This window comes from Larkinella soli (assembly GCF_003703975.1).
GTDB lineage: Bacteria > Bacteroidota > Bacteroidia > Cytophagales > Spirosomataceae > Larkinella > Larkinella soli.
Genome location: NZ_QTJY01000030.1, coordinates 1 through 49,977, shown reverse-complemented (window position 1 = coordinate 49,977; position 49,977 = coordinate 1). Strand labels below are relative to the sequence as shown.

Annotated in this window: 39 protein-coding genes; 12 read left to right on the top strand and 27 right to left on the bottom strand. The window is 58.4% G+C overall.

Annotated elements, in window-relative coordinates:
* Positions 1-288: hypothetical protein (locus DX909_RS28325; protein ID WP_164851443.1), on the bottom strand; the 288-nt coding region annotated here is incomplete at its 3' end.
* A 327-nt stretch (positions 289-615) separates the two neighbouring features.
* On the opposite strand from DX909_RS28325, the gene xylA reads away from it, so the two are divergent.
* Both xylA and fsa read left to right on the top strand, forming a co-directional pair.
* On the top strand, positions 616-1,947 hold the full coding sequence (gene xylA / locus DX909_RS28320; RefSeq protein ID WP_128548625.1) for a xylose isomerase: 1,332 nt from the start codon (positions 616-618) through the stop codon (positions 1,945-1,947).
* A 33-nt stretch (positions 1,948-1,980) separates the two neighbouring features.
* Positions 1,981-2,646, top strand: a complete 666-nt coding sequence (gene fsa / locus DX909_RS28315) for a fructose-6-phosphate aldolase (RefSeq protein WP_128548624.1) — start codon at positions 1,981-1,983, stop codon at positions 2,644-2,646.
* Between the two features lie 68 nt (positions 2,647-2,714).
* Here the strand turns inward: fsa and DX909_RS28310 are convergent, their stop codons facing one another.
* The 4 genes from DX909_RS28310 to DX909_RS28295 form a co-directional block, all read right to left on the bottom strand.
* Positions 2,715-5,372 (bottom strand): ABC transporter permease, encoded by a 2,658-nt coding sequence (locus tag DX909_RS28310; protein ID WP_164851442.1) that lies wholly within the window; start codon positions 5,370-5,372, stop codon positions 2,715-2,717.
* 219 nt (positions 5,373-5,591) lie between these two features.
* Entirely contained in the window at positions 5,592-7,655 is a 2,064-nt protein-coding gene (locus tag DX909_RS28305; RefSeq protein WP_128548623.1) for a sulfatase-like hydrolase/transferase, read from the bottom strand.
* Between the two features lie 45 nt (positions 7,656-7,700).
* Positions 7,701-9,068, bottom strand: coding sequence for a sulfatase family protein (locus DX909_RS28300; RefSeq protein ID WP_128548622.1), 1,368 nt, complete (start codon positions 9,066-9,068; stop codon positions 7,701-7,703).
* Between the two features lie 23 nt (positions 9,069-9,091).
* Complete coding sequence (locus tag DX909_RS28295) at positions 9,092-10,540, bottom strand: hypothetical protein (RefSeq protein ID WP_206513073.1); 1,449 nt, start codon at positions 10,538-10,540, stop codon at positions 9,092-9,094.
* 66 nt (positions 10,541-10,606) lie between these two features.
* On the opposite strand from DX909_RS28295, the gene DX909_RS28290 reads away from it, so the two are divergent.
* Positions 10,607-10,813, top strand: coding sequence for a hypothetical protein (locus DX909_RS28290; protein WP_128548621.1), 207 nt, complete (start codon positions 10,607-10,609; stop codon positions 10,811-10,813).
* A 143-nt stretch (positions 10,814-10,956) separates the two neighbouring features.
* A complete protein-coding gene (locus DX909_RS28285) occupies positions 10,957-13,194 on the top strand; it encodes a patatin-like phospholipase family protein (protein ID WP_128548620.1) in 2,238 nt (745 codons plus the stop codon).
* Positions 13,195-13,205: 11 nt separating this feature from the next.
* On the opposite strand, the gene DX909_RS28280 is transcribed toward DX909_RS28285, so the two are convergent.
* The 20 genes from DX909_RS28280 to DX909_RS28190 form a co-directional block, all read right to left on the bottom strand.
* A complete protein-coding gene (locus DX909_RS28280; RefSeq protein WP_128548619.1) occupies positions 13,206-13,847 on the bottom strand; it encodes a hypothetical protein in 642 nt (213 codons plus the stop codon).
* Complete coding sequence (locus tag DX909_RS28275) at positions 13,837-14,334, bottom strand: RNA polymerase sigma factor (RefSeq protein WP_128548618.1); 498 nt, start codon at positions 14,332-14,334, stop codon at positions 13,837-13,839. Before DX909_RS28275 ends, DX909_RS28280 begins: the two co-directional genes overlap by 11 nt.
* A gap of 27 nt (positions 14,335-14,361) precedes the next feature.
* The gene (locus DX909_RS28270; protein WP_128548617.1) at positions 14,362-14,553 is read right to left on the bottom strand and encodes a hypothetical protein; all 192 of its coding nucleotides are present in this window, start codon (positions 14,551-14,553) and stop codon (positions 14,362-14,364) included.
* A 139-nt stretch (positions 14,554-14,692) separates the two neighbouring features.
* On the bottom strand, positions 14,693-14,842 hold the full coding sequence (locus DX909_RS29700; protein ID WP_164851441.1) for a hypothetical protein: 150 nt from the start codon (positions 14,840-14,842) through the stop codon (positions 14,693-14,695).
* A gap of 3 nt (positions 14,843-14,845) precedes the next feature.
* Positions 14,846-15,925, bottom strand: coding sequence for an endo-1,4-beta-xylanase (locus DX909_RS28265; protein ID WP_229311235.1), 1,080 nt, complete (start codon positions 15,923-15,925; stop codon positions 14,846-14,848).
* A gap of 71 nt (positions 15,926-15,996) precedes the next feature.
* Positions 15,997-17,931, bottom strand: coding sequence for an alpha/beta hydrolase-fold protein (locus DX909_RS28260; RefSeq protein ID WP_128548627.1), 1,935 nt, complete (start codon positions 17,929-17,931; stop codon positions 15,997-15,999).
* 60 nt (positions 17,932-17,991) lie between these two features.
* Positions 17,992-19,113 (bottom strand): alpha/beta hydrolase-fold protein, encoded by a 1,122-nt coding sequence (locus DX909_RS28255; protein ID WP_128548615.1) that lies wholly within the window; start codon positions 19,111-19,113, stop codon positions 17,992-17,994.
* 25 nt (positions 19,114-19,138) lie between these two features.
* Entirely contained in the window at positions 19,139-20,218 is a 1,080-nt protein-coding gene (locus tag DX909_RS28250) for an alpha/beta hydrolase (RefSeq protein ID WP_128548614.1), read from the bottom strand.
* Positions 20,219-20,230: 12 nt separating this feature from the next.
* Positions 20,231-21,394, bottom strand: coding sequence for an alpha/beta hydrolase (locus DX909_RS28245; protein WP_128548613.1), 1,164 nt, complete (start codon positions 21,392-21,394; stop codon positions 20,231-20,233).
* Between the two features lie 31 nt (positions 21,395-21,425).
* Positions 21,426-22,364, bottom strand: coding sequence for an alpha/beta hydrolase (locus DX909_RS28240; protein WP_128548612.1), 939 nt, complete (start codon positions 22,362-22,364; stop codon positions 21,426-21,428).
* 30 nt (positions 22,365-22,394) lie between these two features.
* Positions 22,395-23,252, bottom strand: a complete 858-nt coding sequence (locus DX909_RS28235; protein ID WP_128548611.1) for a sialate O-acetylesterase — start codon at positions 23,250-23,252, stop codon at positions 22,395-22,397.
* 35 nt (positions 23,253-23,287) lie between these two features.
* A complete protein-coding gene (locus DX909_RS28230; protein ID WP_128548610.1) occupies positions 23,288-24,871 on the bottom strand; it encodes a glycoside hydrolase family 43 protein in 1,584 nt (527 codons plus the stop codon).
* Positions 24,872-24,904: 33 nt separating this feature from the next.
* Positions 24,905-25,393: a VOC family protein gene (locus DX909_RS28225; protein ID WP_229311234.1), complete on the bottom strand. Its 489-nt coding sequence runs from the start codon at positions 25,391-25,393 to the stop codon at positions 24,905-24,907.
* Between the two features lie 74 nt (positions 25,394-25,467).
* Positions 25,468-27,144: a glycoside hydrolase family 43 protein gene (locus tag DX909_RS28220; RefSeq protein ID WP_374755881.1), complete on the bottom strand. Its 1,677-nt coding sequence runs from the start codon at positions 27,142-27,144 to the stop codon at positions 25,468-25,470.
* A gap of 36 nt (positions 27,145-27,180) precedes the next feature.
* Positions 27,181-28,836, bottom strand: coding sequence for a sodium/sugar symporter (locus DX909_RS28215; protein WP_128548607.1), 1,656 nt, complete (start codon positions 28,834-28,836; stop codon positions 27,181-27,183).
* A 56-nt stretch (positions 28,837-28,892) separates the two neighbouring features.
* Positions 28,893-29,591: an L-ribulose-5-phosphate 4-epimerase gene (locus DX909_RS28210; protein ID WP_128548606.1), complete on the bottom strand. Its 699-nt coding sequence runs from the start codon at positions 29,589-29,591 to the stop codon at positions 28,893-28,895.
* Positions 29,592-29,593: 2 nt separating this feature from the next.
* Entirely contained in the window at positions 29,594-31,138 is a 1,545-nt protein-coding gene (locus DX909_RS28205; protein ID WP_128548605.1) for an alpha-N-arabinofuranosidase, read from the bottom strand.
* Between the two features lie 8 nt (positions 31,139-31,146).
* Entirely contained in the window at positions 31,147-32,652 is a 1,506-nt protein-coding gene (gene araA, locus DX909_RS28200; protein ID WP_128548604.1) for an L-arabinose isomerase, read from the bottom strand.
* A 36-nt stretch (positions 32,653-32,688) separates the two neighbouring features.
* A complete protein-coding gene (locus tag DX909_RS28195) occupies positions 32,689-34,353 on the bottom strand; it encodes a ribulokinase (RefSeq protein WP_128548603.1) in 1,665 nt (554 codons plus the stop codon).
* A gap of 143 nt (positions 34,354-34,496) precedes the next feature.
* The gene (locus DX909_RS28190) at positions 34,497-35,201 is read right to left on the bottom strand and encodes an NUDIX hydrolase (RefSeq protein ID WP_128548602.1); all 705 of its coding nucleotides are present in this window, start codon (positions 35,199-35,201) and stop codon (positions 34,497-34,499) included.
* A 309-nt stretch (positions 35,202-35,510) separates the two neighbouring features.
* Between DX909_RS28190 and DX909_RS28185 the strand changes: the two genes are divergently transcribed.
* The 6 genes from DX909_RS28185 to DX909_RS28165 all read left to right on the top strand — a co-directional run bounded on the left by DX909_RS28185 (position 35,511) and on the right by DX909_RS28165 (position 44,936).
* On the top strand, positions 35,511-36,569 hold the full coding sequence (locus tag DX909_RS28185; RefSeq protein WP_128548601.1) for a chemotaxis protein CheB: 1,059 nt from the start codon (positions 35,511-35,513) through the stop codon (positions 36,567-36,569).
* A 126-nt stretch (positions 36,570-36,695) separates the two neighbouring features.
* Positions 36,696-37,223, top strand: coding sequence for a chemotaxis protein CheB (locus DX909_RS28180; RefSeq protein WP_206513072.1), 528 nt, complete (start codon positions 36,696-36,698; stop codon positions 37,221-37,223).
* Positions 37,224-37,400 carry a hypothetical protein gene (locus DX909_RS29820; RefSeq protein WP_206513071.1) on the top strand — a complete coding sequence of 59 codons (177 nt, stop codon included), beginning with the start codon at positions 37,224-37,226 and terminating at the stop codon, positions 37,398-37,400.
* A 77-nt stretch (positions 37,401-37,477) separates the two neighbouring features.
* Positions 37,478-38,920, top strand: a complete 1,443-nt coding sequence (locus tag DX909_RS28175) for an amidohydrolase family protein (RefSeq protein ID WP_206513070.1) — start codon at positions 37,478-37,480, stop codon at positions 38,918-38,920.
* A gap of 253 nt (positions 38,921-39,173) precedes the next feature.
* Positions 39,174-42,725: a carboxypeptidase regulatory-like domain-containing protein gene (locus DX909_RS28170; RefSeq protein ID WP_128548600.1), complete on the top strand. Its 3,552-nt coding sequence runs from the start codon at positions 39,174-39,176 to the stop codon at positions 42,723-42,725.
* Positions 42,726-42,839: 114 nt separating this feature from the next.
* The gene (locus tag DX909_RS28165; protein WP_128548599.1) at positions 42,840-44,936 is read left to right on the top strand and encodes a PAS domain-containing hybrid sensor histidine kinase/response regulator; all 2,097 of its coding nucleotides are present in this window, start codon (positions 42,840-42,842) and stop codon (positions 44,934-44,936) included.
* Positions 44,937-45,029: 93 nt separating this feature from the next.
* Here DX909_RS28165 and lgt read toward each other — a convergent pair whose 3' ends face one another.
* Positions 45,030-45,968 (bottom strand): prolipoprotein diacylglyceryl transferase, encoded by a 939-nt coding sequence (lgt, locus tag DX909_RS28160; protein ID WP_128548598.1) that lies wholly within the window; start codon positions 45,966-45,968, stop codon positions 45,030-45,032.
* 107 nt (positions 45,969-46,075) lie between these two features.
* Positions 46,076-46,588: a DUF4142 domain-containing protein gene (locus tag DX909_RS28155; RefSeq protein WP_128548597.1), complete on the bottom strand. Its 513-nt coding sequence runs from the start codon at positions 46,586-46,588 to the stop codon at positions 46,076-46,078.
* Between the two features lie 1,021 nt (positions 46,589-47,609).
* On the opposite strand from DX909_RS28155, the gene DX909_RS28150 reads away from it, so the two are divergent.
* Together DX909_RS28150 and DX909_RS28145 are read left to right on the top strand one after the other, a co-directional pair.
* A complete protein-coding gene (locus DX909_RS28150) occupies positions 47,610-49,022 on the top strand; it encodes a site-specific integrase (protein ID WP_128548596.1) in 1,413 nt (470 codons plus the stop codon).
* A 6-nt stretch (positions 49,023-49,028) separates the two neighbouring features.
* A complete protein-coding gene (locus tag DX909_RS28145; protein WP_128548595.1) occupies positions 49,029-49,901 on the top strand; it encodes a hypothetical protein in 873 nt (290 codons plus the stop codon).
* The last annotated feature ends 76 nt before the right edge of the window (positions 49,902-49,977 follow it).

Genomic DNA, 49,977 nt, shown 5'->3' with positions numbered 1-49,977 from the left:
GGCCCCGAGGGCGGCATGGAGCAGCGGATGATGCTGGGGCGGCCGGAGAGACGGGTCGGTGCGGTTTTCGTGCAGACGGGCGTAGTAGGTCCTTTGTTCGAGCAGGTAACGACGCAGGACGGTGCTGAGAAAGATCTGCACGACACCCTGGCCGTCGGGTTGGGCGGAGAGCAGAGGCTCGGCTTCAATTAGTTGTAAAAGCAATCGTCGGGGTATGCCGCAGGGCCGGTAGTAGGCTTTGGGATAATCCGGGCGGGATTTGGGGGAGGCATTGGCTGAGCTTCGCATGGTGATTAAGTGAGATGGTAGAAAAAGATAGGCCGGTCACTGCGAAGCTCAACTTTTGCACAAGGCATAGGAAGGACTAAGGACTTGCACCCTTTGCCGGCCAGACAATGGTTCTAATCCTTCCAAAGGAGGTTTGCCTAAAAAATGTAACAAAAGTTTACTTCGCGGTTCAAAGGTAGAAGGACGCCGGGAACGAAGCAAGGGAAGGGCGAAGGGAGTGCCATTTGGCAACTGGCCCGCTCCGTAAATTTTTCTTACGTGTCACTTTGACATTTAAAATGAAAGTGTCAATTTTACACCAGAAAAATCATAACCCATAGCAAAACCATGTCAACCATCACGCTGGGCGATCAGGAATTCTTCAAGGGGATCGGCGCCATCGGCTACGAAGGGCCCAAATCCAAAAATCCCTTAGCATTCAAGTGGTACAACCCGGACCTCGAAGTGGGCGGAAAAACCCTGCGGGATCAGCTCCGGTTCGGCATTGCCTACTGGCACTCGTTCTGTGGGACGGGGGGCGACCCCTTCGGCCCCGGCACGCGCGTGTTCCCCTGGGATCAGGACAACGACGCCAACGTGCGCGCCCGGCTAAAAATGGATGCGGCTTTTGAATTCATCACCAAGATCGGCGCGCCCTACTACTGCTTCCACGACATCGACCTCGTCGACGAAGGCGACTCCCTCGCCGAATACGAAAAACGGCTCCAGACTATCGTCGAATACGGCAAACAAAAGCAGCAGGCCAGCGGGGTGAAGCTGCTCTGGGGAACGGCCAACGTCTTCTCCAACCCTCGCTATATGAACGGCGCTTCGACCAACCCGGACTTCTCCGTGGTGGCCTACGCCGGTACGCAGGTCAAAAACGCCCTCGACGCCACCATCGCCCTCGGCGGTGAAAACTACGTGTTCTGGGGCGGCCGCGAAGGCTATATGTCGCTGCTGAACACCAACATGAAACGGGAAACCGAGCACCTCGCCCGCTTCCTGACGATGGCCCGCGACTACGCCCGCAAGCAGGGCTTCCGGGGCACGTTCTTCATCGAACCGAAGCCGATGGAGCCGACCAAACACCAGTACGACTACGACGCGGCCACGGTGATCGGCTTCCTGCGGCAGCATGGTCTGGACAAGGATTTTCAACTGAACGTCGAGGTCAACCATGCCACGCTGGCCGGCCATACCTTCGACCATGAACTTCAGGTGGCGGCCGACGCCGGCATGCTCGGCAGCATCGACGCCAACCGGGGCGACTACCAGAACGGCTGGGATACCGACCAGTTCCCGATCAACCTGTATGAACTCGTCGAAGCCGCCCTGGTGATTCTTCAGGCCGGCGGCATCCGGCCGGGCGGCATCAACTTCGACGCCAAGGTGCGCCGGAACTCGACCGACCTCGAAGACCTGTTCATCGCCCACATCAGCGGCATGGACGCCTTTGCGCGGGCCTTCATCGTGGCCGACGAAATTCTGCGCGATTCCGACTACCTCAAATTCCGGCAGGAGCGGTATGCGTCCTTCGACCAGGGACAGGGCAAGGCGTTCGAGGACGGGTCCCTGACGCTGGAAGACCTCCGCGCCTACGCGCTGGAAAACGGCGAACCGCAGCTGCGCAGCGGCCGGCAGGAATGGCTTGAAAGCATCATCAATCAGTATATCTGACACCGGCGTCACCGCCGTTAAAACCAGCCTCTCATGAAGTTCTTTATCGACACGGCCAACCTGGCCGAAATCCGGGAAGCCGCGGACCTCGGCGTTCTCGACGGCGTCACCACCAACCCCTCGCTGATGGCGAAGGAAGGCATCGCCGGGCATGACCGCATTCTGCAGCACTACGTCGACATCTGCAACATCGTCGACGGGCCCATTTCGGCGGAGGTGATCGCCACCGACTTCGACAACATCGTCCGGGAAGGCGAGGTTCTGGCCGAACTGCACCCGAACATCGTCGTGAAGGTGCCTATGATCCGCGACGGCATCAAGGCGATCAAGTATTTCACCGATAAAGGCATCCGGACCAACTGCACGCTGGTTTTCTCGGCAGGACAGGCGCTGCTGGCAGCCAAAGCCGGGGCCACGTTCGTGTCGCCCTTCGTGGGCCGGCTCGACGACATCGCCACCGACGGCCTCGAACTGATCGCCCAGATCCGGACGATTTATAACAACTACGGCTACCAGACGGAGATTCTGGCGGCCTCGGTGCGGCACCCGATGCACATCATTCGCTGCGCGGAGATCGGTGCCGACATCATGACCGGCCCGCTGAGCGCCATCACGGCCCTGCTCAAGCACCCGCTCACCGACATCGGACTGGAGAAATTCCTGGCCGACTACAAAAAGGTAAATACAGTCAATGCTTAAGTAAAATAGAGAAGTGTCGGGAAAAAGCACCGGAGCCTTTCCGGTGCTTTTCTTTTGGTCCGGACGCTCTATTCACTGCGCAGGCTTTTGACCGGGTTCATCAGGGCGGCTTTCACGCCCTGAAAACTGACCGTCAGCAGGGTCAGCAGAAGCGCGCCGAGACCGGCCACGGCGAAGATCCACCACGAGATAGGTGTGCGGTAGGTGTAGTTGCGGAGCCAGTTTTCGAGGAAGTACCAGGCCACGGGGGCGGCAATGGCGAAACCGGTCACCACCAGAATCACGAAATCGCGGGAGAGCAGGCGCCAGAGGCTGAACACCGAGGCTCCCAGCACTTTCCGGACGCCGATTTCCTTCGTCCGCTGTTCGGCCATGAAGGAGGCCAGCCCGAACAGCCCCAGGCAGCTGATGAAGATCGCCAGCACGGCGAAGCCGGAGGCCAGCTGACCGATCCGCCGTTCGTGGCTGAACTTTTTGGCGTATTCGTCGTCCACGAACTTGTATTCGAACGGAACCGCCGGATTGTATTTTCCGAACACCTCCGCCACCCGGTCGAGCGCTTCGCCTGCGGCAAGCCTGGGGGCCAGCCGGAGATTGATGACGCTGACGGAGCGGTAATCGAGGGTGAAAATCGAGGGCTTGACGGGTTCGAAAGGCGTTTCCTTGACGATGTCCCGGATGATGCCGATCACCCGGTATTCCTTCCCACCCGCCCGAATGACGGTGCCCAGCGGGCGGGTGAGTCCCATCAGCTTCACGGCGGCCTCGTTCAGCACCATCGCCGACGAGTCGGTGGTGAACCGGCGGGAAAAGTCGCGACCGGCCACCAGCTGCCAGCCGATGGTGGTCCCGAAATCGTGCGTTACCTTGTTGGCCATCAATAGCGGGTGCATCTCGGGCGTCTTACCGGGCCAGCCGACGTCCGTCGTCCCGCCGAAATCCTCCGTGATCGACCCCATCGATTCCGACATCCCGGCTACGGCCCCGGTGTTGAGCAGGTCGGCGCGGAGGGCGTCATAGTGACCGTACAGCTCGGGGGTGCTCATCCGCACTTCGATCAGGCCGTTGCGGCTGTAGCCGACCGGCCGGTTCCGGGCAAATTCGATCTGGCGCAATACGATGATCGTGCCGATGATGAGCGTCACCGAAACCGCAAACTGAAACACGACCAGCACCTGGCGCGGAACGGCCGCCCGTCGCCCTGCCCGGAACGTCCCCTTCAGCACGCGAACCGGCCGGAACGACGACAGGTACAGGGCCGGGTAACTGGCGGCAATCAGGCCGGTCAGAACGGTGAAGCTGAAACCCAGCGCCCAGAACCAGGGATTCTGCCACGGCATCCCGATCTTCTTATCCGCAATTTCGTTGAAAACCGGCAGCAGCAGCCGGACCAGCCCCAGTCCCAGCCCGAAAGCCAAACCCGTCACCAGCAGCGATTCGCTGACGAACTGGCCGATCAGCTGCCCGCGCAGCGACCCGACGGCCTTCCGGATGCCGACTTCCTTCGCCCGCTTTTCGGAGCGGGCGGTGCTGAGGTTCATGAAGTTGACGCAGGCCAGCAGCAGCACGAACCCGCCGATGACCCCAAACAGCCGGACGAACGTGATCAGCCCGCCGGTATTGACGCCATTTTTAAAATCGGAGTACAGGTGCCAGCGGTCCATCGGATGCAGAAAGAACTCCGGTTTGTAGGGGGGCGGATTGTCCCGCTTCATCCGAATATCGCGGATTTTTGCCGACACCGGCCCGAAACCGGACCCGACTTTCAACTGGACAAACACCCGGTACGAGTTTTCGTCCCACTGGTCCCGGGCGTTGCGGGCACCCTCGTTGGTCGCCAGCAAAAGATTCCAGGGCGCGAGGTAAAGAACATCCCGAAAGCTGCTGTTATCCGGAAAATCCTCGAACACGCCCGTGACCCGCACATCGGTGCGGTTGTTGAGCCGGATCAGCCGGTCGACGGGGTTCGCGGCTCCGAACAGCGCCCGGGCCGTCGATCGGGAGAGCAGAATGCTGTTGACGTCGTCGAGGGCGCGGGCGCTTCCGGCCGCCAGCCTCACGGACATCATCTTCAGGAAGTCCGGCTCGACGTAGCAGCCGGTTCGCGTGAAGCGGGTATCGCCCGAAGCCAGCACGGCGTCGCGGGCGAAGGTCGACAGGCTGACCGACTCGAAATCGGGGTATTTGCTGCGCAGTTCCCCCGCCAGCGGAACGGGTACCACTCCATAAGACGATTTCTCGATGTCGAACGTCACGAATTGCCAGACCTGGGCGATACGGGCGTGATTCTTCACAGACTGATCGAACGACAGTTCATCCCAGACCCAAAGCCCAATCATGATCGTGACGGCCATGCCCGTCGCCAGCCCGGCCGTGTTGATGAAGGAATAGACCTTATTTTTGGCGTATTGCCGCCAGGCGGTTTTAAAGTAGCTGCGTAGCATAACCGGATGCATGAAAAAGGGTGGAGAATCGTCGGTAGAAGCGGAGAACACCGGCCTGGTTATGGAAGCCTTCCGGCGCCAGAGCCGGGGGTGCAGGAGCCGCAACACGTCCAGCAGATACAAAAACCGGGCTTTCGGGTAGCCCACGCGGGCGGCCCGCCGGTGAAACAGTTCGGTCAGGTCACCTTCCAGTTCCTCTCTCAGGTGGGGAGCGGCCAGCCAGGTCAGCAGCCACGCGACCCGGCGGGGCGGTTGCGGAGTCGGTGTTCGTTTCGGTCTCATTGGCAGCCCTTCTGACAACGTTTAAATATCCTACTCAAATGCATAGCAAATCAGCGGCCATATTTTCAAAGCCGCGTTTCCGGCCGCAGGGACGCATTTTTTGTAAAAAACACAGAACGGTATTCGTCCGGTAGCGGACAGCTTTGTACGATTCAGGACAATGAAAAAGCCGGGGTACCCCGGCTTTTCGGATTGATAGTTAGAGCGGATCGGGGCCGGTCAGGGTGCCGGAACAAGCCGGTCGGGCGGCAGGGCCCGGGCCGAAAAACCGGGTCCGCTCCATTCCAGCCGGAGGCCTGGCATACCGCTGCTGCCGCGGGCGTACACCAGCCGGATCGGATGCCTGCCCTTCGCCAGAAGCACCCGGCCTGAAACGGCGCTGCCCGGTGCGTAATTTTTGCCGGTATGCAGCACGCAGGCATCGTGCAGCCGCAGAACGGCGCCCCGGTCGGTCTGAAGCGTGAAGGTATATTCGCCGGTTTCGGGTACGTCGATCAGCCCGCCGTATTCGATCACGATGTCGTGGTCGCGGGTCCGGACGCCGAGGTCCACGCCCGGGCTGACGCCCGTTTTGACCGGCGGCTGCGTCAGGGCCTCGACGGCCGGCGTCCAGGGTGTGCCGACCTCGAACACCCGGTACCGAAGGCCGGCCGACGCGGAGGCCGAAGCGGTTTCGAGGGCCGGTATGGGCGTCCGGTCGTAGGGCCGGGGAGCGTCGGCGTCCGGACGGCGCACCTGAAGCACCCGTTGTTTCATCCGTTTCTGAAGGGCGGTGAAGGCCGCACCGGTGCCGGCCAGGTCGTTCCGTTCTTTCGGGTCGGTGCGGGTGTCGTAGATGCGGAAATTGTCGTCGGCCGATTGGATATCGGTCCGGATGCCCTTGTAACCGTCGAGATAGATGACCTGCATTTCGCCGTGGGCCTGCCTGCGGTGCGAAGGCTCGAATTCCTCATATTCCGGCGTCTGGCCGTTCACCTGGTATTCGATGTAGACCGTTCCCGGCGGCTGTGTGCCCCGCCCGGTCAGCGTCGGCAGCAGGGAGACGCCGTCGGTTGTGGCCGGGGCCGGAATACCGGCCAGCCGGGCGAAGGTGGGCAGCCAGTCGTGGAAACCGCCCGGGGTATCGGACTCGCGCCCGGCCGGAATGCCGCCCGGCCAGCGTACCAGCGTCGGCACCCGGATGCCGCCTTCCCAGACGTCACGCTTGATGCCGTCCATGGCTCCGTAGCTGTCGAAGAAACTGGGTTCATACTCGCCGTAGCCGTAGGATTCGCGGTGGGGACCGTTGTCGGAAGTGAACACCACGAGGGTGTTGTCGTCGATGTTCAGGTCCCGTAGCAACAGCATCAGGTCACCGACGGCATCGTCGATCCGCCGGACCATACTGGCGAAGCGTTTCTGGTGATCGGGCCAGTTCCGGGCGGCATAGTCGGGGTGGAGGTAGGTGTCGATGGTGTCCGTGACGGTATTGACGAACCGGCCGGCTTCGCCTTTCCACTGCACCCCGCCCTTCAGACCCCCGCCCGCCGGGTAGGGCGAGGAGGCCACCTGCAGCCCGGCATGGGGCGTATCGTAGGCCAGATAGAGAAAAAACGGTTGTTCCGGCCGGGCCTGGTGCTGGTCGGTGATCCACCTTTTGGCGGCTGCCGTGAACAGGTCGGTGGTATACACACCCTTCAATTTTCGGGAAATTTCCGTGTGGTCTTCATACAGTTCCATCGGCGGGCGCATGGCGGCTTTATGGGCCGGGTAATGGTTATGCCCGTCGACGTGCCGGACATAGCCCAGAAAGTAGTCGAAGCCCCGTTTGGTGGGGTAGGCTTCCCAGGTTTCCGGGGTTTTGCCCTCCGTTCCCTGAAGCCCCCATTTACCGACGAGACCAGTCGCGTAACCGGCCTCCTTCAGCACTGACGCCAGCGTCGGCTCGTCGGCCAGCGCTTTGTCGAACTGGTTGTTGCGCACGTTGGCATGGCCCTGGTGCCGGCCGAGCATCAGCGATGCCCGCGAAGGCGCGCAGACCGGCGCCGGAACGTAATGGCGGGTAAGCCGGATGCCTTCACGAGCCATCTGGTCGAGGTGGGGAGTCCGGTGGAAGGGGAGGTGGGCCGCGGCCCGTTCGTTCTGGAACAGGATACCCAGATCACCGTAGCCGAGGTCGTCCGTCAGAATGAAAATGATATTCGGCTTTCCGGCGGAAGCTTTTCGCCCGGCAGACGGTTTGCGGCAGTCGGTCAGGCCGAAGAGCAGCAGTAAAACAAGAATCAGGGTAATCGGTCGGTTCATGGGTAATCGGTTTATTGTCAGGGCGCTTTCCGGGAGGGTCGAATTTTACTGCGGCTTTTGCCAGGGCACCGCGCCGGCCTTCCGGACGTGTTCCCGCAGCAGCGGAATCAGTTCCCGGATCACCGGCCCGTTGGCGGCTCGCACGTTACGGTCTTCGTGCGGGTCGTCGGCCAGGTGGTAGAGCGCATACGGCTCGAAGGGTGTATTCTGCATCAGCTTCCAGTCGCCTTTCCGCAGGGCGTAATAATCCTGCCCGTCGTAGGGCGACGATTCACGCCGGACCCAGATCAGTGTCCGGTCGAGGGTTTGGTTCTGCCCCCGCAGCGTCGGCAGTAGCGACACGCCGTCGATGTCGGCCGGAACGGGCAGCCCGGCGGCTTCGACGAGGGTGGCAAACCAGTCCATCGTCATCGTGCGCAGGGCGGTTTGGCTGCCCGGCCGGATCTGCCCCGCCCAGCCGGCGAAGGCCGGCACCCGGATACCGCCCTCGAACATATCCTGCTTACCGCCCCGCCAGGGGCCGTTCAGACTGCCTTCGTTGAGCGCCCCGCCGTTGTCGCTCGTAAAGACGACCAGCGTGCGGTCGGCCTGGCCGTTGGCACGCAGCGCCTGCATGACCCGTCCGATGCGGTCGTCGAGGTGTTCGATCAGAGCGACCAGTTTCGCCCGCTTTTCGGTGATGCCGGGCTGCCGCCGTTTCACTTTTTCCAGCCATTCGGCGGGCGGCTGCACGATGGAGTGCGGGGCGTTGTAGGCCAGATAGAGAAAGAACGGCGCTTTCTGCCCCTTTCGCGTCCGCAGGTAGTCGAGGGTCCAGTCGGTGAAGAGGTCGGTGGCATGAAGGGGCCGGTCGTCGGGTTTTTGGTTGAGCCGCATCCAGGGCTTTCCGTTGCGGAGATGGGTCTTGTAGTCGTCCATCATATCGTTCAGAAAGCCGTGAAAGTGGTCGAAACCCCGGTCATTGGGGCGGTTGGGCGCTTCCAGCCCGAGGTGCCACTTGCCGATCAGGGCGGTGTGATACCCGGCTTTTTTCAGCGTCTGGGGCAGCGTCCGGGCGCGGGGGTCGAGATAGCCCCAGCTGTCGGCGGGGTTGTCGCGGATGACGCCCGGCACGCCCACCAGATCCGGGTAGCGGCCGGTCAGGAGCGAGGCCCGGGTCGGGGAGCAGACCGTCGAGTTGGCGTAGGCGTTGCTGAACCGCAGGCCCGCCCGCATGAGCGAGTCGAGGTGCGGGGTCCGGCAGTCGGTGGCACCGTAGCCCGACAGGTCGCCGATGCCGAGGTCGTCGGTCAGGATAAAGAGGAGGTTGGGCCGGTCGGCTTTGGAGGACACCGGCGGAGTGGCCGAAAACGGTATGGCGGCCAGGCCGGGGAGCATCAAAACCGGAAAGAGTCGTTTCAGCAGGCTTTTCATCTCGAAAAGGTTAAGCAACCGGTTCAGTTATAGAAGAATACCGCCGAGGTTTTACAGGCCCGGTCGACCGTCAGCCGCACCCAGTGGGCCGAGTAACCGGCCGGAAATTCGTAATGCGAATAGCCTTTGGCCGGGACCGTCAGCCGGGTGTAGGAGTGCCACCGGCCCGTGCCCATAAAGTCCACTTCGACGGTGTAGGTCACGGGAGTCAGGGCGTCATGGCTCAGGTGCAGGCTTTTCTGGTCGAAACCGGTCATCAGGTAGGGGTCCGACGGCTGGTTGGGCCGCACGGCCGTTTCCCACCAGGGGCCGCCCCAGCCTTTGGGTTTGCCCATCTGCCAGAGTTCGTCCACGTTCCCGAACCACAGGCCCGACTGCGGCTGCCCCGTCGATCCGTCGACCTGATCACCCGCCAGGACGAGCAGGCCCCGCCAGTAGCAGAAATCCGGCACCATGCGCAGGTGGCTGGAGATGGGCCGGATCGCCAGGATGTTTCCGCCGTAGGTGATGGTGGGCAGTTCGTAGAAGATGCCGTGGACGTCCATCAGGTAGCGCTCCGTCTGGGCGTCGCGGATGCGCATCCACTCGGTGTTCCAGGCGTGGTCGTAGGCGTAGCTGGCTTTGGGCAGCCGGTAGGTTTTCCAGGTGCCTTTATGGAAAAACTTCAGGAGAACGGAGGCCTGGTCCCAGCCGAGGGCGTAGACGGCGTTTCCGTAATGTTCCGCCGACCAGTTTTTGCCCGCCACCTCCACATACGGGTTTTTGTCGAGGATGGTCCAGCGGGTGCCGTCCCATTCGGCCAGCCGCCCGGCCGCGCGTTTCCCCAGAAAATCGTCTTCGTAATAGGAGTTGTTGGCCACCACGACCCGGCCGCCCTGCGTGAAGGCGCTTTTGAAATGCACCTGGGCCGAGGCCGGGATGTCGAGTTCCTTTACCAGATCGAACAGCCGGCGGCACTGAAGGGAATAGACGTTGGTTTCGAACAGCAGGCCTTCCATGGTCAGGTAATAGACCAGCGAGTCGGGGCGGCTGAGGTGCTGCATGGTGGCCGCGAGCCGGTGGCCTTTCAGGGCGTCGATCAGCCGGACGCGCCCGAGCGTGTCGATGGCGTAGGGGCCGATCAGGGCCTGATTCGAGGGGTTATGAATCATCCGGTTCGCAAACGTGCCGGTATGGCTCAGCGGGTGTTTGCGCATCGTCATGTCGTCGCTGATCTCGTACAGCCCCACGCCCGAGCCCCGGATGTGGGCCACGTAGCCGACCGCCCAGAGCTTTCCGGCCCACGGCACCAGCGCCCCGATGCCGGCTTCGGTCCGGACGGTATGGTTACTGATGACCGCCATCTGCGGAAAAACGCCCTTCACCTGCACCGGCGGCTGGGCATAAGCCGCGACGGGGCCGGCCAGAAGGGCGACGGAAAGAAAAAACCGGCCTAGAATCGAAGCCGGAAGGGGAGCCGGAAAACGGGGCATAGGGGTTGGAAAAGTGCCTTGCGGAATACGGGCGCTAAAATATCCCTATTTCTTTACTTTCCGTCTATGGTTTGCCGAACCGATGCCCTCCCCGAGTTCAGCCCGGCGGACCGCTCGTCGAGTGAGGAAGACATCAAAACCCGGGAGAAGCGCATCAAGGACCTGCAGCGGGAACTGTACGAGGTCCGCCGGTACCTGGAGCTGAACCCGACGGAGGGCGTTAGTCTGCACGCCGGCATCCTGCTGGAGACACCGGCGGAGGTAACCGTCTGAGCGCGGCACTTTCCGAATATCTGTAGAAAACCCGGGGAAAACGCTTTGTAAAACCCGGGTTTTTCCCCTTTTGCCGGCTCGGAAATTTTTCTATACTTGTCTTGCTATCAGGCTGATAGTGCCAAACCTTTCTCCTTTCAGCCATGAACCCCGTCAAGAAGAAAAGCAGACCGAAACCCGGCGGCACCCCCGGTCCTGATTTCCGACAGCAGCTGTTCGGATGGATTTATACCGGCTTCAAGTATTTTCAGGCGGTTCTGACCGTCACGTCTCCGCTTATTGTCGCCCTCTTTCTGCTGGTAGCGGGCTATCTGGTGTTTTCCGGCTCCGACCAGTTCACCGACCTCCTCGTGGCGATGCTCAACGACTGGTGGTACACCTCGGCCATCCGACTCGACTCGGTCCGCTGGGCGGTTTTTGTTCGGGACGGCGCTTTCCTGATCGCCCTTTGTGTCTGGGCCTTTTCACTGGCTTTCGGAAGCCGGTGGGTGCTGCTGAAAACCAGAATCCGGTCCGTACCGCTGCGGGAGGAATACGAATACCTGCGTCCGTCGCTGGAAAAGTGGCAGAATTCGCTGCTGCGCTATGCCCCCCGTACGCTGGCGTTTCTGCCGTTCGGGATGGTGGCCTGGGCCTTTTTTCACACCAGCCAGATCACCCAATACCGACATCCCAACGTCTGGTACTGGATTCTGGTGCTTCTGGGGCTGGGGGCGGTAGTCTCGACGGTTCTTCTGACGCTGATCCACCAGCAGCTGATGAGCGACGGTGCGGGGAACCGGTCGGATTTCGGCAACGCCGTCACCAGCCGGAATGCCCACGGAATCAGTGAGTTTCCGATGTTTCGTCGCTGGATCGTCGGTCTGGCGGTTCTCAACCTGACGCTGACCTTCTTTTTCGGATTTGTGCATCGTCTGATCGAGGGGTTAAGCGGGGGTAATTATCCGACGCGGTTCGATCTGGCGACGACCGTCGGTTTCGGAACGATCTTTGTTTCGGCGCTGGCGGGATGGGGCTTCCTGCTCATGTGGTTCCGGTATCAGCTGCGCAGCCGGGCCATTCCGCTGCTGGGTTTCGTTGTCGTGTTCGCCCTTCTGGTGTATGCACTGGGAATCAACATCCGACGCCGGGAAATCCGCACTCTGCCGGAAGCCGGGCCGTTGACGCGCCCGAGCGACTCGACCTACGTGGATCGCTGGCTGATCGACCGGAGCCGGGATGCCGGACCGGACATTCCCGTTTTCATCGTGGCGGCCGAAGGAGGGGGGAGCCGGGCCGCCCAGTGGACTGCGGGCGTACTGGCCCGGCTCGATGCGGACCTGCCCGGTTTCCGGCGGCATCTGCTGGCTATTTCGGGCGTGTCGGGCGGTAGTGTGGGGGCCGGCTTTTACGCATCGTGGCTCTATAATTATCCGCAGCAGAAGAACATCCGCTCCGCCCTCGACTCCCTGACCTCCGCCGACTTTCTGTCCGGCCTGATCGGGGCCTTCTGTTATCCTGACCCCATCACGAGTTTCGTGCCCGGCCTGAACCAAAGCCCCCTGTTTGACCGGGCGCGGTGGCTGGAAGACCGTTTTGCCGATCACTTTTACTATAAAACGGGAAAGCTGACGCTCACCGAGGGCTTCACCCGCCTGGCGGCCGGGCACCCTGACCTGCCGCTGCTGCTGTTGAATTCGACGGTGGTCGAAACCGGCAAAAAAGCCATCCTTTCACCGATTGCGATGGATTCCAGCTTTTTCTACGGGAGCCGGGATGTGTTGGGCGAAGTCGGAAAGGACATTCCGTTGATGACGGCGATGAGTCTTTCGGCCCGTTTCCCGGTGGTTACCCCGGCCGGCACGGTCTACGGTCCCAACCGGGATCGATTGTCGTACCGGCTGGTCGACGGCGGCTATTTTGAAAACACCGGCATGCAGACGGCGTACCAGATGCTCCAGCTGGTGGTGAAAAGAAGGGAGATGCTGAATGGCCGGCTGAACGGGAAACAAGTTCGTCCCATGATCATCTTCATCGAAAACGGCGATAGCCGAACGGCGGATACGCTGCAGGCAACCACCGGATTTGCGCCCCTGGCGGCTTTTTACAAGGCCTGGGACAACCGGACGCCTTCACTGATCGGGGATATGAAGTATTTCATCCGGCAGTCGATTGCGCCGGACGGTTTTCAGGTGTTCCGGCTCACGCGGCCTGATGCCCGGGTCATTCCGCTGGGCTGGTATTTGTCGGAAACCGCCCGCCAGGCCATCAACGATCAGGTTCAGGCCATACACCGCGATACGTCCTATACCAACCTTCGAAAAGCCCTGGGGCTGATTCCGCAGTCCGTCCGGAAAAGCAAAGAACCTGAGAAACGAATAACGGAGCAGATTACGTATTAAAAAGCCGTCCGCTAACGATCCTCTTCCGGTTCTCCGGCCTGTACGTTCAGTTGTTTCAACTCCTCCAGGTCACGCTGGAGCCCGGCCTGCGCTGAACTCCGGAACAGCCCCAGCCGGACGGCCGCCCAGTACAGCAGCACGTTCAGCAGGATATGCGCCAGCGCAATCAGCACGCCGGTAACCGGCCCGGAAGCATGAATATGTTTCGGCAGGAACGATACCGGAAAAAAGAAGCCCGACAAAAGCACGGGCACGGCGACCTGGTGCACCAGGGCCTGCGAGCGGGCATAATTGGCGATCACTTTGTGCAGCGAGAGGGTCAGGCTATCGCCGGGGACAGGAGAGCTCACGGCCCGATAGCCCTTCAGGAGTACAACCAGAAAGACCAGGGTCCAGCCCATGATCAGAATACTGGGAAGGAATTGAATCCGGTACTGAAAATCGAAGGGGTTACCCGCCAGGACGGCCCCGTAGAACAGCAGAATGAGGAGGCTCAGCAAGCCGGTGATCCGGTATTCGCGCCGGATCCGGGCAATCCGTGACCGGGAACGCTCCCGGATCAGGCGGTGGAGGGCTTTTTCACTCAGCGCCGGGGTTTCCTGCAGGTGGCGGTCATAGTCCTGCCAGGCCGTTTTTAAGCTGTCAATCCCCATAGTTACTGATCTGGATAATGGTTTTCAATTTGCTCTTGATCCGGTTGATCTTTACGCCCACGTTCGACAGGCGAATGCCGGCGATCTCGGCAATCTCCGCATACGACCGCTCGTCCAGATACAGGAGAATAAGCGCCTTTTCGATGGCATTGAGGCCTTCGATGGCTTCGCGCAGCAGGATGGCCCGATCATTGGCCCCATCGTCGTAGCCCGTGTCGGGCAGCTGGAGGTCGGAGGCCGTCAGTGCTCTTTTTTTCCCTTCCTTCCCCCGCTTTCGGAAATTGCTGATGGCGGTATTCAGCGCCACGCGGTAGATCCAGGTCGAGGGAGATGATTCGCTGCGGAAGGAGGGAAAGGCTCGCCACAGTTGAAGCACCATCTCTTGGAACAGATCGCGACGATCCTCGGCGGTATCCAGATACAGGCCACAAACCTTGTAGAGGATGCCGCGGTGGGCATTGAGCAGAGCAAGAAAATCTTCTTCCACCTTGAACAGGAATGTGCAGACAGGAATTTACCGGGACTTCAGGCTACGTAAAGTGGCGTTTATCCGGGAAATACTATCGACCAGAGCCTGATTTCGGCGTTCGATCCGGTCAAGGCGTTCGATGACCTGATCGATCCGGATGGACATCCTTCCTTCGGGGGAAGACGGTTTGTCGCAAGCGACGAGGAGGAGGCTGCAGAGGAGCAGTAGGGCTTTCATGGATTTTTAACAGTGAGTCGCGGGAGAGGGGCAAAAACTTACAGAGAGAGAAAATAAAGTCAAGCCACCCTCCACCCTGTAGCGGGCGAATTCGGTATCCGACTCCGGAATGCGCTCAAAGACCGGTCGCAGCGGTAACTCACCGGGCCGCCGGGACTCCGTTCATGTTCACCCCCATCGTGGCCCGGACGTGCCGATGTTCCGGGCGCCTTCCGCCCGACTGAAATTTACCGGACATAGGAAAACCGGCCATCGGAATGGCCGGTTTTCCCGGTAAGCGGATCGGCATGGGTTACTTCAGCGAAACGACCTTGTAAAAGGCGGGTTTCGGCTGGTTCTTCCTGTCAAATAGTAATGGATAATTGGTTCTCCCCCGAACCGGCCAGTTGTTCAGCCAGCTTAACCCGTCATTGACGCCCCAGAAGGTAACGCGGGTGATTTTATCTTTATGCTTCAGGAATAGCCGGAATAAAGCCTGATAGTCGGCGGCCAGTTGCTGCTGAACCGCGTCCGGCAAGCCGTCGGGATACGGGTTCGACTCCGCGTTGGCGGCCATCTGCCGGCTCACCTCCGCGCCCTGGAAATTGCGGGGCAGAACCTCGATGTCCAGTTCCGTAATCATGACTTTCAGGCCCAGAGCCGCGTACTGAAGGATGCTTTCCTCAATGTCTTTCAGGGGAACCCGACCCACGTGCCAGTGGCCCTGAATGCCGACGCCGTCGATCCGAACCCCGGCCGCCTGAATCTTTTTCACGAGTGCAATACAGCCGGCTCGCTTGGCGGGTTGTTCGTTGTTGTAATCGTTGTAGTAAAGTTCCGTATTGGGGGCGGCCTGCTGCGTCAGACGAAAGGCTTCCGTGACGTAGTCTTCCCCGAGGTGCTGCAGAAACACGGTTTTCCGCATCGTACCGTCTTCATTGAGGGCTTCGTTGACGACGTCCCACGAAAAGACTTTTCCGGCGTAGCGTCCGGCCACGGTTTTGATGTGATTCGTGAAAAAGGCCCGGACGGAATCCCGGCTTTGAATGCCCCGGACAAAGGGCGGCAACTGACTATGCCAGATGAGGGTGTGCCCGTTGATTCTGATGTTATGCTTTTTGCCGAACTCGACCAGTTTATCCGCCGGTTCAAAAGCATAGGTATCCCATTTCGGATGGATCAGCCCCGACTTCATGATGTTTTCGGGCGTAGCCATATTGAACTGGCGCACGATGAAGGCGGTCATCTGGGGGTCTTTTTCTTCAATCTGGGCCATATTCAGCGCCGTACCGATTCCGAAGTCATTCCGGAACGTGTCTTTTAACGAAGGAATTTCCTGCCCGAAGGCGGTATCGGGGAGCAGGGAAAGGCCGGTCAGGAAAAGCGCGGCCATCCCGGTGATCGCGGCCTGTTTTTTCGGAAACATCTTTGTCAGGGATTAGGGTCAGGTAGTTGGAATGCGTTCTATTTAAACAGCAACTGGCTGAACATCAACAGATCATGCCGCCAGACCGGCCAGGTGTGCCCACCTGCGAATTCGCTGTACTGGTATTTGATGCCCATCTCATCGAACTTCTTCATCATCACCTGGCAGTTCTGGTGGGCGATGTCTTCCTTCCCGCCCATCGAAATCCAGAGGTGTTTCAGGTTGCCGTTGATGGTGGCCGCGTTGGTTTTCATAAACTCATACTGCGGGTCGGAAAGTTTGGGGTTATTGGCAAACCAGCCCGAGCTGAATACGCCGAGGGACGAAAACAGCCCGGTGTTCCGGATGCCGGCATGGAGGGTCTGTAAACCACCCATCGACAGGCCGGCCAGCGCCCGGTTTTTGGCATCGGTTTCCACCCGGAACTGACTTTCGACGAAGGGGATGGCGCCCTGTTTGAGTTCATTCTCGAAGGCCCGCAGGGCGTTCTCGCTGAAGCCGGCCGGGCCGCCGGTATTGCCCATGTTGCCGTCGAGCATGACCACCAGCATGGGCCTGGCTTTCCGTTCGGCGATCAGGTTGTCCAGGATCAGGTCGGTGCGGCCCTGCGTAGCCCATCCGCGCTGGTCTTCGCCACCGCCGTGGAGCAGATACAGCACCGGATATTTTTCGCCGGACTGGTCGTACCCCGGGGGAGTATAAACGTACATTTCCCGCCAGGTGTTGGTGGCTTTGGAGAGATAGCGTTTGATGCGGATGTCGCCGTGGGGGACGTCCTTCAGCGCGTAATAGCCGCCGTCCCGGTCCGGAATCTCAATGCCGCTGGCCATCCGGCCCATTCCGTAGAAGGTCTCGCTGGCCGGGTCCGCGACGGGCAGGCCGTCGATGAGCAGGGAGTAATAATGAAACCCGCGACTGACGGAATCGGTCGTGACGGTCCAGAAGCCGGCGGTATCCTTCACCATGTCATATTTTTTTCCCAGGTCGATCTGCACCTTTCGGGCATCGGGCGCCTTCGTCCGGAATACGACGCGGTTGTCGGGCAGAATCTGCGGGTATTTCGCCGAACGCACGTTGGTGGCCGCCGGAGTTCCCAGCACGGTGTATTTTGGAAACGAGGCCTGATCGACCGGTTTGAACAGGAACTGGGAGAACATATACAGGCCGTTTTTCCAGACCTTGAAATCGTGGCCGCCCGGTTCGATGTAATAGATATGGGGCACCTGGTGTTCGTATAGATAGTCGTGGGTCCGCTTGCTGAACGAGATCAGGCCGTCGGCGTCCCCGCAGGAGATCCAGAGCAGTTTCAGGTTTTTCTTCGCTTCTTCGGGCCTGGGCACCAGCTCTTCCGGGCGCTTCGTGTTGGGCGCCGACGAAAAGCCGCCTACCCAGGCAAACTTCTCCGGATGGCCGAGGCCGAAATTCAGCGACTGTCCACCGCCCATCGACAGCCCGGCGATGGCCCGGTGTTCGCGGTCGGTCAGGGTCGGGTACTTCTTCTCGACGAACGGGATGAGGTCGTTGAGCAGGTCTTTTTCAAAGGTAGCGAAAGCCTCCACCTTCTCCCGGTCGAAGACGTTGCCCACGGCGCGGTCGTCCTTCATGGCCCGGCCGTTGGGCATCACCACGATCATCGGCTCCAGCTTTTTGTCGGCATACAGGTTGTCGAGAATCACCTGCGGGCTGCCGCCTTTCAGCCATTCCTTTTCGTCGCCCCCGATTCCGTGCAGCAGATATAATACCGGGTATTTTTTCTTCCGGGAGAAGCCCGGTGGCGTGTAGACCAGCGCTTTCCGTCTCGTGCCGACGGTTTTGGAATCATACAGGACGGTATCGAGTTTGCCGGCGGCAATCCCGCTCCGCACCTGGTCGAAGCCCTTCGGCGCTTCCCGATCGGCCGGCTGGGCGAAGGCGGCCGGGCAAATTGCCAGTGCAACCGCCACGGCCGTCCACCCCGTTTTTACTAAAAGCATCGTTTTCATGGTATAGGTAAGTAGTTAGGAGCCAACCCGTTGGCGTTCCGGAAACCGGCATCAATTTTTGAATAGCAGCGGAGCCAGTTCGCGCAAACTGCGACGCCAGGTCAGGAACTCGTGGGCGGTATTTTCCGAGATGTAGGAAACGGCATTGTAACCGGCTCCTTTCAGGGCGGCTGCCGCGTTTTTTACGTTGTCGGGCCGTTCCTTGCTGCCGCAGCTCAGGAAGATCAGTTTCGCCTTTGCCTTATCCTTCAGGTCTTCGGGCGAATAGACTCCACCGCTGAGCAGGCCGTAATAGCCAAACAGATCGGGTTTATTGAGCGTAATCAGGCGCGTTTCCATACCGCCCATCGAGAGCCCGGCCATGGCCCGGTTCTCCCGGTTGGCCAGGGTGCGGAAATGGGCGTCGACGTAGGGAATCAGCTCGTCGGTCAGGACCGTCTGGAACGGCTCGATCTTAAACTCCCGGATCTTCCCCCACTTCACTTCGTTGGTCATTCCGTAGGTCATCACGATGATGAACGGGTTGACTTTCCCTTCGGCGATCAGGTTGTCCATGATCAGGTTGGCGCGCCCCTGGTTGCTCCAGGCCGTTTCGTCCTCGCCCCAGCCGTGCTGCAGGTACAGCACCGGATATTTTTTTGCCGGGTCCCGGTCGTAGCCGGGCGGGGTGTATACAAAGGCCCGGCGGGCCGTGCCGGTGCTTTTCGAGGGAAAAAGAACCTGCTCCACCTTCCCGTGAGGGACCTCCTTCAGAGCATAAAAATCCTGATCGTGGGCGGGAACCTCGATACCGCTTTCCCAGCGAACGGAGCCGTAGTAGTTCAGGGTGCCGGGGTCGTTGAAAGTGCCGCCGTCGACCGTCAGGTGGTAATAATGAAAGCCTTCGTCCATGGGCCCTTCGGTGGTGCCGGTCCAGAAGCCGTCCTCCCCTCTGGTGAGCTTCGTGCCTCCTCTGCCGCCGAGGCCCAGGCTCACCTTCACACTGTCGGCGAGGGGCGCCTTGACCCGGAACCGGACGTAGCCCTGCGAGTTGACCTGCGGGTATTCCTGCCCCGGCTGGTTCAGGACGGAGGGTTTGAAATCTTCCCGAACGGAAGATGAACCGGTCTGCGCGGCACTGCCTGCCGCGGCTGCCGCGACGAGGGCCAGTGCCAGTAAGGTGTTGCGAATCATGGGATGAGGAATTTAGGAATGGATGTTATTGAAAAATCTCCTGGAGGGTGGTCGCCAGGTATTGCTTACAGTTCATCCAGGTATGGCCGCCCGGAACGATGTAGCTCTTTACCGGCAGCTTCTTCTCCTGGAACATGGCAATGTTCTGCTTCACCGGCTCAAACAGAAAGTCTTCCGTTCCGACGCTAATGGTGAACAGCTTCAGCTGTTTGTTCAGCCTGCCCGCGTCCGGCGACCAGTCGGTGAAGTTCTTCCTGAACTCGTCGGTCGCCGTGAAGGGCGCATACGAGCATACGTAGGCGAACTTGTCGGGGTGGGTCAGGCCGATGTTCAGCGTCTGCCCACCCCCGACCGAAAACCCGGCGACCGCCCGGCCCCGGCTTTCCTTCAGAACCGGGTAACTGGATTCGATGAACGGCACGATGTCGTTCACCATGTCCTTCGTAAAATCGGGCATAGGGGCCGGGCGCACGTTGCCGTAGGGCATGACGATGATCATCGGTTTCGCCTTTTTCTCCGCAATCAGGTTGTCGGCGATCAGGTGGGCACGGCCTACTTTGGTCCAGGTTTCTTCCGTATCGGAGCCGCCGTGAATCAGGTACAGCACCGGGTACCGGGTTTTGCCGTTCGGATCGAATCCCGGCGGAGTGTAGACGAGCAGGGGGCGCGTGGTCCCCAGCGTACCGGATTTGTAATACCGGTAGCTGATTTTGCCGTGCGGTACGTTCCGGAGCGAATGTACCAGCGGCCGGTCGCCGGGCACATCGACGATGCTGCGTTTGAAGCGTTCGTTGGCGAATATGTAGGTATTGCTGGGGTCGGCGATCTGGACGCTGTCCACCCGGAAGCTGTAGGGGTAGATGTCCGGTTTGACGGGCGGCACGGTCACGCTCCAGACGCCCGCCGTGTCTCTGGTCATCGCCACGGGCGCTTTCAGGAACTCCCCGCTCAGGGTGACCCGGCCGGCTTTCTTCGAAAAATACCGGAAGGTGATGCTGTGATCCGGATGGACCTCGGGCGAACTGATGGCCGGCGGCCGTGGCTGCGCCCGGGCGGAAAAGGACGCGGTCATCCCGACGATAAGGAGGTATACAAGGCATTTCATGGGTGAAGGCGTTTAGGGTTGGAACAGGAGGGGGGCGGTTTCGGCCACGTATTTTTTGACGTTCATCCAGGTGTGGCCGCCGTCGGTAATCCGGCTTTTGAACTGCACCTTTTTGTCCTTCAGGTAATCCATGAACTCGACGGTGCCCTTGTAGAGAAAATCATCGCTACCCACACTCACCCACAGCAGTTTCAGCTGGCGGTTGGTCTGGTCGGGGTTTCCGCCGATCTGCGGGAAGCTGCGGTCCATTTCCTGGGGCGACAGGTAGGAGCTGTAGCTGCACACCCAGGCAAATTTGTCCAGGTTCCCGAAGGCCGTCCGCAGGGTCTGCCCACCCCCACGCGAAAAGCCCCCGATGGCCCGGTTCTCGCGGCCGGGAACCGTCCGGTAACTCTTTTCGATGTAGGGAATCACGTTGGTGACCAGGTCGGTTTCAAAATCTTTCGCCCGTTTCACCGCATCGGCCCCGTCGCGGACGGTCGGGTCGGCGGGTTTGGAACCGCCTTTCTGCTCGGCCACCCGGGCCGCCATATTGCCGTAGGGCATCACGATGATCATGTGTCTCGCCCGGCCTTCCGCGATCAGGTTATCCAGAATCAGGTTGGTTTTCCCGACTTTGAAAAAGGTTTCCTCCGTATCGGTCGTGCCGCTGATGAGGTAAAAAACCGGGTACTTTCTGGAGGGAAACTGGTCGTAACCCGGGGGCGTATAGACCACCAGCGAACCCGTCGTTCCCTCGATCGAGGGGTAATATTCATAGTGAACGGCGCCGTGCGGCACGTCGCGCATGGCATGGATCAGGGGTGTATCACCGGGGACGTCGACGAGGCTGGCCTTGAAGCGTTCGTTGGGAAAGAAGGCCACGTTGGCCGGGTCCATCACCGTAACGCCGTCGACCTGAAAGCTGTAGGGGTAGATATCCGGTTTTACCGGCCCCACCGTGACGCTCCAGATTCCCTGGGCATCTCTGGTCATCGCCACCGGCGCTTTCTCGAACTGCGCGCTCAGCTTTACCTCACCGGCCGAAGGGGCCAGATACCGGAACGTAACGGTCTTATCGGGGTTCACTTGGGGCGATACCACCAGCGGGCCGCGGGGCGGCTGGGCCAGGATCGGACCGCTCAGGGCCAGAAGCAGCCAGACCCACTGAAAGCGGAAGAAGGATTTGGACATCATCTTTTATGATTTAGGAATGAGTAAGCGATCCTTAGTTTTTAATCCAGTTATTCTGTCGCATCCAGGCAAAGAGCGGCTCCATCCAGCCGGGGTGGCGGAAGATGAAACCGTGATCGCCTTTCGGATAGATGTGCATTTCCACCGGCACCTTCAGTTTTCTCAGTTTTTCGAAATACAGAATGCTGTTGTCGACGTCGACCACCTTGTCGTCGGCCGCGTGGGTCAGATAGGCGGGCGGTGTATCGGCCCGAACCTGAAGCTCGTTGGAAAACAGTGCTTTGTCCTGCGGGGTGGGATTTTTGCCCAGCAGGTTCGTGCGCGAGCCGCCGTGCGCCAGACTGTCCTTCATGCTGATCACCGGATAGATCAGGATCTGAAAATCAGGGCGCAGGGAGGTGCCGTTCTCATTGTTCCCATAGGCTTTGTCGTAGTGCGTCGCTGCCGAGGATGCCAGGTGCCCCCCGGCCGAAAAGCCCATGATGCCGATCTTGTTTGGATCGACACCCCACCGGGACGCGTTCTCCCGAACCAGCCTGATGGCCTGCTGGGCATCCTGGAGCGGTCCGATTTTTTTGTCGGGCATGATGGCATCGTTGGGAAGCCGGTATTTCAGGATGAAAGCCGCAATGCCTTTTTCGGCCAGGGCTTTGGCGATCTCGATGCCTTCACCCCGGTATACGATCACCCCGTATCCCCCGCCCGGAACGATCACGACGGCCGCCCCGGAGGCTTTGTCGCCGGCGGGTTTGTAATACTCCAGCGTGGGCCGGGTAATGCCCCGCAGAACCCCGGATTCCGCTCCGGTTTCCTGCACGTCGGCGGTTTTGGAATTGGGAACGGCGGCCGTGTACAGCGGAATGATCTCCTGAGCTTCGGCTATAAAAGAAGCCAGCAACAACAGGCTCAGCAACCGCCTTCCGGCTTTTGCGGGGCAGTTTTCGAATAGAGTGATCGAGCGAAAGGGTTTCATCGTTTCGGGTTTATTCCGGATTCCGTCGGGCTAATTTCCTTCGGTCGGCATCGTATAGCCCAGCAGGTTCAGCATTTGGGTGGCGTAGCGTCTCCCCAGCTCCCGGTATCCGGCGGCATCGAAGTGCAGATTGTCGGCCGCGTCGGTGCAGCCCGCCGACGAAATCACATGGGCGTTTCGGAGGGTTTGGGGGAGGGTGGCAATGATCCGGTTCATGGAGGCACACACACCGCCCTGGTCGGCGTTCACGGTTTCTCCGGCCAGGAGCGGCACTTTCCTGGGTTTCAGGTTCAGGTCCTTCATCAGGTTGTCATAGACGATCTTCACCTTTTTCGTCCACAGGGTGTCGTTGGTGTTGGATTCGCCCTGGTGCAGGAGAATCCCCTTGATGACGCCGTCCTTCTGCGCCAGTTTCGCCATTTCGACCAGCCGGGCATACGGGTTTCCGTCGTACTCCCGGATCATGTTCTTCATCCAGCCCGGCACTCCGACGGTATACGACTCGTACCGGTCTTTGTCGAACAGCTCGATTTTACAGCCGCCCACCGACACGTTGATGACGCCCACCCGCACCTTTTCGGGAAGATTCGCCACCATCTCCCGACCGAAATAGTCGGCGGGGGTCAGGCCCGTCCGGCACCGGCACAGGGGCGGAACGGCCGTGTACCATTGGCCCATTTTCCGGTTCAGCGCGGGACAGTCCACGGCTTCCATCACCTGAAACCGGGGGTCGACGCTGACCGTATCCTGCGGTTCGATCTTCGCATTCCCCTCCATGTTGGACTGCCCGAAGCAGAGGAAAATGTAAAAGTTTTTGTCCTGAGCCGATGCACTCCGGCCAAACAGCAGGCAGAGGAGAAGAGCAGCGGCCGAAAATCTTCTATTCATAGAAAAGGGTCAGGAATAAAGTATCGTCTTGAATGTCAATTCGTTGATGGCTGAGTTATGGTATCGTTCACCCGGAAATAATCAAAGTCGGCAAAACCGCCCGGCTCTTTGGCCGCATAGTTGAACAGCCCGAACCGGTACCCCATAAAATGAGGAATAGTGTAGGGCATCTTCAGCGGTTCGCCGATCGGGAGCCACGCTTTGCCGTCGAGGCTGTAAAAAAACCGGGCGGTGTCCTTCCGGTCCCGGAAATCACACTCCGCTTTCAGATAGACCGTCTTCCGGCTCAGGGGAACCCGCTGCACCTCCACCGGCTTTCCCGACCCGGCGCTGACCATGACGACGAACCGGCTTCCGGCTTCGGCCTTCACGCCCACCAGACCGAAATTCTTCTGCAGCAACCCCAGACCCGCAAAGTCCCCGTCCTTCAGGTTCGACGCATCGAGCAGCGTGGTCCCCGCACATTCCGGGCCTATGGTTCGCTGGGTGAGCGTGTTCCGGGCCATCACGAACGAGGTGTCCGTCCGTCCGGTTCTCAGCCGGAGGTAGCCTTTCCGCTCCGCCACCGACCAGAGGTCGTTATCGGGATTGTGATTCCATTGCCAGACCAGCGGCAGCGCAGGATCCCCTTTTTTTCGGGTGAACTCATCCGAAGCCACGAGGCCCGGCATCAGCCCTTTGCTCGCCGGAAGGTCGAGCGTTTCGGGTACTTTGCCGTCGACGCCCAATACCGGCCAGCCGTCTTCCCACCGGACCGGTACCAGATAGGGGATGCGGCCCACCCCGCCGGAATCGCGGAACAGGTAGGCGAACCAGCGGCCATCGGGCGTGTCGATCAGACCGCCCTGGGCCACACCCCGGTCCTGCAACCCGATTCTCCCTTCCCAGGGGCCGGTGAGCCGGTCGGCTCGGTGGATCACCACCGTGCGCATGCCGCCCCGCGGCCAGGTGATGTTGAACAGATAGTATTTGCCGTTCACCTTAAAGAGCTGTGACCCTTCGGCGGGCAGGCCCCCGCCGGTTCCCGAAGGAAGGCTTGCGTTTTCGATCAGGATTTGTTCCGTAGTACCGGGTTTCACCCCCGATGCGTCGGCCGTCAGTTCGACCAGCCGGAGTTTACCCGCGCCGTAGATCAGATACACCCGCCCGTCGTCATCGAAAAACAACGTATGATCGTGGTAGGCAGGGCTAAAAGAAACCGCTTTCCAGGGGCCTTTTTCAATGTCCCGGGTGGTGTAGATATACGTTTTTCCGGTGGTCTGGGCGAACGTCGTTGCGTAGTAGATGCCGTTGTGATAGCGCAGGCTGCTGGCCCACGAGCCGCGCCCATAGGTGCTTTTGCCGTTGGTCAGATTCAGCGCATCCACGTTCGCCAGCGTATCGTAGGCATAGCCGACCAGCTGCCAGTTCACGAGGTCCTTCGATTTCATGATCGGCAGGCCGGGGCTCAGGTGCATGGTCGTGCTGCTCATGTAATACGTGTCGCCGACCCGGATCATGGCCATATCCGGCACATCGGCGAACAGGACCGGATTCCGGGCGGTTTGGGCATCGGCCGAAATCAGCGTCCCCAGCAGGCCGACGACCAGCAACCCCAAACGAACAGGCAGGTTTTTCATGAAACGGAGGATCAGGGCAGGGATAAGAACCGGTTATTCCATGGGGCCGATCAGTTCGATGAACGTCCCGTCGGGGTCCTGCACCAGCACGAACTGCGTTTTGCCGTTCAGGGGGGTCGGGGTGCTGCCCAGAAAGGGCACCTTCATCTGGCGGAGCCGCTCGACAATCGGTTTCAACGCCTTGACGTTGATCGTGATGTACTGCATGCCCGTGTCGTCCTGAATCGATTTCTGCTGCGGATGCGACGCCTTTTTTCCGAAACTCATCAGCTTCCAGTCGGTGGATTCGGGGCTGTTTTCCAGCTTCAGAATCGTGACCGCAGCCGAGGCCCCGTCGGCCAGACCGGAGCGTTTGGAAAATTCCTCGTTGATGGTGAAACTCCCGGTTTTCACCATCCCAATGCCGTTGACGTAAAAGTCCAGAGAGCGTTCGAGGTCGGCAACCACGACGCCTACCCCGATTACCTTGCTGCTGAAGTTGGATTGTGCCCGGACGATTCCGCTCGAAAGCAGGGTAATCATCAAAAGGAAAAAGGTCGTGGCTGCTGATTTCATGGGTTTGAAAGCGTACATAAATAAGGGTTAGGAATAACGGGTTATTTAAACATGGGATCGTCGCCCCGGTATTTCAGGTAGCGGAACGATGCGGTATTGCTGCCGCTTTCGCCCGAAGACGTGGCGTAAAGGCCGTACACGCAGCCGATGAACCCACCCGCGGTTTTGGTGCTCAGGAATTTAGCGTCGATGTTCTCTTTCAGGGAAGTCCAGTTTTTTGCATCCGTCGATACATAAAAGCTGTACGCGTCGCCTTGGGAGGCAATGCGAAGGCCGGTTTTTCCGGAGGTGCCGGCCGGCACTTCGGCCAGCAATTCCATGTCCTTTTCCCGGGGTTTGCTTTTATAAAGCTGAATAACTTCTTTCCCCTGCGTGGTCGATTTGGCCAGAAAGTAGAAGTGGCCTTCATCCTGGAAAATGATCAGGCCCGCTTTTTCCTTCTCCGATTTCGGACTGAATACCAGCTCCGTTTCGGCCAGGCTGTTCAGGTGCTGCTGGCGTTTGCCGATGAAGGCGGGATTGCCTTTCTCCATCACGGTTTCCGGTTTGAGCCGGAGCGTCAGCCCCTGCTTTTTGGAGAGCGAATACCAGCTGTTGTCGTGCGTCCGCATGAACAGCAGAGCCGGATCGAGCGCCTTATCGAAGGTCAGGGTGTAGTCGAAATTACCGGATTGGGGAAGCGCCCCTTTCGGCTTCACCTCCTTATAGCCGACCGGATAGGCGTATTTGATTTCCCTGCTGTCGGGGTTGATGATCGGCCAGTCGTTTTTCCACTCGACCGGCGCGATGAAGGTCTCCCGGCCCGTGTTGTAGTAGTCGCCTTCGTAGGGGCGGACGGCCAGAAAGATGGCATACCATTTTCCATCGGGACCCTCCACCAGCTGCGCGTGGCCTGCCGAAGTCACGGGGTCCTTGCGGTCTTCGGGCAATCCCTTCTGGGTCAGAATCGGGTTGTTTTCGTAGGGGACATACGGCCCCCAGACGTCCTTACTGCGGAAAACCACCTCCGTATGGTTGACCGAGGTGCCGCCTTCGGCCGCGTAGAGGTAATACCACCCATTTCTTTTCAGAATGTGCGGGGCTTCGATCCAGACCGGCTTTTTGGAGAGGTCCACCCCGCCGTTCACCAATTGCTTCTCCTCGCCGGTCACCTTCAGGTTCCGGTAATCGAATTCATACATCCGGATGGTACGGTGGCCCGAATACAGCGGTTTGCGGTCGGGGGCGTCGCTGTTGTAAAGGATATAGGCTTTGTCGGTTTCTTCGTCGAAGTAAATGGACGGGTCGATGCCCCTCACCTGCGGCAGTTTGACCGGATTGCTCCACGGCCCGGCGGGATTCCTGGCCGTGACGACAAAGTTGCCGTCGTGGTCGATGTCGGTGCAGGTCACGTAATACACCCCCTTGTAATGACTGATGGCCGGCGCAAAGAGCCCCCGGGTCATCGGTTCGCCCATGAAATCCATCTGCCCGGGCCGGTCGATGACGTTGCCGATCTGCTTCCAGTTTTTCAGGTCTTTGCTGTGAAAAACCGGAATACCGGGGAAGTAGGAGAAGGTGGAATTGACCAGATAGTAATCCGTTCCGACCCGGACAATACTCGGATCGGGGTAAAATCCGGTCAGGATGGGATTGACCAGGGTGGTCTGCGCCAGCCCAACCGGGCCGGTCAGCCCGAAACACACCAGCAGAACGATACTCAACAAATACTTTTTCATCATTATTCGAAGCGGATACTTTTCATTTTCAAATACTTACCAGAATACGATATAAATGACCAGGAGCAGGCTGCAAACGGCTACGGCACCCATCCGAAAGGAAGAATCGGTGCGGAACCAGCGGTGATCGACCTGAAACGCGTTCGGACTGTCTTTGCCGCGCGAAACGGCCAGGCTGATCAGGATATGGACGGCGGTACAGATCCAGAAAACCACTCCCATGCGGTTCAGGAACGGCATGTCCGGCACCTGAAACTTGAACAGCGTCGACAGCGGAATACTGAGCAGAGCAGCCGCCAGCGCGCCCTGCGTACGGGCCTTTTTCCAGAAGAAACCCAGCAGAAAAATGGACAGGATGCCGGGTGAAATGAACCCGGTGTACTCCTGAATGTATTCAAAACCCTGCCCGAAATTTTTCAGGAACGGGCTGATCACCAGCGCAACCAGGAAGGAAACGACAATGGCCACCCGGCCCAGCCAGACCGTGCGTTTCTCGCTCAGGTTCGGGTTGAAGAACTTCTTGTGAATATCGAGCATATAGATGGTCGAGATGGAGTTGGCCTTGCCCGCCAGCGAGGCCACGATGGCCGCCGTCAGGGCCGCAAACGCCAGCCCCTTCAGCCCGGCCGGCAGGATGTTGAGCAGCACCGGATAGGCATTGTCGGGCTTCACGATGCTGTTCTCGGTAATGCCGCCGACGATGGCCGCGTCGGCATTTTCCTGAAAGAGCACATAGGCCGCCAGCCCCGGCAGGACCACGATGAACGGCATCAGCAGCTTCAGAAAAGCCGCGAACAACACCCCCTTGCGGGCGGTGGGCAGGTCGGCGCCCAGCGCGCGCTGGGTCATATACTGATTACAGCCGAAGTAGTTGAAGTTGACGATCCACTGCCCGCCGATGATGAACATCATCAGGCCCGGAAGCTGTTTGTAGGCGTCGATGTAGCCCCCGCGGCCGTCGTGGACCTGGTATTCGCCGGGGCTGAACATCATGTGCATGTGGCTGTCGGCCTTCTGCTGAATCAGGGAAAGCCCCTCGAAGACGCCCGCGCCCGTGCCCACTTTGTCGGACAGCAGCTGGAGCGCCAGATAGGTCGTCGCCAGCCCGCCCACGACCAGACAGATCACCTGAATGACGTCCGTATAGCCGATGACCTTCATGCCGCCCAGGGTAATGAAAACCGCAAAGGTGGTCAGGAACACGGCGCAGGCCATGAAGGAAAAGCCGGTCATCTTTTCCAGGCTCAGGGCGCCGAGGTAAATGATCGACGTCAGGTTGACGAGGATGTACAGAAACAGCCAGAAAACCGCCATGATGGTCGCCAGCCGCCCGTCATACCGCATCTGGAGAAACTGCGGCATGGTGTAGATCTTGTTTTTGATGTACATGGGCAGGAAATAGATGGCGATCACCACCAGCGACAGCCCGCCCACCAGCTCGTACACCGAGATGGCCAGGCCAAGCTGGAAAGCCTGCCCGCTCATCCCGATAAACTGCTCGGCGGAGATGTTGGAGGCAATGATCGAGGCTCCGATGGCCCACCAGGTCAGCGAGCCCTCGGCCAGGAAAAAGTCCTTCGAGTCGGCGTTCTGCCGGCCTTTATGGCGATACACCCAGAAACCGTAGGCCGCCACGCAGACGAAGTAGATAAAGAAGATAATGTAATCGACAGGTTCAAGTCCCAGTTTCATGGTAATCAGCCAGGGGTAGGAATGGGTTTAGGTTTATGCGTCGGTCGGGGAACGGGTCAGCAGCCCTGCCCGTAGTAGGCATTGCTGCCGTGTTTTCGCTCGTAGTGCTTCATGCGCAGGGTATCCTTGATGCGGGGCGTTTCGGGGTTGATCTGGAGCGTCAGGTAGGCCATGCGGGCCAGCTCCTCCAGCACGGCCGCGTTGTACACCGACTTTTCGGCGGTTTTCCCCCAGGTAAACGGCCCGTGATTCTGGAGCAGCACCATTTCGGTTTCCCGGTATGACAGTCCCTTCTGCCGGAACACGTCGAAAATCTGGTTGCCGGTTTCGTGCTCGTAATCCCCCTCGATCATGGCGTCGGTCAGGACCGGAGCGCAGGGGATGTCCTGGTGGGTATGGTCGGCATGGGTGGTTCCGAAGATGGGAATGTCCCGGCCGGCCTGCGCCCAGGCCACGGCGTAGGTGCTGTGGGTGTGGGTGATGCCGCCGATGTCGCTCCAGGTTTTGTACAGCAGCGCGTGGGTTTTGGTGTCCGACGACGGGCGCAGGCTGCCGTCCACCACGCGGGCGTCATAATCCATGATGACGATGTCGGCCGGTTTCAGCCGGTCGTAGGGAACTCCGCTCGGTTTGATGGCAAACACGGCTTTGTCGCGGTCGGCCGCGCTGACGTTCCCGAAGGTAAACAGCACCAGCCCCAGCTTCGGCAGCTGCAGGTTGGCCTCGTAGCATTCGTCTCGAAGTGTCTCGTACATCATCAGTTCAGTTCAAGCACCACCACCGAAACCGGCGGCAGGGTAACGGTCAATGACTCCCCTTTCAGCGCAGCGCCTTTAAATTCGGACGGTCTTACTTTTCCGGGATTTTCGAAAGTGTTGTGGTCCTGCACTCTGGCCGAGGTCAGGATGCGGCCCGATACCGCCGACGTTTTGAGGCCCTTCAGGCTCACGGTCACCTCCTGCGGTTTTCCGGCGTCGACGTTGACCAGGGAGAGATGCGTTTTGCCCGCCTTGTCGCGCGAGGCAGAGACCGATACCGCCGGCAGCTTATCACCCCCCACGGCGTAGTCCTCCGTCTTCACCTCCACCGGCAGCAGGGTGGCGTCCTGATGGACGTTGTACATCTCCATGACGTGATACGTGGGCGTCAGCAGCATTTTTTCTCCTTTGGTGAGAATCACCGACTGGAGCACGTTGACGGCCTGCGCCAGGTTGGCCATGCGGACCCGGTCGGCGTATTTGTGGAAGATGTTGAGGGTGGCGCCGGCCAGAATGGCGTCGCGCATGGTGTTCTGCTGGTAGAGAAAACCCGGGTTGGTCCCCGGCTCGACGTTGTACCACGCTCCCCATTCATCGACCACCAGCGCCACTTTCTTTTCGGGATCGTACTTATCCATGATGTCGGAGTGCTTCCGGATCAGTTCGTCCATCCGGAGCGCCTGCTTCATGGTCCGGAAATACTCGGCTTCGGTGAAGTCGGTCGAGGAGCCTTTCTGCCCTTCATCCCAGCTGAAAACCGAATAATGATGAAGGGCCAGGCCCTCGACCATTTTGCCGGGAATGTTTTTCATGAGGGTTTCAGTCCAGTTGAAGTCGTCGGAACTGGCGCCCGACGCGATGCGGAACAGCTTTTCGTTCCCCACCTTCTGCTCCATGAACGTTGCATACTGGCGGTAGATGTTGGCGTAATAATCGGCCGTCATGTTCCCTCCGCATCCCCAGGCTTCATTCCCCACCCCCCAATACCGCACGTTCCAGGGTGTTTTCCGGCCGTTCTTCTGCCGAAGGGCCGACATGGGGCTGTTGCTGGGGAAATTGACGTACTGCACCCACTCGCTCAGGTCCTGCACCGTTCCGCTGCCGACGTTGCCGGCCAGGTACGGCTCCGTCCCGAGCAGTTCGCACATATTCAGGAAGTCGTGCGTGCCGAAGCTGTTGTCTTCGGTGACGCCCCCCCACCAGGTGTTCACGATTTTGGGTCGCCCGGCTTTGGGGCCGATCCCATCTTTCCAGTGGTAGGTATCGGCGAAGCACCCGCCCGGCCAGCGCAGGTTCGGGATTTTCATCTTCTTCAGGGCTTCCACGACATCCAGCCGCACGCCGTTTTTGTTCGGAATCTTCGTATTGCCCTCCCCGACGTAAAAGCCGTCGTAGATGCACCGGCCGAGGTGTTCGGCAAAATGGCCGTAGATGTGGCGACTGATGACGGTCTTGCCCTCATCGGCGCTGACCGTCACCCGGTTCTGGGCCGGGGCCGAAAGCGACAGCCCCGCAAGACCAAGAGATAGGAGATATTTTTTCATAGAATGGCTTACTTATAGGCGGCTTCGCTCCACCGCAGTTCGTTTTTCAGTTGTCGAAGGCTGGTAGTACGGTCGATGACGACCAGTTCCACGCCGAACAGTTCGGCGAAGTCCTCCAGGTGTTCCGTCGTCAGGTTCTGGCTGAACACGGTGTGGTGCGCGCCACCGGCCAGAATCCAGGCCGCGCAGCCCGTCGCCATGTCGGGAAGGGGTTTCCACAGGGCACGGGCCACCGGCAGCTTCGGCAGGGCTTCGGTGACCGCCACCGCTTCCACTTCGTTGACGATCATCCGGAAGCGGTTTCCCAGATCGACCAGCGACACGTTCAGGGCGGCACCGCCGGGCCGCTGCGTCGGACCGGCATTGAACACCAGCCGCACCGGATCGGCTTTTCCTCCGATGCCCAGCGGATGGATTTCGCACGACGGTTTGTCGGCGGCAATCGAGGGGCAGATTTCGAGCATATGGGACCCCAGCACCAGCGGGTTGGCCGGATCGAAGTGGTAGGTATAGTCCTCCATGAAGGAATTGCCGCCCGGCAGACCGGCCGCCATCACCTTGAGGGTCCGGACCATAGCCGCGGTTTTCCAGTCACCTTCACCGGCAAACCCGTATCCGTCGGCCATCAGGCGCTGGGCGGCAATCCCCGGCAGCTGGGCCATGCCGTGGAGGTCTTCGAACGTATCGGTGAAGGCCCCGAAACCGCCCTCCTCCAGAAAGGCCCGGATGCCCAGCTCGATGCGGGCGGCATCGCGCAGGGAAGCATGCTGCGCCCCGCCTTTCGCGAGGGCAGCCACGAGCGTATAACGGTCGGCGTATTCCTGAGTGAGCCGGTCCACCTCCGCGTCGGAAATCTGGTCGATCACGGCCACGAGGTCGCCGATCCCGTACGTGTTCACCGACAGGCCGAAGGTGATTTCGGCGGCCACCTTATCGCCTTCCGTGACGGCCACCTGCCGCATATTGTCGCCGAAGCGGCAGACTTTCAGGGTTTTCAGCTCCCGGGCGGCCACGGCTACGCGCGTCCAGTGTCCGACTTTCTCCAGCACGTCGGCCGACTCCCAATGTCCTACAACCACCTTGCGGTTCAACCGCATCCGGGTCATCATGAAACCGAACTCCCGGTCGCCGTGCGCCGACTGGTTCAGGTTCATGAAATCCATGTCGATGCTGTCCCACGGAATGTCCCGGTTGAACTGGGTGTGCAGGTGCAGCAGGGGCTTTTTGAGGAGGTTCAGCCCGCGAATCCACATCTTGGCGGGGGAAAACGTGTGCATCCACGCAATCAGCCCGACGCAGTGGGGTGCCACATTGGCTTCCTGACACAGGGCGTAGATTTCGTCCGGCGTTTTCACCACCGGCTTGAATACCACCCGAACGGGAATCCGGGTGTCTTTATCAAAGGATTCGGCAATCCGGGTGGAGTGTTCGGCCACTACCCGCAGGGTTTCTTCGCCGTAGAGGTGCTGGCTACCGGTAACAAACCAGACCTCGAACTGCTGTAAATCGAACATTAATTTATGGAGATAGAGGATGAATACACATTGAGATCAAACCGCCTGCAGGTCGGTCGTGCGAACGGGCAGGGCTTCCAGAAAACGGCCCAGTTTCAGGTATTGCTGATACAGCCGGGCGTAGACGGGAACCACCTCCGGGCGCGGCTGGTAGGTAGTCTCGAACCCGGACCCCATCGCGGCCTGGGCGGCTTCCATGCTCGGGTGAACCCCGGCCGCCACGGCCGCGCACATGGCGGCCCCGAGGGCGCAGGCCTGTTCCGAGGTCGCGATCTGGATGGGCATATTCAGCACGTCGGCGAGCGTCTGCATCACAAACGGCGACTTTTTGGCGACGCCCCCGATGGCGATGACCTTCCGGATCGGCACGTTTTCGGACAGAAACCGTTCGACGATTGCTTTGGAGCCGAAGGCCGTCGCTTCGACCAGCGCCTTGAAAAACCGCACGGCATCGCTGCCCAGGTTCAGGCCCGTGACGGCGCCTTTCAGCGTATGGTTCGCATCGGGCGTCCGGCGTCCGTTGAACCAGTCGACGGCCACCGGATCTTCCTCCGTCACCGGGAGTTGGGCGGCCTTTTCGCTAAGCGTCGGGATCAGCTTTTCCGCCAGCCGGCGGGCGGCCTCCTCGCCCAGCAACTCCCGGACCGGCGCTTCGATCATCCGCTGAAACCAGGCATACACGTCGCCGAAAGCCGACTGTCCCGCTTCCATGCCCAGCATCCCCGGAAGGATGGAACCATCCACCTGCCCGCAGATGCCGCGAATCAGCAGATGGCCGATTTCCTCCCTGGGCGCAATGAGCATGTCGCAGGTGGAAGTGCCCATGACCCGGACAAACGTGTACGGCGTAATCTGCGCACCGACGGCGCCCATGTGGCAGTCGAACGCGCCGACCCCGATCGTGACGCCGGCCGGCAGGCCCAGCCGACCGGCCCATTCCGCGGAGAGCGTTCCCATCGCTTCGTCGGCGGTATAACTATCCCGGAACAGTCGGCCGCGCAGGCCGGTCAGGAGCGGGTCGAGAGTGGTCAGAAACTCTTCCGAAGGCAAGCCCTGAAACTCCTCGTGCCACATGGCTTTGTGACCGGCCGCGCAGCGCGAGCGTTTCATCGCCAGCGGATCGGTATTGCCGGTCAGGACGGCCGAAATCCAGTCGCAGTGTTCGACCCAGGAGAAGGCTTTTTCCCGAACCGCGGCATCGACCCGGAGCGTGTGCAGGATTTTGGCCCAGAACCACTCCGACGAGTAGATACCGCCCACGTATTTGGTATAGTCGGTATCCCACCTGCCCGCCAGCGCGTTGATTTCCTCCGCTTCGGCATTGGCGGTATGGTCTTTCCAGAGGATGAACATGCCGTTCGGATTTTCGGCAAACTCCGGCAGCAGCGCCAGGGGCGTTCCCGACGCATCGACGGCCACGGGCGTGGAGCCGGTCGTATCGATGGAAATACCGACGACGCCGGCCTTTACCCCGGCCGGCACGGGTTCCAGAGCGCCTTTTATGGACGCTTCGAGCCCTTCGACGTAGTCGAGCGGGTGCTGGCGGAACTGGGACCGGGACGCGTCACAGTAAAGCCCCTGTTTCCAGCGGGGGTACTCGTGGACGCAGGTTCCCGCCACTTCGCCCGTCAGGGCATTCACCACCAGTGCCCGAACCGAGTCCGTGCCGAAATCGACGCCAATGACATAGGGAGTCTTCATAGATTGCCTGTTAAAATCTGTCGAACGAATGAGTGGCCCGGTCAAAAACGGGTCAATCGTGTTGATATGACACAATTCCGGAGACGATGGTGGATTCATCCGGGAATCCCGGTTTCCGTTCAGCACCGGTCTGCATCGGAACCTTAAAAATCCGCCATGATCAGTTCGGGCATAAAGCTGTAATTGCCTTTTTGCTGTCTGGCATACTCATGGGCATCCAGGGTATAAAGCTGTCCTTTTTTGGTCTGGGAACTCATGTCTTTTTCGCCGGTTCCGACCAATAAGCGCGTCGAAAGGATTTTCCGGCTGAAATTCCGGCGGTCCAGTCGGGTATCGTAAATGGCCTCATACAGCTTCTGAAGCTGCGGAATGGTAAATTTTTCCGGCAGCAGCTCAAACCCGATCGGATTCAGAGCGGCTTTCGTGCGCAGTCTTTTTAAAGCCTCCTGTACCATCAGGTCATGGTCGAAGATGAGCCTGGGTTTTTTGGTAAGACTGATCCAGGAAGCGTTATGCGACCGGATGGCGTTTACGTCCTGATCCTCAATATTGACCAGGGAATAATAGGCGACCGAGATGGTGCGTTCGACCGGGTCGCGGCCGATGGCCCCAAATGTCTGAAACTGTTCCAGGTAATTATTGTCGAGCCCGGTGAGGTCATATAGAATACGATGGGCAGCCTCTTCCAGGCTTTCGCCGTCATTGAGAAACCCGCCCATCAGCGACCACTTCCCGGATTCCGGTTCGAAGTTCCGCTTGATCAGTAATAGATTGAGCCCTTCACCGTCGAAGCCGAAGATGATACAGTCAAGCGCTACCAGTACTCGGTGGGTATGCGAATAGGGCATAAGGTTACTGAAAGCTTCCCCGGCTAAGGTAAAATGCAAAATTGTGTAATTGCGACACAATTATAAGAATAATTATTTTTTATCCAAAAAAACTGTAGTAAATAGATCAATGACGGCCTATCGTCGCCCAGGGCTAAAATTCCCCCTTACGATCAACTTTACGCCTGCGGGTTGGTTTAATCTACAAATGCTTTTTAGCTTGTGATTCACCGGGCCATACGCTCGCAACCCGGCAGGAGAGCCGTCCCGGTGATCCGTTCGACGGCAATCATTATGAGCCGAACTCTTGGCCAATCGCCGAAAAACCAAATGGAGAAACGCAATATCATTGTCATGGGGGCTTCGGCCGGCGGCTTTACGGCCTTCAAAAAAATCATCGCCGGGCTTCCTTCCGATCTCGACGCGGCCATCTTCATTGTCTGGCACATGGCCCCTTCCATCCGGGGCATGTTGCCGCAGGTATTAGGCCACCTCACGACGATGCCGGTGGCTCATGCCCAGGACCGGGAGCCGATTCAGACCAACCGCATCTACATCGCCCCGCCGGACCACCATATGCTCCTGGAACCCGGGTATGTCCGGGTGACGCGCGGCCCGAAGGAGAACCGCTTCCGTCCCGCCGTCGATCCGCTTTTTCGCTCGGCGGCCTACAGTTACGGCTCCCGCGTCATCGGCGTCATTTTATCCGGTGCGCTCGACGACGGAACCGCCGGCCTGTGGACCGTCAAACACTACGGGGGCCTGGCCATAGTGCAGGACCCCCGGGAAGCCGAGGTGCCCTCCATGCCCCTTAGCGCCATCCGTCAGGTCGGCGTCGATCACGTGGTTTCGCTCGCCGAAATCCCCCCTTTGCTCATCCGGCTGACCGATCGGCCGGCCCCCGAAAAATCGCCGGTGGCGACGGAGGAAAATGAAAAAATAAACGCTGAAATTCGCATAGCGGCCGAAGACAATGCCCTTGAAATCAACATTATGCAGTACGGTCAACTGAGTCCCTATACGTGTCCGGAGTGCCATGGCGTGCTGACCCTGCTCAAGGAGGGCCCGCTGGCCCGTTTCCGCTGTCATACCGGTCATGCCTATTCGGCGGACACGCTGCTGGCCGCGATCACCGAAAAAATCGAGGACAGCCTCTACAGCGCCATTCGGGGTGTGGATGAAAGCATCGTCCTGCTGAACCATCTGGGCGACCACTTTGCCGAAGCCAACCAGCCCAAGCTGGCCGCCCTGTACTTTCAGAAAGCCCAGCAGGCGGGCGAACGGTCGACCTTGGTCCGGCAGGCGGTTTTATTACATGAGCAACTCAGCCAGGGCAGTCTGGAGCAGCAAGCCACCGATTCGGACGGCGAGTCGGACCGCCAGGCATAACTTATTTTTGGAAGCAGTACCCTTACCAGACCTCACGTAAGCAAGAAAAAAGGAAAGGCCGATCAACCGGCGCCGGATCAAACTTCGGTGGTCGGCATCGGAGCCTCAGCCGGTGGGATTGAAGCATTGCAGGAGTTTTTTGAGCAGGTCGAACCCGACTCGGGTATGGCCTATGTGGTGATCCTGCATCTTTCACCTGATTACGACAGCCGACTCACCGAAATCCTGAAGGCGGTGACGCCCCTGCCGGTCACCCAGGTCACGGAAAATGTGCCGGTCCTGCCCGACCACGTCTACGTAGTGCCGCCCGACCGGCATCTGCAAATGCAGGATGACTACATCAGGGTTCTGCCCAACGCCCGCCCGGAAGAACGGCGGGCGCCGATCGATATTTTCTTTCGTACCCTGGCCGACTCGCACGGCCCCCGGGCCATCGCCGTCATCCTGTCGGGTACGGGAGCCAACGGTTCGATGGGCCTCAAGCGCATCAAGGAAAATGGGGGGGGCGGTGTTTGTGCAAAACCCCCGGGAGGCTTCCTTCAACGAGATGCCCCGCCAGGCTCCACGGACCTGGTGGACGACATCCTGCCGGTAGCCGCCATCCCGGCCCGCCTGGTGGCTTATCATCGAAGCCTGGGGACGGTAGCGATCTAGGTGGAACCCGAGCGACGCACCGACGATCAGCAGCAGGCCCTGCGGGACGTATTCACCCAACTGCGCCTGCGCACCGGCCACGACTTTTCCAACTACAAACGCCCTACCCTGATGCGCCGGCTGGAACGGCGCATCAACGTGAGGACCGGGGCCAGTTCTTCGCATCGTCCTGCCTGACCGACCGTCTGAATCGGAGAAAATCGTACTTTTAAACAGTCCGTCAGGCAGAAACCTTACCAATTCAACGATCCGCAATGAGTTACAGGCATCCTTACCATACTCTGCCCTTCATCGGTTTATTCCTGATGACGATGGGCTGCGCTCCTTTCGCAACCACGAGTACGGTTTCTCAAAAAGGGAAAGGGCAGAAGCCGCCGGTATGGGCTATCAAACAGGTAAATGTGATTCCGATGACGACGGGCGGGCATGTCCTGCCGAACGTTTCGGTGGTCATCAGCCAGGGGCGGATTCTATCCCTCGATGGACCTATTCCCCCGGGGGCCAGGGTGATAGACGGTAGAGGAAAATGGCTCATACCCGGTCTTATCGATATGCATGTGCATTTGGCAACCGATAGTCATTTTGGTTCTAAACTCCCCACCCAGGGCGCAACGACGTTCTTCGACACACAGGATGTGATGACGCCTTACATAGCCAATGGGGTTACGACCCTGTTCGATCTCAATTCTAAACCGGAACATTTCGGTCAGCGAAACGACATCGCAAGAGGGGATGTGATCGGGCCGCGCATGGCGTTGGCGGCACTCATAAATGGAGGAAACGGATCGGGAAGAATCGTACATACCCCCTCCGACGGACGTCAGGCGGTTCGTAGTGCCAAAGCCGAAGGGTACGAGTTCATCAAAGTATATTCCCAGCTGGACATTGAGACGTATAAGGCCATCATCGATGAAGCCGATAAGCAAGGGCTAAAAACCGTCGGACATATTCCGAATGCCTTTCGGGGAAAGGTGGAACAGGCCTTTGTCCCTCATTTCGGCATGGTTGCCCACGCCGAAGAGCTGTCGAAACAAGCCGGCGACTTTAGCGACCGGGAAGCGCAGCGTCTGGCGGCACTGATGGCCGCGAACGGTACGTGGCTTTCCCCTACCATGATCGCCATGAAGCGGATAGCCAGCCAGACCCGCTCCCTGGACGAACTCCGGGCGTCGCCACTGCTCCGGTATGTGCATCCGCTCCTTCAAAGTAAGTGGCTGACAGCCAACAACTATAACCGGAATAGAACGCCGGAGGGCATCGCCCGTCTCGACCAACTGCTCGCCTTTCACGTTCGATTGGTGCAAGCCTGTAAAAAGGCGGGGGTACCCATGGTGGCCGGGACGGACACCGGGGTTTCGGGGGTGATGGCCGGCTTTGATCTTCATACGGAACTTGAACTTCTGGCGGAAGCCGGATTCACCCCCGAAGAAGTACTGAACTCGACCACGCGCCTTCCCGCGATCTGGCTCGGTATCGACGGCGAAGTCGGAACCATCGAAGTCGGGAAACGGGCCGACCTTGTTCTGCTGGATGCCAACCCGCTGGATAACGTGAAAAACACGCGGGCCATTTCCGGAGTCATCGTCAACGGCCGATGGCTGAGTAAAACCACCCTTGACAGGATGCTTTCCGACTTATCCAGACGAAACACGGCCTCCAGGGACCAGTATGACTGGAAGAAAGTAACGGGCAACTAAGCCGGTTAAGGCGGTATCGTTCGGAAATCGCTTTGCGAAAACCGCATCAGGATGATGAACCGGGCATCGCCCAAAAGGTCACCGGGAGCCTGTACTTCAAAAAGTGCCAACCTTTGGAAAGCGGTCAGCGGCCGGAAACAACCACCCCGTTTTGAGGGTAGCTCCAACTCATTTTCTGCCGGACTTTGGCCGGGTTCGGCCCTAAGTATAATTGCGCAGGGCGGTTCTTTTTAGGGAGGGTAATCTACAAACTATGCGTGGCTCGTTCTTCCTCGGCTGGATCACCGTCGTTCTGCTTACGGGAGCGCTCCTGCCGGCTTTCGGGCAATCGACCGCCGTCCTGACCGGCTACGTCACGGATGCCGCCACGGGAAAACCCATGCCGTTTGCCCACGTCTACGTCAACGGCTCGACGCGGGGGGCCGTCACCGACGAAAAGGGCTATTATACGTTGGCGGGTGTGCCGCCGGGTACGGTCGAAATAGCCGCTTCCTTCGTTGGCTATCAGCCTGCCACGCAAAAGCTCCGATTTGAGAATACCTCTCCCCAAAAAGCCGATTTTCGGCTGAAAGCCAGTGTACAGATGCTGGATGCCGTTACCGTCCGGGGCAATCCGAAAGGCTGGGAGCGGCATCTGCGTCAGTTTAAAAAGCAATTCTTCGGCGAACCGTTTGGCGGCCAGTGCCTGCTGGTCAATAGTGAAGTTCTCCATTTTAAGGAAGAGAAAGATCATCTGTATGCGACGGCGAATGAGCCGTTGATCATTGAAAACCAGGCGCTGGGGTATCGGGTGATCTATGCCTTGCAGCATTTCGATGCTACGGCCTCGGGAAATGTTTATTCGGCAGGAAGTGCCCGTTTCGAAGAACTGAAACCCGAGAACGAACGCCAGGCCGTCCGGTTTCGCCGAAACCGGCTGACGGCCTACCAGGGGTCGATCCGGCACCTGATGGCCACCCTGATCGACAACACGTTCGGGCAGGCCGGCTTTCTGGTGTATCAGGAGGATGTCACCCGGCCGATTCCCATCGAAGGGCGGACCATTACGCTGGCCGCTGCGATCCGCGACTACAAGCGTCTGATTCCGGTTCAGGCATCCACGTTGATTCAGCCCGGCCGGTTAGCGACCGAGCGCCGATTGGTTTCGCCCATGAAACTGATCGTATTCTATACGAATGCGTTCTCGGGCTTCTCGCCCTATCCCGATGCCCGTTATGCCTATACAGAAATGAAACTGCCTGGCGGTCAGATGCACATGACCGTCGACGGGGTGATCACCATGCCGGAAGGGATGGAAGCGAAAGGCTCGATGGGGAATGACCGGCTGTCGACGATGCTGCCCGCCGACTGGAAACCCGAAGGAAATGAGAAGGAGGCACTTGCCGGCGGCCCGGTGGCTACTCTGGGAAAACTTGCGCCACCCGACGCCTTCCTGGGCCGCATCACGGCGGCCTTCAGCGAGCGATTCAGGTTGCCGGCCCCCACCTTGTTCGTCCACATCGATAAACCCTTTTACGCCACCGGGGATCGGCTCTGGATGAGCACATACGTACTCGACGCGGCCAGTCACCGACGGCCCGCCGGCGAAACGGCCATTCAGGTCGACCTGCTTACGTCGGCCGGGAAACGGGTGCAGCACCAGTGGGTCCGGATCATCGACGGACGGGGCGAAGGCCATTTCCGCCTGTCCGATACCCTCATGACGGGAACCTATCGCCTGCGGGCCTATACCGATGAAGATGATGCCCAGCGAGGTCCGGCTTTCGAGCGGTCGGTGGCGATCTATAATCTGCTTCGGACCGACGAATCCATACGCAGTGATTCGGTTCCTGCGCCATTGGACGTTCAGATTCTGCCGGAAGGAGGCCGCTGGACGGCGGGCTTGCCGGCACGGCTGGGCGTAAAGATCGTACAGCCCAATGGGCAGGGCCTACCCATCGCGGGACGGATCGTCGACGACCTGGGCGCGGAAGTCGTTCGTTTCCGGACCAATCGGCAGGGGATGACCAGCGTGGCGATGGAGCCGAAGCCGCAGCGGACGTACTACGCCGAGGTTGCGGATCCCAACCGGCTGCAGCGCGTGGCTTTGCCCGGCCCCGAACCGGAAGGGCTGCTGCTTTCCGCCGATGCGGTCAGCGATACCACCCGGCTGTCGTTGACCGTCATGAGTACGAACCGGGCCGCGACCGACTCCGCGTATATCCTGATTCAGCAACGCGGCCGGGTGGTCGATCAGCGGAAGGTTCTCCTGCAGGCCGGGGTGGCGAAGATCAGCCTGCCCATGACAAGCTGGTTGCCGGGCCTGGCGCAGATCACCCTGTACGATGCCGGGGCCCGGCCTCAGGCCGAGCGACTGGTGTTTGTGCCCGAGTTCACGGCGCCGGTACGGGTGATGATGCGTTTCAACAAAAACCGGTATCAGCCTCGCGAGCCGGTGATTCTGAGCGTCAATCTGGTCGATAACGGATTACCGGTGTCAGCCGCGTTATCGGCCTCGATTACCGATGCCGGCCGGGTGCCCGAGGATACCGCCGACGCGACGCTGCCGGCCCATCTGCTGCTGACGGGAGAGCTTCGGGGACGGATCGAAGACCCCAACCAATACGTATTGAATCCCTCGGCCGAAACCCGCAGAGCCCTGGACGATCTGCTGCTGACGCAGGGCTGGCGACGCGTGAGTGGTACGCCCGCGACGGATTCACTGGGCGGTGTTTCGCTCCGGGGCCGCATTCTGAACGCGAAACAACAACCCATACCCGGCGCGAAGTTGACCGTGGCGTCGACCGTCGGTGGGCAATTGTACGTGAAATCGGCCGACGCCGACGAACAGGGGCGGTTTCGGCTGGCGGGGCTGGCCCTGGCCGATACGGTGCAGTTGATGGCGCAACTCGCTGATAAGCAGTCAAGGAAAATTTCTCCCAAAGAAGCCTTTCTGATCCTGGAAGGACCCGGCCGGCAATGGGAATCCGGTAAAACAGCGATGGCACCCCACTGGGCGACGCTGCACGCTCAACTGGAAGCCGCCCGAATCCGGCAGGCGGCCCACACCGATTTATACCGCGACAAAACGGCGAAAGTCCTGAAAGAAGTAACGGTTCGGGCGCGAAAAAATGAGGAAAGACCCGGGGACATACAGCAGCGTAGTCTGCACGACAGGGCGGATGCCGTTCTGGTGTTCGACGAGCGGTCGCCGACTTACCCGAACCTGTACGAAATGATTCAGGGCCGGCTGGCGGGTGTGACGGTGACGCGGGAAGGGGCCGCCCAGGCGCACAGTTATAAGGTATTCATACGGGGTGTAGGTAGTTTCAAAAGCGGTATGCAGCCCTTGTATCTGATGGATGGCGTGCCTATTTATGACCCGGATGGAAAAGCTCTGCTGTACTTCAACACTAGCGATATCGAACGGATCGAATTGCTGAAACATGGAACGACGGCAGGAATGTACGGGGTTCGGGGCGGAAACGGCGTGATCGCTTTTTATACCAAAAGCAGACGTTCGATGGAGGCCGGCGCGAAGCCCGCGGAGGGGATGACCCCGATTCAGTTCATCGGCTATCCGTCGGTGCAGCGCGAATTTTATGTGCCCCGCTACGATGCGGAGGTATCCGCCGGCACTGTTTCCGGCCCCGTCGATTACCGGGATGTTCTCTACTGGAAACCGATCATGCAAACCGACGGCCAGGGGCACAGCCGGCTGGGTTTTCCGCTGTCGGACGTCGTTCGGACGCTGCGCGTGGTGATCCAGGGCGTTACGGCCGAGGGCCGTCCGGTGCTGGGCGTTCAGTTGATCCGGGTTCAGTAAGGCAGTGATTTTTTCCCCGGATGGGCGCAGGCTCACCACTATAATTCTTCAAAAAGACTTTTTTACTTTCCATCTTCCGGACAATCGAGATCAGGAACCACCGTTCCTAACCGGGTGACGGCATTCCAAACAAAATGGAAAATAGTCGAGTTGCTAAAACTACTTTCAGACTATCTGATGAATAAACCTGAACTCCAGGCCGACACGCTGCTTTCCATCTACCGGACGGCCTTTGAGGCCAGCAGTCAGGGTTTTTGCCTGCTGGAAAAAATACCCACGTTACCATCGGATGCCTCTGATTATCACTGTCTGCTGAGCAATATCGCTTTGGAGTACCTGCTCGGATTCCACCCGACGGTGGGCAAACCGATCCAACCAGGGATCGACCAACCGCAGGTCCATCGCCTGGAGAACTATGACCGTGTTGCCTTGACGGGACAACCGACTCATTTTGAGCACTATGTGGCAGCGCTCGATCTTTGGCTGGCTGTGGATGTGTTTCGGGTTAAGCAGGCTGAGCCCTACTGGATCGGCGTCCTGTTTAATGATATTACCCAACGAAAAAAAGTCGAAGCCCAACAGGCCTTTCTCTTGAAGCTGAGTGATGCGCTTCGACCGCTGGCCGACGCAAAACAAATTCAGGAAGCTGCCCTGCAATTCCTGGGCCGGCACTTGCAGGTGGACCGCGTGTTATATGCCGAAGTAGAAGCCGACGAGGCTCATTTTATCATAACTACCAATTATGTGCACGATAACTTTCCCCAGATGATTGGCCGCTTCCGGCTAAGCGATTTTGGGAAAACACCGGACTCGCAACGCCGGGGTCAAACACTTGTTTTACCTGACATCCATCAAGTAGACGAATCCAATGAGCACTTGCGGTCGTATCTGGCCGCTGGGGTAGTCTCCATTATCGGGGTCCCTTTGCGCAAAGGGGGGCGCTGGGTGGCAAGCCTAACGGTGCATCATGGTCGGCCACGCCAGTGGACGGCTCAGGAAGTGGCCCTGGTCGAGGAAACGGCCGAGCGGACCTGGGCGGCCCTGGAACGGGCCCGTGCCGAGCAAGCCCTGCGCCGGGAAGACCAGCGGAAGGAAGAATTTATGGCGATGCTGGGCCATGAGTTACGTAACCCCCTGGGCATATTGTCCAATACCCTGTGGTATCTGGACATGACCAAAGGCCGGGACGAGAGTCTGTCGTATCCGATCGGTGTGCAGCGGATGAGTCAACAAGTGAAGCATCTGGGCAGAATGGTGGATGATCTGCTGGATGTGAGCCGGATTCGACAGGGCAAGATTCGGCTCCGGCGCCAGCCCACCGAGCTGGGTGCCCTGGTGGAACAAACGGTCGAAGCGGCCCAATCGCTCTTCAGGGAGCGTGATCAATCGGTTGACATCGCGCTGCCCTCGTTGCCAGTGGTGGTCAACGGGGATGCCACCCGGTTATCTCAGGTGGTCATGAATTTATTGACCAATGCGGCCAAGTACACCGATGATGGCGGCCATGTCCGGATCACGCTGGAACAGCAGGCCGGTCAGGCCGTGCTATCGGTAAGGGATAACGGGATGGGGATTCCTGCCGACGAGTTGACCGCTATTTTCGATGTTTTTGTGCAAGGTAACACCTCCCTGGACCGACCGCATGGAGGGCTGGGTCTGGGCCTTGCGGTCGTCAAACAGATTGTGGAAGGGCACGAGGGACATATTGAAGCTTATAGCGCCGGACCCGGGCAGGGCAGCACATTTACCCTAACTTTACCCGTACTCATGGAAAAGCAAAATGAACCGCAGCCCGCTGCTGAGAAGTCACCTGTCATCAGGGACGCCGTGCGGGTTCTCCTGGTCGATGACAACAGGGAGCTTATCGATCTGATGGGTAAGATCATGCAGTTGCAGGGCTATGACGTACATCTACGCTACAGCGGCCAGGACGGCATTGCCGCAGCGGAAGCCCTGGCCCCTGACGTGATGCTGCTGGACATCGGGATGCCCCATATGGATGGCTATGCCGTATGTCAGCACATCCGGAAGCAAGCCTGGGGCCGGAACCTGCCGATCATCGCCCTGACAGGCTTTGGGCAGGAAGCCGACAAGCAGCGGAGTTGGGCCGCCGGCTTCGATGGCCACCTGCTCAAACCGGTCGATTATACGAGCCTGACGGAAGTACTGACCAAAACGATAGCCGCCAAAAAAGAAAGCAAGGGCGATTGAACGTAGGGAAACTACCGACCTGGTATGACCTCTTTCTCTGCAAATGCCTGAAATAATTTTTATCCAGATGCCGGCAAGAGACTTGTATTTCTTTCAGGGCTGTTTGTCAGAAGTTGATTCTTCACATCGGACGGAATGAGCTTGCCCGGAAACCGGCAGGGCCGGCCTGTCATCGCACTGAAGACAAAGACCTGATGACTGAATGACTAAGGCAACGGAAATGAATGACGCAGGTTTGATGAAGCTTCTCAGGAGTAAGATCAGGCCGGATACAATGGCCGGTATACTCAGCAGTTGACCGATATTGAGGCTCATATCGTCTTCAAAGGCAACCTGATTTTCTTTGATGAACTCCCAGATGAACCTTAACCCAAATACCCAGACCAAAGACAGGCCTGACATCGTACCCGGTGTTGACTGCTTTCGATGCGTTTTCCAGTACCAAAACAGCACGGCGAATAATACCAGGCAGGAAAAGGATTCATACAGCTGAGTGGGATGGCGCGGCACCTGGCTAAAATCAGGATCGCGGAGAAAAACAAATGCCCAGGGTACGTGAGTCGGTTTTCCGAAGATTTCGGAATTCATCAGGTTGCCGAACCGGATGAAAGCGCCGGCAAGGGCCGCTACGATACAGATGCGGTCTGTGACCCATAAAAATGTTTGACCCGTCGCCTTGCTGGAGGGGCGTCGGGAGTAGAGCCACAAGCCGATACAAATACCTATTATGCCTCCATGACTGGCAAGACCGTCGAAAGGAGGTGTGATGATCCGTAACGGATTCTGAATGAACATGGAAGGCTCATAAAATAAAAAGTGCCCAATTCTTGCCCCCAGAATAGTTGAAACCACCACGGTTATCAGCAATGAGTCGATGTCGGAAAGCGGCTTCTTCTCGGTCCTGAAAATATGAGCCATCATCCGGACTCCGGTCAGGAACCCGGCAGCGAATAGTAAGCCGTACCATCTCACCGGCCAGGAACCAATACGAAAAATTTCGGGGTCAACATCCCAGAGAATGTATTGAAGCATAGTTTTTCTGGTGGATAATCCGGTTTTCGGTAGCCAATGTACTAAGATTTCAGACGGCGACGGCAATGGGGAACCTTCCTGACAAGCGGTGGTTGGCTATGCCTGCTCTACCCGTCGGTTCGGGAAGCTTTTAAGTGTTGGGCCATGTGTAAGTGATGTTTTACTACGGGAATCATTTTGGCCAGCCAGGTCTTATACGCCTTGTTTTTAGCCATCGCATGGGCTTCTCCAAACTTTTCGACCGCAAACTGATGATCCGCAATCATGGTGTCGATGTACTTTGCATCAAACTGGTTACCCTGTAAAGCGGCCAGATCGCGTACCATTTGCTGATTCCGTTCATTCATTTGGTCCGGCACTTCTACCTGCAGGCGTTCGGCCAATTGTTTGAATTCGACATTGATCTCGGTATGCTCTTTGACCATTTGATCGCCATAACGCCGGACATCGGTCCGAACGCCCCGTTGCTGGGCTAATTTCCCCATTTCAACCTCCATGATTCCGGCACTGCCGGCAAGGCTCATAAACATCTTGTCATTTTCTGAAAGGCCCTCTTCCTGACAGGAGCCTAACAGGATACTCAGGACAAGAAAGAGGACGTACATAGAAAGGGCTCTCATAAGTGGGAAGCGTTTAGTAGTGGCAAAGGTGCCGATGTAAACGGCAGTTAATCAACAGACTAATAAATACCCTTAGATGCTTTTTTAAGCAGTATGCGCCTTATTTTTACCTACCGGTAAGAGGGTCGGTAGTCCAGATTTAGGAAAAGTGCAATTGAGGCTGTTTCACGGGTAGGCGTCGTGGGCATTTCTCTTTTGGTTCGGGAAGAGACAATGGCCGATCGAAGGAGTAAATCGTTCTTTTTATAGTAACCTGACTTATCGAAATGCCTTTATCCCAAACTGCCAAGAAAACGTTGGCTGCCTGTCTGATCTTCTTGACTTTGAGCCTTTTGCCCCGCTTTGGACAAGTACCTAGGTCAGGTTTAGATACCGATTCTACGTTTCGCCAGGCGCTTAAGGAGATCAGATATCCGGATATTCGACGCTTGCCCAGCAAATGACGATCGTCTATGTACCGTTTACCCTGACTCCGCAAGGGAAAGTTACCCACATTAAGTATTTGAATGAAGATGAGGTGGATAACCCCTTTGTGTTTGAAGTCAGATCAGGGTTTTGAGCAACGGCCCGCCTTACCGGCTTCCTATGCCGGAGAGTATGTGCTGCCCGTCGGCTTCGCAGGATATAAGCCGTTCCATCAAATGGTTCAGGCTTCGGATAACCTCAGTATGGAGAGGAAGAAACAAATAGGATTTCGTGGCTAAGGATCATGACACAGCCAGGAAGTTGTTTGCCCCCAAAGCAAAAAAACCGCTTAGCAATGAAGATAAGCGGCTGATTATCAGGCTCCCGAAGCTGGGCTCGAACCAGCGACCCTCTGATTAACAGTCGTGTGATAAACCGTCCTTTTTCTCTATATTTATTTACTGTAGTTTATTTAATGTTCTATAAAGCAGTCATTTAAGGTAATTCGCTTATTTGACTTTATTGATGGTATCTGTTGAATTGTTACTTTTGTATTGCAATTTGTATTGCAAGTTGTCAAATCTTTTTACCCGTCCGCTCTCTCTATCTGGTCTCTATGACTTATGCTACTGTTTCCTTGTTTTTAGATCGGCGGGCCTCCGGCGAAGGCACCGGTGTCATCAAATGGTCCGTCTGTTACCAACGCAAACAACGCCTTTTTACTACCGGTCTGAAAGTATCCCTCGAAGAATGGGAATTTCTTCAGCAATACAAGGGTGGACTGAAAGGGCATGTTAAAAATGAAGAACGACGCTACCTCTGGCAAAAGGTGTATGGCGACCAATACCAGGACCCCTTGACCGGTCAACGGCAAGATGGTTATCTGAAACGAGCCCAGGTGGTATTGGCTCAATTAGGTGATGGGTTCAGCTTTGATGCTTTCATTCAGGCCATCACGTTGTATGGAAAGGTGAAGGAAATCCCTCAGGAAAAAACCGACGTGTTGGCTGCTCTTTGGGCTAAATCCGCCAGCATGACTCAGGAGGGCCGCATTGGCAATGCCATCAACTATGAACTGGCGGCTAAGTCGCTCCGCCGGTTTGTCGACTCCTTCACCGACCAGCAGAGGCTTGACTTCCTTCAACTCCCTTTGCCCCGCCGGAAGACCGTGAAGGCGTCTGCACCGGCTACCTTACAATTCGCTCATCTGACGCCTGAGTTTCTGACGGCCTATGAGCAGTGGATGCTGGTTAATGGCAAGGCATCCCAGAGTCCGGGCAAACCGCCAACCGGGGCCGGTTCAACCACCGTAGGCATCTACCTGCGACACCTCCGAGCGATAGTCAACGAGGCCATCCAACAGGGGCTTATGTCCCGCGAGGCTTACCCTTTTGGCCGCCATGGCTACATGATCCCTGCCGGAGCCAATGTCAAAAAGGCTCTATCACGTCAAACGCTCGATCGGATCAAGGATTACCAGCCTCTGCCAGGCACGTTAGAGCAGCGCAGCCATGACCTGTGGCTGTTTTCCTATTACTGTAATGGAGCTAACCTGACCGACTTGTGTCAATTGACCTGGGACTCGGTTGACCTGACCAGTAAGAAACTGACGTTTATCCGTCAGAAGACGCGCCGCAGTCGTAAACAGAACCAGACCCCCATCGTGGCTTACCTCCGACCCGAAACCTTAGCCATTCTGGATCGCTGGGGCACTAGCGACCGAAGAGCCGACCAGCGGGTGTTTCCCTTTGTGGAGGCTGGCATGGACCCGGTGCGGCAACGCCGGGTCATCCATCAACTAGTCAAGGTCACCAACCAGTGGATGAGCCGCATTGCCCGGCAGTTGGAAATTGAAGAGGCAGTGACCACCTATGCCGCCCGGCACTCGTTTGCCACCACCCTACTGAAAGGCCATGCTCCTTTGGCAATGATCTCCAAGTCCTTGGGCCATACTAATCTGAAAACCACGGAAAGCTACTTAGGCTCCTTCGATGATGAGGAAGCCAAAGCTTACTTAAACCTCCTTTGATCCCTCATGGCTCAGTCTCGTATAAGCAATGTGCAAGCTTACATTGAAAGCCTTGGTGTCACTCTTTTCGCCGAGCCATCGCCAGGCTCGTTCGGCTGGTTTTGGCAGGATGCCCAGCAACGTCTCCTTCAGGGGAGTTGGCGGATCCTGTTCGGGGGTAACACCTGGGAAGAGGTGTTACCCTGTCCGGATGTATCCCAGATAACCTGGCAAGCAAACACGCCTTTCAGCCCTTCGCCTACAAACGAGGAGCTTCGTTTGCGGTGGGAGGTATGGGCCATGGATTGGTTTCACCGGCAGCAACAGGAGGTAAGGGGTAAAATTACGTGGATGAAGCAGGAACTGGAAAAAGAATTGGCCGCCTGGAACCGGAACCACCCAGAAGCCAATGAGCAGTTGTACTTGGAGCCGGTGTTTGAGGAGTGGCTCCAATCAATGGATGGGTTAACGCTCAAGGAAATACTTGGAAAATACTTCAATAAGAAAACTGCTCAACGCTTTGTGGACCCCAAGTTGGAGGCCTTGAAAGCACGCTACGGAATGGCGATCGGTAGTGGCCCTAAAATGCCACCAAAAAAGGAGCCACTCTCCATCCGTCAACGGGTTCTGATTCATTGTATTCAGGGTGGTCCACCTATTCGCTCCGGCAGCGAAGGTAAGGCGTATGCGCGGCAATGGGGATTCACCAGTGGCGATAAAGTGTACATCGTATATCTTAATTTTTGTACGGCTCGTAATCGGCTTCGGTATTGCAATGACTCCAAAGACAAGGCTAAGCCATTAATACAGGACTTGGAAAAGATCCTGGATCATCTTCCAGAGCCGTATCGCCAGCAGGTTAAGGATGAGATCAATACACTAGAGAGTAGATTTTTCTAACCGGTTATAACCGGTTGGAGCCTTTATAGGTGTTTCAACTTTACGCCTGTCATCCAACTGATAGGCGCAATGCAAA

Coding starts and splice junctions, on each gene's coding strand:
- DX909_RS29700 (WP_164851441.1), bottom strand. CDS start 14,842: ATGCCGATCCGCTTACCGGGAAAACCGGCCATTCCGATGGCCGGTTTT.
- DX909_RS28240 (WP_128548612.1), bottom strand. CDS start 22,364: ATGAAACCCTTTCGCTCGATCACTCTATTCGAAAACTGCCCCGCAAAA.
- DX909_RS28210 (WP_128548606.1), bottom strand. CDS start 29,591: ATGTACGAGACACTTCGAGACGAATGCTACGAGGCCAACCTGCAGCTG.
- DX909_RS28260 (WP_128548627.1), bottom strand. CDS start 17,931: ATGCTTTTAGTAAAAACGGGGTGGACGGCCGTGGCGGTTGCACTGGCA.
- DX909_RS28280 (WP_128548619.1), bottom strand. CDS start 13,847: ATGGGGATTGACAGCTTAAAAACGGCCTGGCAGGACTATGACCGCCAC.
- lgt (WP_128548598.1), bottom strand. CDS start 45,968: ATGCTTCAATACATTCTCTGGGATGTTGACCCCGAAATTTTTCGTATT.
- DX909_RS28250 (WP_128548614.1), bottom strand. CDS start 20,218: ATGAAATGCCTTGTATACCTCCTTATCGTCGGGATGACCGCGTCCTTT.
- DX909_RS28195 (WP_128548603.1), bottom strand. CDS start 34,353: ATGAAGACTCCCTATGTCATTGGCGTCGATTTCGGCACGGACTCGGTT.
- xylA (WP_128548625.1), top strand. CDS start 616: ATGTCAACCATCACGCTGGGCGATCAGGAATTCTTCAAGGGGATCGGC.
- DX909_RS28255 (WP_128548615.1), bottom strand. CDS start 19,113: ATGATTCGCAACACCTTACTGGCACTGGCCCTCGTCGCGGCAGCCGCG.
- DX909_RS28185 (WP_128548601.1), top strand. CDS start 35,511: ATGGAGAAACGCAATATCATTGTCATGGGGGCTTCGGCCGGCGGCTTT.
- DX909_RS28230 (WP_128548610.1), bottom strand. CDS start 24,871: ATGAAAAACCTGCCTGTTCGTTTGGGGTTGCTGGTCGTCGGCCTGCTG.
- DX909_RS28310 (WP_164851442.1), bottom strand. CDS start 5,372: ATGAGACCGAAACGAACACCGACTCCGCAACCGCCCCGCCGGGTCGCG.
- fsa (WP_128548624.1), top strand. CDS start 1,981: ATGAAGTTCTTTATCGACACGGCCAACCTGGCCGAAATCCGGGAAGCC.
- DX909_RS28300 (WP_128548622.1), bottom strand. CDS start 9,068: ATGAAAAGCCTGCTGAAACGACTCTTTCCGGTTTTGATGCTCCCCGGC.
- DX909_RS28170 (WP_128548600.1), top strand. CDS start 39,174: ATGCGTGGCTCGTTCTTCCTCGGCTGGATCACCGTCGTTCTGCTTACG.
- DX909_RS28150 (WP_128548596.1), top strand. CDS start 47,610: ATGACTTATGCTACTGTTTCCTTGTTTTTAGATCGGCGGGCCTCCGGC.
- DX909_RS28245 (WP_128548613.1), bottom strand. CDS start 21,394: ATGATGTCCAAATCCTTCTTCCGCTTTCAGTGGGTCTGGCTGCTTCTG.
- DX909_RS28295 (WP_206513073.1), bottom strand. CDS start 10,540: ATGCCCCGTTTTCCGGCTCCCCTTCCGGCTTCGATTCTAGGCCGGTTT.
- DX909_RS28270 (WP_128548617.1), bottom strand. CDS start 14,553: ATGAAAGCCCTACTGCTCCTCTGCAGCCTCCTCCTCGTCGCTTGCGAC.
- araA (WP_128548604.1), bottom strand. CDS start 32,652: ATGTTCGATTTACAGCAGTTCGAGGTCTGGTTTGTTACCGGTAGCCAG.
- DX909_RS28205 (WP_128548605.1), bottom strand. CDS start 31,138: ATGAAAAAATATCTCCTATCTCTTGGTCTTGCGGGGCTGTCGCTTTCG.
- DX909_RS28305 (WP_128548623.1), bottom strand. CDS start 7,655: ATGAACCGACCGATTACCCTGATTCTTGTTTTACTGCTGCTCTTCGGC.
- DX909_RS28220 (WP_374755881.1), bottom strand. CDS start 27,144: ATGAAAAAGTATTTGTTGAGTATCGTTCTGCTGGTGTGTTTCGGGCTG.
- DX909_RS28225 (WP_229311234.1), bottom strand. CDS start 25,393: ATGATTACCCTGCTTTCGAGCGGAATCGTCCGGGCACAATCCAACTTC.
- DX909_RS28290 (WP_128548621.1), top strand. CDS start 10,607: ATGGTTTGCCGAACCGATGCCCTCCCCGAGTTCAGCCCGGCGGACCGC.
- DX909_RS28145 (WP_128548595.1), top strand. CDS start 49,029: ATGGCTCAGTCTCGTATAAGCAATGTGCAAGCTTACATTGAAAGCCTT.
- DX909_RS28285 (WP_128548620.1), top strand. CDS start 10,957: ATGAACCCCGTCAAGAAGAAAAGCAGACCGAAACCCGGCGGCACCCCC.
- DX909_RS28155 (WP_128548597.1), bottom strand. CDS start 46,588: ATGAGAGCCCTTTCTATGTACGTCCTCTTTCTTGTCCTGAGTATCCTG.
- DX909_RS28235 (WP_128548611.1), bottom strand. CDS start 23,252: ATGAATAGAAGATTTTCGGCCGCTGCTCTTCTCCTCTGCCTGCTGTTT.
- DX909_RS28175 (WP_206513070.1), top strand. CDS start 37,478: ATGAGTTACAGGCATCCTTACCATACTCTGCCCTTCATCGGTTTATTC.
- DX909_RS28190 (WP_128548602.1), bottom strand. CDS start 35,201: ATGCCCTATTCGCATACCCACCGAGTACTGGTAGCGCTTGACTGTATC.
- DX909_RS28215 (WP_128548607.1), bottom strand. CDS start 28,836: ATGAAACTGGGACTTGAACCTGTCGATTACATTATCTTCTTTATCTAC.
- DX909_RS28265 (WP_229311235.1), bottom strand. CDS start 15,925: ATGGCCGCGCTTTTCCTGACCGGCCTTTCCCTGCTCCCCGATACCGCC.